This is a genomic window from Bdellovibrio sp. MYbb2 (genome assembly GCF_056175685.1).
Map to the genome: position 1 here is coordinate 394709 of NZ_JBJKJI010000003.1, position 56821 is coordinate 451529.

Annotated in this window: 58 protein-coding genes (1 of these 58 only partly in view); 31 read left to right on the forward strand and 27 right to left on the reverse strand. The window is 50.5% G+C overall.

Annotation, left to right across the window (positions count from 1 at the left end; all coding sequences use genetic code 11):
- On the forward strand, positions 1–156 hold the 3' portion of the coding sequence (locus AC04MQ_RS15900; protein WP_015091221.1) for a SlyX family protein. The gene continues 51 nt to the left of window position 1, outside the view; the window shows 156 of its 207 coding nt (coding positions 52–207); its start codon lies off the left edge, out of view; it ends in the stop codon at positions 154–156.
- Here the strand turns inward: AC04MQ_RS15900 and AC04MQ_RS15905 are convergent.
- From AC04MQ_RS15905 to AC04MQ_RS15915, 3 genes are read right to left on the reverse strand one after another with little or no spacing between them, the layout of a single operon-like run.
- Positions 153–650: a transposase gene (locus tag AC04MQ_RS15905; RefSeq protein WP_475392566.1), complete on the reverse strand. Its 498-nt coding sequence runs from the start codon at positions 648–650 to the stop codon at positions 153–155. The genes AC04MQ_RS15900 and AC04MQ_RS15905 overlap by 4 nt on opposite strands.
- A gap of 36 nt (positions 651–686) precedes the next feature.
- Positions 687–1181 carry a ribonuclease H family protein gene (locus tag AC04MQ_RS15910; RefSeq protein ID WP_475392567.1) on the reverse strand — a complete coding sequence of 165 codons (495 nt, stop codon included), beginning with the start codon at positions 1179–1181 and terminating at the stop codon, positions 687–689.
- Positions 1154–1768, reverse strand: a complete 615-nt coding sequence (locus tag AC04MQ_RS15915) for a response regulator transcription factor (RefSeq protein WP_015091224.1) — start codon at positions 1766–1768, stop codon at positions 1154–1156. The genes AC04MQ_RS15910 and AC04MQ_RS15915 overlap by 28 nt, the downstream gene beginning before the upstream one ends.
- Positions 1769–1907: 139 nt before the next feature.
- On the opposite strand from AC04MQ_RS15915, the gene AC04MQ_RS15920 reads away from it, so the two are divergent.
- Complete coding sequence (locus AC04MQ_RS15920) at positions 1908–2795, forward strand: 3'-5' exonuclease (RefSeq protein WP_475392568.1); 888 nt, start codon at positions 1908–1910, stop codon at positions 2793–2795.
- On the opposite strand, the gene AC04MQ_RS15925 is transcribed toward AC04MQ_RS15920, so the two are convergent.
- The gene (locus AC04MQ_RS15925) at positions 2792–3412 is read right to left on the reverse strand and encodes a hypothetical protein (protein ID WP_475392569.1); all 621 of its coding nucleotides are present in this window, start codon (positions 3410–3412) and stop codon (positions 2792–2794) included. The two genes, AC04MQ_RS15920 and AC04MQ_RS15925, sit on opposite strands and share 4 nt — an antisense overlap.
- Before the next feature lie 230 nt (positions 3413–3642).
- On the opposite strand from AC04MQ_RS15925, the gene AC04MQ_RS15930 reads away from it, so the two are divergent.
- From AC04MQ_RS15930 to lon, 3 genes are all read left to right on the forward strand, one after another.
- Positions 3643–4983: a GAF domain-containing sensor histidine kinase gene (locus tag AC04MQ_RS15930; RefSeq protein ID WP_015091227.1), complete on the forward strand. Its 1341-nt coding sequence runs from the start codon at positions 3643–3645 to the stop codon at positions 4981–4983.
- Positions 4980–5387, forward strand: coding sequence for a response regulator (locus AC04MQ_RS15935; RefSeq protein ID WP_051026295.1), 408 nt, complete (start codon positions 4980–4982; stop codon positions 5385–5387). Before AC04MQ_RS15930 ends, AC04MQ_RS15935 begins: the two co-directional genes overlap by 4 nt.
- Positions 5388–5450: 63 nt before the next feature.
- Positions 5451–7832, forward strand: a complete 2382-nt coding sequence (gene lon / locus AC04MQ_RS15940) for an endopeptidase La (RefSeq protein ID WP_475392570.1) — start codon at positions 5451–5453, stop codon at positions 7830–7832.
- Here the strand turns inward: lon and AC04MQ_RS15945 are convergent.
- The 3 genes from AC04MQ_RS15945 to AC04MQ_RS15955 form a co-directional block, all read right to left on the reverse strand.
- Positions 7807–9603, reverse strand: coding sequence for an SLC13 family permease (locus AC04MQ_RS15945; protein WP_015091230.1), 1797 nt, complete (start codon positions 9601–9603; stop codon positions 7807–7809). The two genes, lon and AC04MQ_RS15945, sit on opposite strands and share 26 nt — an antisense overlap.
- 60 nt (positions 9604–9663) lie before the next feature.
- The gene (locus AC04MQ_RS15950; protein WP_015091231.1) at positions 9664–10194 is read right to left on the reverse strand and encodes an OmpA family protein; all 531 of its coding nucleotides are present in this window, start codon (positions 10192–10194) and stop codon (positions 9664–9666) included.
- A 123-nt stretch (positions 10195–10317) separates the two neighbouring features.
- The gene (locus AC04MQ_RS15955) at positions 10318–11727 is read right to left on the reverse strand and encodes a sigma-54-dependent transcriptional regulator (protein WP_015091232.1); all 1410 of its coding nucleotides are present in this window, start codon (positions 11725–11727) and stop codon (positions 10318–10320) included.
- 203 nt (positions 11728–11930) lie between these two features.
- Here AC04MQ_RS15955 and AC04MQ_RS15960 point away from each other — a divergent pair, with 203 nt between their 5' ends.
- The 3 genes from AC04MQ_RS15960 (at position 11931) to AC04MQ_RS15970 (ending at position 13050) form a co-directional block, all read left to right on the forward strand.
- Positions 11931–12431: a hypothetical protein gene (locus AC04MQ_RS15960; RefSeq protein ID WP_475392571.1), complete on the forward strand. Its 501-nt coding sequence runs from the start codon at positions 11931–11933 to the stop codon at positions 12429–12431.
- Positions 12424–12681: a CsbD family protein gene (locus AC04MQ_RS15965; protein ID WP_015091234.1), complete on the forward strand. Its 258-nt coding sequence runs from the start codon at positions 12424–12426 to the stop codon at positions 12679–12681. Before AC04MQ_RS15960 ends, AC04MQ_RS15965 begins: the two co-directional genes overlap by 8 nt.
- 117 nt (positions 12682–12798) lie before the next feature.
- A complete protein-coding gene (locus tag AC04MQ_RS15970; protein ID WP_015091235.1) occupies positions 12799–13050 on the forward strand; it encodes a GlsB/YeaQ/YmgE family stress response membrane protein in 252 nt (83 codons plus the stop codon).
- On the opposite strand, the gene AC04MQ_RS15975 is transcribed toward AC04MQ_RS15970, so the two are convergent.
- Together AC04MQ_RS15975 and AC04MQ_RS15980 are read right to left on the reverse strand one after the other, a co-directional pair.
- Positions 13045–13332 carry an Hpt domain-containing protein gene (locus AC04MQ_RS15975; protein WP_015091236.1) on the reverse strand — a complete coding sequence of 96 codons (288 nt, stop codon included), beginning with the start codon at positions 13330–13332 and terminating at the stop codon, positions 13045–13047. The genes AC04MQ_RS15970 and AC04MQ_RS15975 overlap by 6 nt on opposite strands.
- Position 13333: 1 nt before the next feature.
- Positions 13334–16114, reverse strand: a complete 2781-nt coding sequence (locus AC04MQ_RS15980; RefSeq protein WP_051026296.1) for a CHASE domain-containing protein — start codon at positions 16112–16114, stop codon at positions 13334–13336.
- 594 nt (positions 16115–16708) lie between these two features.
- Here AC04MQ_RS15980 and AC04MQ_RS15985 point away from each other — a divergent pair.
- From AC04MQ_RS15985 to AC04MQ_RS16000, 4 genes are all read left to right on the forward strand, one after another.
- Positions 16709–17374, forward strand: a complete 666-nt coding sequence (locus AC04MQ_RS15985) for a PilZ domain-containing protein (protein WP_015091238.1) — start codon at positions 16709–16711, stop codon at positions 17372–17374.
- 78 nt (positions 17375–17452) lie between these two features.
- Positions 17453–17782 (forward strand): hypothetical protein, encoded by a 330-nt coding sequence (locus AC04MQ_RS15990; RefSeq protein WP_015091239.1) that lies wholly within the window; start codon positions 17453–17455, stop codon positions 17780–17782.
- Complete coding sequence (locus AC04MQ_RS15995) at positions 17783–18550, forward strand: nitroreductase family protein (RefSeq protein WP_475392572.1); 768 nt, start codon at positions 17783–17785, stop codon at positions 18548–18550. It begins immediately after the preceding gene.
- Positions 18551–18556: 6 nt separating this feature from the next.
- Complete coding sequence (locus AC04MQ_RS16000) at positions 18557–19606, forward strand: AI-2E family transporter (RefSeq protein WP_015091241.1); 1050 nt, start codon at positions 18557–18559, stop codon at positions 19604–19606.
- A gap of 59 nt (positions 19607–19665) precedes the next feature.
- Here the strand turns inward: AC04MQ_RS16000 and AC04MQ_RS16005 are convergent, their stop codons facing one another.
- Positions 19666–21282, reverse strand: coding sequence for a fumarate hydratase (locus AC04MQ_RS16005; protein WP_015091242.1), 1617 nt, complete (start codon positions 21280–21282; stop codon positions 19666–19668).
- Between the two features lie 474 nt (positions 21283–21756).
- Between AC04MQ_RS16005 and AC04MQ_RS16010 the strand changes: the two genes are divergently transcribed.
- Together AC04MQ_RS16010 and AC04MQ_RS16015 are read left to right on the forward strand one after the other, a co-directional pair.
- Positions 21757–23298, forward strand: coding sequence for an MFS transporter (locus AC04MQ_RS16010; RefSeq protein WP_041577658.1), 1542 nt, complete (start codon positions 21757–21759; stop codon positions 23296–23298).
- 152 nt (positions 23299–23450) lie between these two features.
- Positions 23451–24422 carry a universal stress protein gene (locus AC04MQ_RS16015; RefSeq protein ID WP_015091244.1) on the forward strand — a complete coding sequence of 324 codons (972 nt, stop codon included), beginning with the start codon at positions 23451–23453 and terminating at the stop codon, positions 24420–24422.
- On the opposite strand, the gene AC04MQ_RS16020 is transcribed toward AC04MQ_RS16015, so the two are convergent.
- Positions 24419–24934 carry a response regulator transcription factor gene (locus AC04MQ_RS16020; protein WP_015091245.1) on the reverse strand — a complete coding sequence of 172 codons (516 nt, stop codon included), beginning with the start codon at positions 24932–24934 and terminating at the stop codon, positions 24419–24421. The genes AC04MQ_RS16015 and AC04MQ_RS16020 overlap by 4 nt on opposite strands.
- Positions 24935–25500: 566 nt before the next feature.
- Here AC04MQ_RS16020 and AC04MQ_RS16025 point away from each other — a divergent pair.
- Both AC04MQ_RS16025 and AC04MQ_RS16030 read left to right on the forward strand, forming a co-directional pair.
- Entirely contained in the window at positions 25501–26127 is a 627-nt protein-coding gene (locus AC04MQ_RS16025) for a TetR/AcrR family transcriptional regulator (RefSeq protein WP_011164596.1), read from the forward strand.
- Between the two features lie 61 nt (positions 26128–26188).
- Positions 26189–27187, forward strand: a complete 999-nt coding sequence (locus tag AC04MQ_RS16030; protein WP_475392573.1) for an NAD(P)H-dependent flavin oxidoreductase — start codon at positions 26189–26191, stop codon at positions 27185–27187.
- Here AC04MQ_RS16030 and AC04MQ_RS16035 read toward each other — a convergent pair.
- Positions 27173–27652, reverse strand: a complete 480-nt coding sequence (locus AC04MQ_RS16035; RefSeq protein ID WP_235046088.1) for a DUF4442 domain-containing protein — start codon at positions 27650–27652, stop codon at positions 27173–27175. The genes AC04MQ_RS16030 and AC04MQ_RS16035 overlap by 15 nt on opposite strands.
- Before the next feature lie 240 nt (positions 27653–27892).
- On the opposite strand from AC04MQ_RS16035, the gene AC04MQ_RS16040 reads away from it, so the two are divergent.
- On the forward strand, positions 27893–28105 hold the full coding sequence (locus tag AC04MQ_RS16040) for a hypothetical protein (RefSeq protein WP_015091248.1): 213 nt from the start codon (positions 27893–27895) through the stop codon (positions 28103–28105).
- Positions 28106–28111: 6 nt separating this feature from the next.
- On the opposite strand, the gene AC04MQ_RS16045 is transcribed toward AC04MQ_RS16040, so the two are convergent.
- From AC04MQ_RS16045 to AC04MQ_RS16055, 3 genes are read right to left on the reverse strand one after another with little or no spacing between them, the layout of a single operon-like run.
- Entirely contained in the window at positions 28112–28507 is a 396-nt protein-coding gene (locus AC04MQ_RS16045; protein ID WP_475392574.1) for a DUF1634 domain-containing protein, read from the reverse strand.
- Positions 28504–29319 carry a sulfite exporter TauE/SafE family protein gene (locus AC04MQ_RS16050; protein WP_015091250.1) on the reverse strand — a complete coding sequence of 272 codons (816 nt, stop codon included), beginning with the start codon at positions 29317–29319 and terminating at the stop codon, positions 28504–28506. Before AC04MQ_RS16050 ends, AC04MQ_RS16045 begins: the two co-directional genes overlap by 4 nt.
- Before the next feature lie 9 nt (positions 29320–29328).
- Positions 29329–29718 carry a hypothetical protein gene (locus AC04MQ_RS16055; protein ID WP_235046089.1) on the reverse strand — a complete coding sequence of 130 codons (390 nt, stop codon included), beginning with the start codon at positions 29716–29718 and terminating at the stop codon, positions 29329–29331.
- A 50-nt stretch (positions 29719–29768) separates the two neighbouring features.
- Here AC04MQ_RS16055 and AC04MQ_RS16060 point away from each other — a divergent pair, with 50 nt between their 5' ends.
- Complete coding sequence (locus AC04MQ_RS16060) at positions 29769–31007, forward strand: MFS transporter (protein WP_015091252.1); 1239 nt, start codon at positions 29769–29771, stop codon at positions 31005–31007.
- Positions 31008–31013: 6 nt separating this feature from the next.
- On the opposite strand, the gene arfB is transcribed toward AC04MQ_RS16060, so the two are convergent.
- Together arfB and AC04MQ_RS16070 are read right to left on the reverse strand one after the other, a co-directional pair.
- A complete protein-coding gene (gene arfB, locus AC04MQ_RS16065) occupies positions 31014–31415 on the reverse strand; it encodes an alternative ribosome rescue aminoacyl-tRNA hydrolase ArfB (RefSeq protein ID WP_475392575.1) in 402 nt (133 codons plus the stop codon).
- Positions 31412–31861, reverse strand: a complete 450-nt coding sequence (locus AC04MQ_RS16070) for an OsmC family protein (protein ID WP_475392576.1) — start codon at positions 31859–31861, stop codon at positions 31412–31414. Before AC04MQ_RS16070 ends, arfB begins: the two co-directional genes overlap by 4 nt.
- A 142-nt stretch (positions 31862–32003) precedes the next feature.
- On the opposite strand from AC04MQ_RS16070, the gene AC04MQ_RS16075 reads away from it, so the two are divergent.
- Both AC04MQ_RS16075 and AC04MQ_RS16080 read left to right on the forward strand, forming a co-directional pair.
- Entirely contained in the window at positions 32004–33587 is a 1584-nt protein-coding gene (locus AC04MQ_RS16075) for an Rnase Y domain-containing protein (RefSeq protein WP_475392577.1), read from the forward strand.
- A gap of 128 nt (positions 33588–33715) precedes the next feature.
- Positions 33716–34141, forward strand: coding sequence for a response regulator (locus AC04MQ_RS16080; protein ID WP_011164606.1), 426 nt, complete (start codon positions 33716–33718; stop codon positions 34139–34141).
- Between the two features lie 67 nt (positions 34142–34208).
- Here AC04MQ_RS16080 and AC04MQ_RS16085 read toward each other — a convergent pair whose 3' ends face one another.
- Positions 34209–34781, reverse strand: a complete 573-nt coding sequence (locus tag AC04MQ_RS16085) for a hypothetical protein (RefSeq protein ID WP_475392578.1) — start codon at positions 34779–34781, stop codon at positions 34209–34211.
- A gap of 208 nt (positions 34782–34989) precedes the next feature.
- Here AC04MQ_RS16085 and AC04MQ_RS16090 point away from each other — a divergent pair, with 208 nt between their 5' ends.
- Complete coding sequence (locus AC04MQ_RS16090) at positions 34990–36021, forward strand: hemolysin family protein (RefSeq protein WP_475392579.1); 1032 nt, start codon at positions 34990–34992, stop codon at positions 36019–36021.
- On the opposite strand, the gene AC04MQ_RS16095 is transcribed toward AC04MQ_RS16090, so the two are convergent.
- Together AC04MQ_RS16095 and AC04MQ_RS16100 are read right to left on the reverse strand one after the other, a co-directional pair.
- Positions 36022–37359 carry a sensor histidine kinase gene (locus AC04MQ_RS16095; protein WP_475392580.1) on the reverse strand — a complete coding sequence of 446 codons (1338 nt, stop codon included), beginning with the start codon at positions 37357–37359 and terminating at the stop codon, positions 36022–36024. It lies immediately after the preceding gene.
- 7 nt (positions 37360–37366) lie between these two features.
- Positions 37367–38044, reverse strand: a complete 678-nt coding sequence (locus tag AC04MQ_RS16100) for a response regulator transcription factor (protein ID WP_475392581.1) — start codon at positions 38042–38044, stop codon at positions 37367–37369.
- Positions 38045–38171: 127 nt separating this feature from the next.
- Here AC04MQ_RS16100 and AC04MQ_RS16105 point away from each other — a divergent pair, with 127 nt between their 5' ends.
- Entirely contained in the window at positions 38172–38366 is a 195-nt protein-coding gene (locus AC04MQ_RS16105) for a hypothetical protein (RefSeq protein ID WP_015091261.1), read from the forward strand.
- Between the two features lie 96 nt (positions 38367–38462).
- Here AC04MQ_RS16105 and AC04MQ_RS16110 read toward each other — a convergent pair whose 3' ends face one another.
- The 4 genes from AC04MQ_RS16110 to mutM form a co-directional block, all read right to left on the reverse strand.
- A complete protein-coding gene (locus AC04MQ_RS16110; protein WP_475392634.1) occupies positions 38463–39680 on the reverse strand; it encodes a chloride channel protein in 1218 nt (405 codons plus the stop codon).
- 103 nt (positions 39681–39783) lie between these two features.
- Positions 39784–42234, reverse strand: a complete 2451-nt coding sequence (locus tag AC04MQ_RS16115) for an acyl-CoA dehydrogenase (protein ID WP_015091263.1) — start codon at positions 42232–42234, stop codon at positions 39784–39786.
- Between the two features lie 257 nt (positions 42235–42491).
- Positions 42492–42704, reverse strand: coding sequence for an acylneuraminate cytidylyltransferase (locus AC04MQ_RS16120; protein ID WP_080602385.1), 213 nt, complete (start codon positions 42702–42704; stop codon positions 42492–42494).
- A 137-nt stretch (positions 42705–42841) separates the two neighbouring features.
- Complete coding sequence (gene mutM / locus AC04MQ_RS16125) at positions 42842–43654, reverse strand: bifunctional DNA-formamidopyrimidine glycosylase/DNA-(apurinic or apyrimidinic site) lyase (protein ID WP_015091264.1); 813 nt, start codon at positions 43652–43654, stop codon at positions 42842–42844.
- Between the two features lie 300 nt (positions 43655–43954).
- Here mutM and AC04MQ_RS16130 point away from each other — a divergent pair, with 300 nt between their 5' ends.
- Positions 43955–44659, forward strand: a complete 705-nt coding sequence (locus tag AC04MQ_RS16130) for a hypothetical protein (RefSeq protein ID WP_475392582.1) — start codon at positions 43955–43957, stop codon at positions 44657–44659.
- On the opposite strand, the gene AC04MQ_RS16135 is transcribed toward AC04MQ_RS16130, so the two are convergent.
- On the reverse strand, positions 44640–46343 hold the full coding sequence (locus AC04MQ_RS16135) for an ATP-binding protein (protein ID WP_475392583.1): 1704 nt from the start codon (positions 46341–46343) through the stop codon (positions 44640–44642). The genes AC04MQ_RS16130 and AC04MQ_RS16135 overlap by 20 nt on opposite strands.
- Before the next feature lie 94 nt (positions 46344–46437).
- Here AC04MQ_RS16135 and AC04MQ_RS16140 point away from each other — a divergent pair, with 94 nt between their 5' ends.
- Positions 46438–47151 carry a VC0807 family protein gene (locus tag AC04MQ_RS16140; protein WP_015091267.1) on the forward strand — a complete coding sequence of 238 codons (714 nt, stop codon included), beginning with the start codon at positions 46438–46440 and terminating at the stop codon, positions 47149–47151.
- A gap of 231 nt (positions 47152–47382) precedes the next feature.
- Here the strand turns inward: AC04MQ_RS16140 and AC04MQ_RS16145 are convergent, their stop codons facing one another.
- A complete protein-coding gene (locus AC04MQ_RS16145; RefSeq protein WP_475392584.1) occupies positions 47383–48132 on the reverse strand; it encodes a hypothetical protein in 750 nt (249 codons plus the stop codon).
- Positions 48133–48242: 110 nt separating this feature from the next.
- Between AC04MQ_RS16145 and sohB the strand changes: the two genes are divergently transcribed.
- Genes sohB through AC04MQ_RS16175 form a run of 6 tightly spaced genes read left to right on the forward strand, consistent with a single transcriptional unit; the run spans position 48243 to position 55197 of the window.
- Positions 48243–49262, forward strand: a complete 1020-nt coding sequence (gene sohB, locus AC04MQ_RS16150) for a protease SohB (protein WP_475392585.1) — start codon at positions 48243–48245, stop codon at positions 49260–49262.
- Positions 49263–49275: 13 nt separating this feature from the next.
- Entirely contained in the window at positions 49276–50244 is a 969-nt protein-coding gene (locus tag AC04MQ_RS16155; RefSeq protein ID WP_041577669.1) for an ABC transporter ATP-binding protein, read from the forward strand.
- A gap of 18 nt (positions 50245–50262) precedes the next feature.
- Positions 50263–51246: an ABC transporter ATP-binding protein gene (locus AC04MQ_RS16160; protein WP_475392586.1), complete on the forward strand. Its 984-nt coding sequence runs from the start codon at positions 50263–50265 to the stop codon at positions 51244–51246.
- Positions 51247–51280: 34 nt separating this feature from the next.
- Positions 51281–52972, forward strand: a complete 1692-nt coding sequence (locus AC04MQ_RS16165; RefSeq protein WP_015091272.1) for a peptide ABC transporter substrate-binding protein — start codon at positions 51281–51283, stop codon at positions 52970–52972.
- A gap of 27 nt (positions 52973–52999) precedes the next feature.
- Positions 53000–53971 (forward strand): ABC transporter permease, encoded by a 972-nt coding sequence (locus AC04MQ_RS16170; protein ID WP_041577671.1) that lies wholly within the window; start codon positions 53000–53002, stop codon positions 53969–53971.
- 11 nt (positions 53972–53982) lie between these two features.
- On the forward strand, positions 53983–55197 hold the full coding sequence (locus AC04MQ_RS16175; RefSeq protein ID WP_015091274.1) for an ABC transporter permease: 1215 nt from the start codon (positions 53983–53985) through the stop codon (positions 55195–55197).
- Between the two features lie 3 nt (positions 55198–55200).
- Here AC04MQ_RS16175 and AC04MQ_RS16180 read toward each other — a convergent pair whose 3' ends face one another.
- Positions 55201–56070: a TIGR02285 family protein gene (locus AC04MQ_RS16180; protein ID WP_475392587.1), complete on the reverse strand. Its 870-nt coding sequence runs from the start codon at positions 56068–56070 to the stop codon at positions 55201–55203.
- Between the two features lie 232 nt (positions 56071–56302).
- On the opposite strand from AC04MQ_RS16180, the gene AC04MQ_RS16185 reads away from it, so the two are divergent.
- The gene (locus tag AC04MQ_RS16185; RefSeq protein WP_475392588.1) at positions 56303–56776 is read left to right on the forward strand and encodes a hypothetical protein; all 474 of its coding nucleotides are present in this window, start codon (positions 56303–56305) and stop codon (positions 56774–56776) included.
- Positions 56777–56821 lie beyond the last annotated feature (45 nt).

Sequence of the window (56821 nt, forward strand, 5' to 3'; positions counted from 1 at the left end):
CAAAAGCTGGAAGAACTGCATCATGTAGTTTATGAACAGCAAAAGACCATCGACAAAATGGAGACCCTGCTTCAGGGTCTGACCAATCGACTGAAAGAAGTTCTGGGAACCGAAGGTGATGAGATTCGCGGCAATGAAAAGCCGCCTCATTACTAGATGTCTTTTTCAGAAGCCTGATATAGAGGCAGTGCCGGAGGAACAACCCCCTGCTGCTTCATCAGTTCAGGATCGCGCAGTTGAATTTTGATTGAATTGAATCCATGGCGGTCGATGAAACGAATCACGGTTTCGTCGCCCTCTACCTGAGCACCCGACACAAACAAGTGCATATCAAACAACGGACGGATCGCCCTAAGGCGCAAGACGCCGTCAGCCACATCCCACAAACCCTGTCCGTCGCCCAGCTTGTCCACCTGATAATAGAATTTGCCATTCGTGAACAGCGCCATTCGCATTGGGTAATCAGAGCCTGTTTCAAGAAGTTTTACCTGATCCAGCTTTTCCGCAGCACTGTCCATTTGCTCAGCAGGATTCACAAAGCGGCCATAGAATTCGGCATCACGCTTATTTGCAGTCATGGAGCTCATCGGAGAACAAGCCGCAAACAAAGTACACAAAGACAACGCCAGGATGATTTTGGATTTAAGCATGAAATAATGATGACCTCGAGCTGGTCTCAAGTCAACTCAGGACCCAGACCGCGCTTGAATACAAAGCATGTCACATCGTTCGTTGTGCTTAATTCCCGAATGTGCCTTCACCCATTTCCATCGCACGTCCCGCACCGACAACAGCAGATCCAGTTGCTTTAGCTGATTGACCTGGGGAATCGGCTGACCGCGGGACTTCACCCAGCCCAGAGCTTTCCATTCCGGGACCTTTTGCAGGGTCTCAATCAGGACTCGCGAGTCGGTGTAAATTTCAATACGGGATTTTTCCGGCAAAGACGACAGGGCCTCGATGGCGGCCTGAAACTCCATCTGATTGTTGGTGGGTTTTAAAGAGGCGCCGCTGCATTCACGAAGCACGCGGTTACGACGAACAATCACATAGGCCCAGGAACCCCGACCGTTCTTTACACTGCCGTCGGTGTACACTTCAAAGCGCGGCAGAAAAAATCTGCGCGCTTTTTGGATGATTGTTTGAATAGGTTTTAAGATAGCCCCTGCTTCGTTACCCACATGGCAACTTCCACAGAAGTGTTCACGCCCAGTTTGGTCATGATATTGGTCTTGTGAGTTTTGATCGTCTGATCAGAACAACCCAAAGCTTCGGCGATTTCTTTATTGGAACGGCCTGTGGCAACCATTCTTGCCACTTCGACCTCTCGCTTGGTCAGAACTTCCACACCCGCCTTATCAATGGCCTGGCGGATATTGTCTGAAAGGAAACGATCCCCGTTTTTCAAAGCCAACAGTGCTTTGGGCACATCCTCGATATAGGACCCTTTGCTGACAATCGCCACCACCGGGGAATTCCAGTAAGTTTTCAAAATGGCTGATTCCAACGACTGAGTGAATACGATCACGCGAATAGATGCGTTGAACTTGCGGATAAAATCCAGAACTTCAAAACCGCTGGAGCCACGAAGATGGTGGTCCAACAAAATCACTGTTGGATTTTCAGTTTGAATCATCTGCAGGGCGCGGACGGCTTCCTCAGCCTCTCCTACAACGGTGAAAGTATCAGAAAGACGCTCCACCTCGGTTTTTAGGCCGGCGCGGACAATCGGATGGTCATCAATAATCAAAACTTTTTCCAAACTCATACTAAAAGTCTTTACGCCCGGCCCAAAAAAGTCAATTCAGGGACATTCAGATTTTCGCCGCATCGCTTCGCCACAGGTGCCCCGTGACAAGTGGACTTGGGCAACCCTAAAATGGGCGCGATTTTTAAGGAGTTGTCCCTTGGCATTTCGTTGGATCGGTAAATCAGCAGACGGTAAATCAGTCACCCTCAAACACCTTGAGGATTGCAAACTTAATACACCCCCTTATGCGACCACGACCTGGGTTCGGGACAATGCCGACATCGTGCGTGTTGCCGCTATTTTGGACGTCGAAACCACGGGTTTAAACCAGGCCGAAGACACCATTATTGAAATCGGTATTCGCCAGTTCCTTTTCAACAAAAACTCGGGCGAAGTTCTGGCTGTCACCAAGACCTATTCCAGCTTCCAGGATCCAGGGAAACCGATCACACCCGAAATTCAGGCTCTGACCGGGATCACCGATGAAATGGTGGCCGGCAAGCAGATCGACTGGACTGCTGTGGATGCTCTTTTAAATGAATGTCAGTTGATCATCGCGCACAATGCGAAGTTTGACCGCCCTTTCATCGATCGCAGATCCAAAACATCTACAGAGCGCGTATGGGCTTGTTCGTTTAAACAGGTTGAATGGCCCGACAAGGGCTTTACCAGCCCGAAGCTGGAGCTTTTGAATATCTATCACGGGTTCTTCACTGATTCCCACCGCGCAATCAACGATGTGGATGCCTTGCTTTACCTGCTAAGCCTGCCGGATGCAGAAACCCAGAAACCTTATCTTTTTGAATTGATCAACAACGCCCGTCGCCCGATGACTCATGTGATTGCGACGTCAGCACCGTTTGAATCGAAAGACCACCTGAAGGGTCGCGGTTATAACTGGGACAGTATCAACCGCTTCTGGTCTAAAATTATTTTCAAAGACGAAGTCCCGGATGAAACCAAATGGCTTGAAGAGACCGTTTACTGCGGCCCCTTCGGCGGCATGACCCGAGACATCGCCTTGGTGGATGGATTTAAAAACTAACGAGGAATTGCGGACAGGCAGTTATCCAGAGACGTTCCGCCGCCAATGTTGCGGGCGTTCTTAAGGTCACGCAGGATAAAGCTTTCAAAAGCGCCGTCGCTTCCGTTGGAAACGCACATAAATCCTGACGTTGCTTTTGCAATCAACACCTGGCAGGCATCAAACGAAGTGCCGCCACCGATTTTTTTACGTGTCGCCAAATCCAGAGGACTGAAACGCTCAAAGTGATCGTCACTGCCATTCGAGACACACATCAAACCATTCATCTGTTTTTCAATCAGTTGACGACATTTATCCAAACTCGTCCCGCCACCCACTGCTTTGTTAGTTGCTAAATCAGTCGGAACGAAGCGTTCAAAGTGATCAGAACTGCCATTGGAAATACAGGCAAACGGCACGCGGGATTCTTTTTTCTGATAACGTCCCAAGGTGATCTCAAGCTTTTCAAGGCTATAGCGAACTTCCTCGTGGTCAGCATATACCAGCTGCGATTCCACGGCCTGCAAATGGTCAGCAAGCTTTCTGGCTTTTTCAGCAAGAGCCGCACTCACTGGTGCCGCCTGAACACCTGAACTCAACAACAAAACCCCCAAGACCGTACATACTAAATTTTTCACAATATACCTTTCTGGAAAAAACTCATTTCCGATGCTGATCCCCTTCAGCAAGGGATGTGCCCTGTCAGATCCACTCAGTGGATAGCTGACGCTCCCCTAGCCCCTCAGCTTCTGAAAACGGGGACGAGCTGTCCGGAAATCCGGAAAATCAGATGACTTTTAACAGGCCTACGGACCAAAGCGATCTTTCCCCGGACAGAGTGCTAAAATGGACTGGCTGGAGGCCAGCTATGGAAAGCAACACTCTTCAATCTTTGGAGGTCATTAAAGACATCTACAATGTGGACCAGCTGCTTTCTGGTAAAGAATACATTCGCGAGCTGGTGCACCGTCTGGCCACCACCTTGGACGTCAAATACGTGATGGTTGGTCACGCCATTGAACCTGAGCGCAAATCCATTCAAACGGACTTTCTATGGGCGAACCAGGGTTTCACCGACAACGTCGTCTATAACCTGGAAGACACCCCGTGCACCCAGGTCCTTTGCGGGACCCGTGTGGCCTGCTATTCCACGAACGTGCAGCAGGAATTCCCCAAAGACCAGATGCTGAAGGATATGAATGTACAGTCCTATCTGGGATCCCCCTTTCTGCACACAGATGGTCGTCTTATTGGATTGCTGGTGATCATGGACGAAAAGCCTTTTGCGAATTTGGAAATGCAGACAGCGATTGTGGAATTCTTTGCCGCCCGCATCGGGACCGAGTACCGCCGTCTGGCGGCGGAGGACTCTTTAAAAAGAATCAACGAAAGTCTGGAAAGACTTGTTAACGAACGCACCAGCGAACTGCAAAAAGCCTTCGCTTCACTTCAGGCCACACAGAAACAACTTATCTCTCAGGAAAAACTTGCGACTATCGGACGCATCACCTTCGGTATTGCCCATGAGCTGAAGAATCCTTTGAACATCATTATCAACGCTTCAGAGCTGCTGCAGGATAGCGACCTCGACAAAGAATCCCGTGACCGCGCCGTTGAAATGATCCAGCAACACAGCATGCGTGCCAGTGACATTATCACCAACATGTTAAAACAGGCCCGTCAGGACACCAGCCAGGAACCGGAATGGGTTAATTTCTCTGCTCTGGTCGAGCGGGCTTTGGACATGTTCCTGCGATCCATCACCGATATTGATCTGAAAACGGCTTTGGTCAAAAAAATCAACATCACGCCTCAGGTGCAGGCACGCCTGGTCGACGCGCCGGCCATGGAACGGGTTTTTATCAACATTATCGACAACGCTCTTTATGCTTTGAATGAAAAGTTTCAAAGAAACCGCACCACATTTATCCCAGAGCTGCAGGTGGAGCTTTTGCCCGGAAAAGCTCTGTGCCGCCTTTCAGTCCGCGACAATGGCACCGGCATTCCACAAAATCACCTTCCCAATGTTTGCGATGAGTTCTATACCACGAAGCCACCCGGCGAAGGAACCGGACTGGGACTTTGGATTGCCAAACAGAATGTTGAAAAAAACCGGGGTTCTTTCCAAATTCTAAGCAAAGAAAACGAGTTCACTCTTATCACCATCGAACTTCCCAGTGCCCAACGCACGGCAGAGGTCAGTCTATGAACACGTCAGTACCTTTGGACGTCGTCGTGGTCGATGACGAAAGCAGTGTCGGTGCCCTGTGCGAACTGAAGTTCAGAAAGCCCATTGAAAAAGGCGATATTCGCTTTCACTTCTTTGAAGATGCCCAGTCCTGCTTATCATATCTGGAAAGTTCCCAAAGAAATCCGGGCTCCGAAGTTTTATTCACCGACATTAATATGCCCAACGTTTCGGGCTTTGAATTGCTGAAGAAAGTGAAGCAGCGCTTCCCCGATATTGATGTCTATATGATGAGCGCTTATGACGATGAGCTAAGTATCCGAAAGTCCCTCAATCTGGGTGCGCAAGGCTATTTTACGAAACCTGTAAACTATAAAGAACTCATATCCCGCATCGAAAAAGATTATGGAGTCACCCTGGCTTGACGGCGGGCGGATCGTGCTCATCTTTAAGGAAGCCCCACTTATGGGGAGAAAACGAGGTAACACGTGTCATACGTCTCTGGTTACGTCCCAGTCATTCCTCTGAAGAATTCCGTACTGTTTCCTGACATCAGTATGCCTTTAAGAATCGGACGTGAAAAAAGTATATCGGCTTTACAAAAAGCCCTGCGCGACAATCACTGGGTGATATTGCTGACGCAGAAAAACCCCAATGCGTCGGTGGACAAAGCTGAAGATCTTTATCAGGTCGGCACACTGGCAAAAGTCGAATCATTCCGCATGGAAGAAGACGGAAGTTATAATATTTTCGTCAAAGCCCATCAACGCGTTCGCCTGATTCACAGCCGGGAATCTGACGGGCACATTGAAGCGCAAACCGAGGCCGTGGAAGACTCAGGACATCTGGATAAAAAAACAGAAGAAGCCCTGCTGTCCTCTTTGCGCCAACTCAGCGATGACCTCTTGGACCTTCTGCCCGGAAACACAAGGCAGATCCGTGAGATGATTGCTGAAATTGAAGATCTGCAGACACTCGTAAACATGTGTGCCGCTTACGCAGATATCAATATATCCGACAAACAGGAAATTCTGGAAATCGCAGCTCTGAAAGACCGCGCCCTGAAACTTTTGGACCGCCTGCAGGAACTGAAAGAACGCCTGAAAATCCAGCGCGGCATCCGCGACAAATTGCAGGAAAGCTTCCAGCAGAATCAAAAAGAAAGCATTCTGCGGGAACAAATGCGCGTTATCCGCGAAGAGCTTGGCGACAACGAGGGCGAGGACCTGTTCACCAAATTCAAAGATAAAATCGACAAGGCCGGAATGCCTGCGGAAGCTTTGGAACTGGCGAAAAATCAGCTGCGCCGGCTGGAAACATCCAATTCAGCTTCGCCTGAGTATCAGATGATTCGCACCCATCTGGAGTTGATGACAACTCTGCCGTGGAATCAGTCGTCCGCGCAACAGAACATTGATCTGGAGGCCGCAGAGCGCGTGCTGAATGAAGACCATTATGGTCTGGAAAAAATCAAAAAAAGAATCCTGCAGCATCTGGCGGTGATGAAACTGCGCAAGTCGCATCAGGGATCCATTCTGATGTTTATCGGACCTCCGGGTGTGGGTAAAACCTCTTTAGGCAAAAGTATTGCGCGTGCTTTGGGTAAAAAATATGTGCGCGTGGCCCTGGGTGGCGTGCGTGATGACGCGGAAATTCGCGGGCATCGTCGCACCTATATCGGCGCCCTGCCCGGTCGAATCATCGCAGGCATTAAGAAGGCCGGCGAAAATGATCCAGTCTTTATTCTGGATGAAATCGACAAACTGACCCGCGGCTTTGGCGGCGATCCCGCCAGTGCGATGCTGGAAGTCCTGGACCCTGAACAAAACAACACGTTCCAGGATCACTATCTGGATACGCCGTTTGATTTGTCGAAGGTGTTCTTTATCGCCACTGCGAACTCTTTGGAGGGCATTCCATTGCCACTGCTGGACCGCATGGAAGTGATCGATCTCAGCGGCTACACGGTCGATGAAAAGCGCCAGATTGCGCGCAACCATCTATGGCCTAAGCAATTGATCGAGCATGGATTGGAAGACAATCAACTGCAAATCACGGATCAGGCGCTGACCAAACTGCTGACTCATTACACCCGTGAAGCTGGTGTGCGCGATTTACAAAGAAAGATCGCCAGCATCTGCAAACACATGAGTCTTAAGATCATCAAAGCCGAAGGACTGCCGCTGCTGGTGGAAGAAAAAGACCTGGAGGAAATCTTTGGTGCTGAAAGATTCTCGACCGACATGATTGGCAGCTTGCTGCCTCCTGGAGTGGTAACCGGACTTGCATGGACGCCGGTGGGCGGGGACATCCTGTTTATCGAATCAGCCCAGATGCCCGGCAAGGGAAATCTGCTGCTGACGGGACAACTGGGCGAGGTGATGCAGGAATCGGCAAAAATTGCGCTGACACTGCTGAAATCACGGCTGCCGCTTTTGGATCCATTGCTGGACTTTGCAAAAAAAGACATTCACGTGCACGTACCAGCCGGAGCCATCCCGAAAGACGGGCCTTCTGCCGGTATCACCATGCTGACTTCGATGGCCTCCATGCTGCTGAACAAGCCGGTGGATCCGAAGATTGCCATGACCGGAGAGATCTCTTTACGGGGCAGCGTGATGCCAGTGGGCGGGATCAAGGAAAAGGTCATTGCCGCTCACCGGGCGGGTGTGCAGGAAATTCTTCTTTGCAAAAGAAACGAAAAGGATCTGAGAGAGATTCCTGAGGATATTCGCAAAGACCTGCGCTTCCACTTTGTCGAGGACGTGAATGAAGTTCTGAAGATCACTTTGGGTGTGAATGTGCCCAAGTGGGATCAGGTGCAGCTTCCTCCGCCGTCCCCGCTTAGCTCCACAGATGCAGGGACATAAAGCATGTAACCACCGCGATCAGGGCCGTCAGCGGAAAGCCGATTTTCAGGAAATCGACAAATCGGTAGTTCCCCGGCCCCAGAATCAGTAAATTTCCATGGTGCCCGATCGGAGTCAGAAAAGACGCAACGGCTCCGACGGTCACACAAACCACCGCCGCGGTTGGCGAAACCCCGGCGGTTTTTGCAAATGCAATTGCAATGGGCGCAATCAGCACAGTTGTTGCCGCATCCGATAAAATCTGAGTCAACAATCCGGCGGCCACAAAGAAGGTCATCATGATGGCCCAGGGCTCCCAGTGCGCGATCACCCGTGCCAGACTTTCAGCAAACAAGGTGGCCAGTCCCGTTTTTTCCATGGCGATCCCCAAAGGGATCACCCCGGAAATCATCACAAAGATTTTTACTTCGATAGAGTCATACGCCTGGCGCACGGAAATGCATTTGCTTAGAACCATCGCCACCGCCCCCATCATAAACGCGATATGCGGAGGCAGAGTTTCCGTCGCCGCGACCAATACCGACGTTCCCATGATAAGAGCCGCTGTTTTGGCCTTCACCCGTTTTTTCGGTCGCACGTTCATCGGGAACAACATCAGAAGATGACTGTATTTGGCATTGATTTCATCCAGCTGATTTTCATGCCCCCACAGAATGATCAAGTCCCCTTCGCGCAACCGCGCCTGAGAAAGCTCGTGATACATCCACCCACCCCGGCGCCATAGCCCGATAACAACAACCCCCATGGTGCGCACAAAATCAATTTCACCGACACTTTTTCCCACCAAAGAAGACTGAGGAGCAACCAAAGCCTGTACAATCATGGGTTCGGCGACCTTGCTGTGCCCTTCTTCGGCGGCGGCTATTTCTTCGCCGTACTTTTTCACCGTCCTTAGTGCCAGACCCATTTTCTCGTCCACCGACAAGAGCTCATCGGGCGAAGTTTTAACCAGCAGCACATCGTGCACTTCCAACTGTACTTCGGCTTCCAAGGTGGAAATCCTTATGCCGTTTCTTTTAAGACCGACGATTTCAAACCGCTTTTCCATTTCTTTCTGAAACTGCGCCAAACCCATCCCCGCCCAGCGGGAACCAGACGGAACCACCAACTCGGTGAAAAGTTCTTCGATACGAAATTTTTCATCATGATGATCGCGCCCTGATGTCTTTGGCAGAACCCATAACAAAAGCAAAATCAGCACAAAGCTGACACCGACCAGTGTGGCCCCCAACGGGGTCACTGAGAACAACCGCAAGGCCGGTTCTCCGGACCGCTTTAAAACGCTGTTTGCCAGCAGAAAGGCTGGCGCACCAATCAAAGTCAGTGTCGTCCCCAGGGATGCTGCCGTGGCCATGGGAATCAATAATCGCGAAGAGGGAAGGTTTTGTTCCCGGCAAAGTCGCATCACAATCGGAAGCATCATCGCGGTGACCATCAAGTGATGGGTGAAGGCCGAAAGTGCCGCCACCGTCGTCATGATAACCAGATTTGCCGTCCACTGATTTTTCCCAGCCACCCGACTGACGGCATTGCCAATGGCATCTGTCAGCCCCGTGGCAGAAAGACCTGCGGACAGCACAAACACCGCCACCACAATCAGGGCCGGTTCACTTGAAAATCCGGCAAAGGCCTCTTTGGGATCCAGAATCCGCGTCACCGCCAATGCCAGGATGATCAGCAAGGCCGTCATATCCACGCCCAGCTTTTCGCTGACAAAAAAGTACAGCGCCAAAGCCAGGATTATTAAGAACATGATCTGATTTAAATCCATCCGACAATTATGAGCCCAGCCCCGATGAAATCCTAATTTCAACTGGGAAAGCTCATTCCTTTACTGCAAGACCACCAACACCAAAGCGGTGGTGGAACGGGCCATTTCTTCAAACACACCGGTTTTATTCTGAGCTGGTGCTGCGCCGGTGGCTTCGGCCGAGGATTTCACTTCATAGTCATCGGTTTTGAAAAGTTCACTGAGTTTGGACGGACGCTCGGTCATATTGTGCGTATCCACAGAATCAATCTTCAGATCCTGCTGCAAAAACTTTTTAATGGAGTCGGCGCGATCTTTGGCCAAAGAAATTTGTTTGGCAGAGGCTTTTTCATCCTTCGCCGGATACTCGCGATCTCCCCAGCTTAAAACCCGCACGGATTTGATCTTGTCAGACTCACGCAGTGAGGTGAAGAACGAGCGCAGTTCTTTTTTCTCTTCACCGTTCATATTGTTTTTTCCCGGCTCAAAAAAGACGGGTGCGACCTGTGATGCACCCACCATACGGGCTGTGGCCAGCTCGACATCAGGTTGTGCGTAAGTGATGGCGCCTACAAAACCCAAAGCCAGCGCCAGACGAATAATCGAAGTCATGGATACCCTCCTTGTTATCTCACAAGAAAGGTAATGCAAGGGAACCACCAAGGCTTAAAACGTTTAAAATCGTTATAAGCCCTGGCGCGAGGCAAATCACCCCGCACCCTGAGGAATTTTCCCCTAGACGGAAACCTGCGGGTCAATTTCCTGCAGTTTGCGATACAGGGTTTTTCGATCAATACCGAGAGCTTTGGCCGTCAGTTCTTTTGCGCGATTTTTTCTTTCATAGACGAATTGCACGTATTTCTTTTCCAGCTCGTGCAAAGGTTCGACCTCGTCACCGAAATGAAAAACAAAGGCGTTCTTTTTATCCTCTGTACTTAAGAAAGCATCCTGCAATGCCGGTTCATCAAAAAGAGTGAAGGCCGCAACATCAATCTCGGCCCCGGATGAAAGAACCACGGACCGTTCAATGGCATTTTCAAGTTCGCGCACGTTTCCGCGCCAGCCTTGAGTCAGCAAAAACTCTTTGGCGGATTTTTTAAACCCCTGCACCTGAGTGCCATTGATGGCGTTGTATTTTTTCAGGAAATGCTCTGCCAAAGGCAGAATGTCCTCACGACGATCCCGCAGCGGCGGAAGTTTCACCGGAATCACATTCAGACGGAAATACAAGTCCTCACGGAAACGTTTTTCCGCGACTTCCTGACGAAGATCCTTATGGGTCGCCACGATCACGCGCACGTCCACCGAACGGGACTGATTTTCACCCACCCGCTTGATTTCGCGCTCTTGCAAAACGCGCAAAAGCTTGGCCTGCAAGGACAGATTCAAATCCCCGATTTCATCCAGAAACAATGTGCCGCCGTCGGCTTCTTCAAAAAGACCGACTTTCTTTTCCACCGCACCGGTGAAAGATCCCTTGGCGTGACCGAACAATTCAGATTCCAGAAGATTTTCCGGAATGGCTGAACAGTTGATCGCCACAAAAGGTTTCTTGGCGCGCGGACTCCAGTTATGAATGGCTTTGGCAAAGACTTCTTTCCCCGTGCCACTTTCACCAGTGATCGAAACGGTCGAAGCGCTCTTCGCCACCCGGCGGGCCAGATCCACGACTTTGCGAATCGCATCACTTTTTCCGATGATGCCATCAGGATTCACACCTTTGCTGAAATCCAGAGTCTGGCGCAGGTTTTCATTTTCTTCATTCAAGGAATTAAATTTGAATGCCCGTTGCGCAGAAATTAAAAGCTGAGGGAAATGCAGTGGTTTCACCACAAAGTCATAAGCGCCGGCATTGATGGCTTCCACCGCCGTGTCGACATCGTTGGAAACGGTGATCAGAATAATCGGAAGCGCCACACCTTCATTGCGAGCAGCTTTGATAAAATCCAGGCCCGACATCAAGGGCAGATTCAAATCCGTGATGATGGCATCAGGAACCAGCTTTTTGGAAGTGATGGATTTCAAAGCCTCCAAAGGGTCTTCCATATGCAAAACCTGAATGCCTTTTTGGCGGAAGTACGCTGTTGCAAGCTCTGCCAAATCCAAATCATCTTCAATAAGCAGGATCGTTTTTTGAGAGTCCATTAAGCCCCCTTCTGAATATAGAGATAATCCAGCGGGGCATATATCCGCAACCTTTTTGTGGCTTTTTGCCACCTTTGGCCAAAAATAAGATTCATAAGTCTATTTATTTCGTTTTAAGCGGTATTATCTTAAGGCACCCCAGTTGCAGCCATATTATAGCAACGGGCTTCTGGCCCCACGGAAAAACACCATAAGGAGACATTATGTTACGCAACTCGAGCATTTTTCTGACCTTAATCAGCTCTCTTATATTGGGCGCTGGATGCGCTTCTAACTCTGCCAAAACAGAGTCACCACAGTCTGCAGAGGCGACCGCTCCCGGCACTACTCATTACACGGTGGTGAACTTTCAGCCCGGTACCGACGAGCTTAGCAAGGAAGAACAAAGCAAAATCCATCAGCTTACCGAAGTCGCCGAACGACATGGGGGCATCCAGGAAGTGCGCATTCTTGCCTGGGCCGACCGGGAATATCCCTCGCCAGGGCAGCATATCCTCGCGGGAGATTCTAAACTTGCTGATGAACGAGCCGCGGCAGTTAAAGCTGTGCTGAAAAAAGATCTGCAACAGATCACGGTGATTGATGAACTTAACGCCGCAACACACCCGGCAGACACGGAACTTAACAACGCCAAGGCCTCGAAAGCCCTGGTACTGATCACTTACAACACAACAACCCTCAACAAAGGAGAACACCATGAATAAGGATATCATTCAGGGCAAATGGAAAGAGATCAAAGGCGACCTGCATAAAGCCTGGGGTAATATCACCGATGACGAGTGGGATAAAACCAAGGGTGATGCCACAGCCATCGCGGGTATTTTGCAGCAGAAATACGGCATGGCGAAAGACGAGGCTTCTGAAAAAGTCTCCTCCGTCTTTGCCAAGTACGCCAGCAGCGCAAGAGAGAGTCTGGATAAACCAACTTCCCCTTCCCGCCGCCCGCAACAGTAACCCAATATTTTCGTTCGTCATTTGACCACGACAGATGACGGATAAGCGGCCACCCTTTCAAGCATTCTCCGAAGGGGTGGCCTTCCATCAAACACCTTACACCGAAAGGAGCACATCATGATTGTCGCCATCATTCTGGGACTGCTGGTGGGAGCCATTGCCAAAATACTTATGCCCGGACGAGACCCCGGAGGCTGGATCATCACCTGCATGCTGGGTATCGCCGGATCTTTTGTCGCGCACTTTATCGGAACCCGTGCGGGATATTATGCACCCTATGAGCCAGCCGGCTTTATCGCCTCGGTCTTTGGCTCAATGCTGATTTTGTTTGTGTATCGACTGCTGGTTGGGAAAACCAGCCACTCATGAATACTGCTCCAACAGGGCGGTCACCTTCTGCTTTAGCTCTTGCGCCGCAGACTGCACCGCCTGACCATCTTCCGCAAGGCAAGCGGCCTCAAGCCTCTTGCCAAGGTCGGTGAGATCATTGAACTCGAAAGTCGCGGCATTGCCTTTGACCTGATGCCCCACTTTTTTTCCCAGCTCAAACAACTCCGCACCCACAATCATCCCCAACAGGGATTCGAGCTCAGCATCACGACGGCGCAGGTATTTCACTTTTGATTCCACAGGCACAATCATCGCTGCCATATCAAACCTTGTGATTCAGATAGAAGTAAACTTCCTGCACCAGCAGCTCTCCGGACACCGGCTTGGTGATCTGACCATTGCAGCCTGCTTCCAGGCAACTTTGCAGTTCTTCATGCAGAGCGTGGGCCGTCAGGGCAATCACGTTGCGAGTGAAGCCCTTTTGACGAATGCGCTTGGTGGCCTCGCGACCATCGAATTTGGGAATCTGGATATCCATCAAAATCAAATCCGGATTGTACCGGAAAGCCTGGTCCACAGCCTTTTCACCATCATCCGCAATCATCACATCCGCCCCGGCACTGCGCAGGAAGTGTTCAAATATTTCCTGATTGTCTTCAGAATCCTCGACCAGCAGGATTCTTGATCCTGCCAGCAGATTTTTCAGATCCAAAGCACCCCAGTCGATCTCGCGCTTGGGACCGTCATCCAGAGCACTTTCCACCTTCACCACATTTTTTTCAGGGCGCACATTGAAAGCGCGTTTTTCAAGATCCTTCAGCGGAATGCGCAGACAGAAGGTGGAACCTTTGCCGATAGAGGATTCCTGCAGGAAAAGCTCCCCGCCCAGAAGTTCAGCCAGACGCTTGGAAAGTGCCAGCCCCAGGCCGGTGCCACCATACTTGCGGGTCGTGGAAACATCGGCTTGAGAAAACGGCTTAAACAGCATTTCACGGCCTTTTTCACTGATACCGACACCGCTATCCTGCACCTGGAATTCCAGGAACTGTTCGCCATGATCACTGGCGTAGGTTTTATACAGCAGCTTCACGCCGCCTTTTTCCGTGAACTTGATGGCATTACCCACAACATTCACCAGAATCTGTTTCAGGCGCACATCATCAGTCACCACCATCGACGGCACATTGCTGAGCTTCGCCGTGCTGAACTGGATTTTCTTGTCGGAAGCGCGCACTTCCATGATGGATTTGATTTCCTGAATCAGGTTTTCAAGATTCACCTGAGCCATTTCAAAGTGCAGCTTGCCGGCTTCCACCTTGGAGATATCCAGAATATCATCAATCAAACGCGCCAGCTCTTTACCGTTGCGTTTAATGCTTTTGACAATTTGCTCTTTGTCGCCGGGCTCCAGATCGTCATCTGCCAGAATCTCTGAATACCCTACGATTACTCCCAACGGTGTGCGGATCTCGTGGCTCATGTTGGCCAGGAACGAACTTTTCATAAAGTTCGCATCTTCCGCACGACGAAGCAAAATGGCCTTATCATAGGACATGGTGAATTTCCCCACCACACGCTGAACCGCATAGGACTTCATCTCCGAATCCAGCAGGCTTTTGGGGCCCTTCAACACGATCAGCACCGAGGTTTCCTTGCCGGATTCATGCATGGCCGTGCGGATCAGGTAGTAAGGCGACTGATCCAGAGTTTTACGCACGTCGGGTGGTATCATGGCCAGGGCTTTTTGCATGGCCTCGACCGCGCCTTGAGTGGCCAGGATCCCTTCGCCCAGATGGACATCAAATTCACGTGGCACGTCCAGAATATCCGGGAAGACGTTCAGATTTTTCTGGAAGCGCTTTTCATAAGGGCCTTTTTGCTCACGGACAAAGACAGCGCAATCCTCGACACCAAATACGCTTTCCATGTGTGTGCAGAACTTTTCAAACAAAGAACTGCCTTCAATGGCCGAAGACAAATCCGCTTGTACCGTGTTCAGCTTGCGGAACATGGCGATATCCTCGGATTTATTCTTGGAAAGCTGGGACAAAGAGGCTTTATGGCGTTCACTGAACTTCAGGAACTGCTGTGTGGACCACAATGCCAGGAAAATCACCGACAACATCACCAGTGTCACAAACGCAAAAAGAATCGGGACATAGCGTTCGTACCAGTTAAAGAAATGCGGCAAAGGCTCAAAGTGAATTGTCCAGGTTTTATCAAAGACTTTGATTTCACGGCTGACCGAGATATCAGAAACGACCTTGTCTTCAGACTTGGACGGGAAGCGTTCATAGATCGGAATGGTGCGACCCATCTTCTGATCATAGATGGTGATCTTATAATTGACCTTTTCATCATAGAACTGCGGCACCCCGAAGGCGCCGTTAAAGAAACGGTTGATACGCACCACCGAGTACGCAAACCCCAGAAGCATGTTCTTGGGCTCCACTTCACCCGACACGTCAATCGTCTTGGTCACTGGCAGATAAATCAGGAAACCTTTTTGGAATTCCTCCTGATCATCCTGCACCAGGACCACCGGATCAGACACCGCCATCAGATTTCCCAACAGCGCTTTATCCATCGCCGACTGCCGAGTCAGATCCGAGTACATATCAAAGCCCAGGGCTTTTTTGTTTCGCCAATCCTGGGGCTGAATCAAAGTAATTGAAGTGTATAAAGGACGCTCCCCTTCGGGCCAGAATTTAAAATCGACAAAGCCCTGATCGCGCATGGCGCGCTCTAAACCGGGCACACCGTCTTTTTCAACTTTTTGCGCAAAGCCAATACCCTGCAACCCCGGGAAACGTCGAAGCACCTGGGAAGAATCCACATAGTCCTGATATTCTTTCGCTGTGGGAATTCCTGCCAACTGGAAAAAGGCGCGTGTGTCCATCAACGACTGACCATAGCCGAAGAACTCGCGGTTGATCACCGCCTGAACACTTCCTATTTCTGATTCAAGACGTGCATTCCATTCTTTTTCAAGATGCACCTTAACCATCCACCAGCTCAGTACGCTGACGGAAATGATAATCAACAGAACAAGAAAGACATTCCATTCATGTGACAGAACGAACAGCCGCTTTAGTCTTTTCACAAAAACCCTTCTCTCCCAGGATTTATGATTTATTCAGTCTTAACTCATTCTTAGGTGAAGAAGGGTCTCATCGCAAGGAAAAGACACTATTAATATTGTTTAAACGCATGGGGGTCTTTCTCCTGCGGATCGGGTCATTTTGCCCCGAAAAACTCACGAAATTATGTCAGATGAAATATATGCGTTCTCACCGAGGGCCCCACGATTGCATTACTGACTTTGCATGAACGATGTAACGGCAAATAGCCCAGATCAACAGCTTCACTTGCGCTTTCATACCACAGAGCCCATGAACCTCTCCCAGGGTGGTCTCTATGGTGAGAAAGATCAGCTTGGCGATCTTCACTCCTATTATATAGGAGGCGGCATTTACGCTGTATCCATTCAAATACCCTTCCCTCCAGTGAGGGGGCCTGAGCAAGAGGCCCTCTCACCCCTCCTCCCGTCAGAGTCTCATTTTGAGAGGAAGGAACTTAACACTGTCAGTAATTTCTAGACACCTGTTCACGCACTTTTTCTGAAGAGCCATTCTGCGCAGGTCTGAAGCTGGCTTCATGCTTGCTTATAGGAATCTGCACAAGGGGGAACTTAAGAATGATGAACACACAAATCTTTATCACCGGGACCAACCGTATTCCTGCGCAACTGAAAAACGAAAAGACTTTCGATTGCACACTGATCGACAATCCCTATTCGCTGCGCCCGGTTCTGCAAAACAACGACGTCGAAAAAATTATCGTCGTCTTCCTGCCTTTTCTGGAAGTGCGGCACTTTGACCTGTACAGCTATCTGCAAAAAACCACCCGCAATGTGAAGACCTTCTTCGTGGTGAACGAGCTTTCAAGCTCGATGAAAATCCGCCTGAAATCCCGCAATGACTTCGTGGTGCTGTGGAAGACCGAAGAGGCCAACTTGCTGAAAGACATCCAGGCCCACCTGAATGGCCGTCAGCTGGAGCTTCGTCAGGACAAGCGCGAAACGCAGGAAAGCCGCGCCATGGTCAGTCCGTCTATGCTGCCCTCGGGAATGGAAAACCGCGGCTTTCAACCCATCATGGGAGGTGCCTTTGAGAACATTTCACTTAACGGCTCTTGCCTTAAGATTAAGGCTCCATTCTATACGAAGAAAGACTTTGTCAATCTCACCTACCAGAACAAAGAAGGTGAATATGTCAGCGTCGAAGGACAAGTCCGCTGGTCACGCTGGAACGAGATTGAGCAGGCTCAGGAACTGGGCGTTCAGTTTCTTACCCAAGCCTGACACTGACGCTATGCCTTGATAACACTGTCTGTTGCCTCCCCCTCTAAACTGTGCGTTGATTGAGAGGCGGAGGCCTTTATGAAAGCGTTCATTCTTGCTGTATTTGCAATTCTTATGTCACAGTCAGTTTTTGCCAAAACCATCCAGGTCACCGGACGTGGTTCGGAGTATTCCTACTGCAATGCCAACAGCGGAACCTTCTGTTTTAACGACATCAAGCGCCGCGCCGAAAGCGAAGCCGAACGCGATGTCCGCTGGACCTGCGAGATGACCCATCGTGGGCGCTCTTTGACCTACACCATATTCAAAAACACATTCTGCAGCCCCAGCTATTTACCACCAAAACACGATGGAACCTGGATCAACTGCCGTAGCGATGCACGCATGCAGTGCGAGGTTCAAGACTAGATGTCCGACAATATTTTCAGCAAAGCTCCTGACGTCATGTATTCTGAACCTGCAGTTGCATGCGACTTTGGCGAATTCACCAAAGTTGTCGAAAGCCGTCGTTCTGTCCGCCACTATACCAATGAATCGATTCCGGATGCTGTCGTCGAAGAATGCCTGCGTTTGGGATTGCTGGCACCGAATTCCTCCAACCTTCAGCCGTGGGAATTTTACTGGATAAAAAGCCCGGACAAGCTTCAGCGTATGAAAGAATTCTGTCTGAATCAGCCGGCAGCGCGTACCGCGCCGACGCTGATTGCCTGCGTGGCCCGTCCCGATCAATGGCAGCGGGGTCAGAAGATCAATCAGGCTTATTTTTCCAACCGCCATGACACCCCGAAAAGTGTTCATGCCTATTACAACAAACTTGTGCCGTTCGTGTATGGCAATGGTCCCTTGCATATTCTGGCACCGTTTAAAAGCCTGGCTGTGTTTTTCCTGGGAATGTTCCGGGTTATGCCACGCGGGCCTTTTGGTCGCAGCGGCAATTTGCTATGGGCCACCAAAACCACCGCCCTGGCCTGTGAAAACCTGATGCTGGCTTTTCGTGCTGCCGGTTATGACAGCTGTCCGATGGAGGGCTTTGACGAAGTCCGCGTGAAAAAGCTGCTGGATCTGCCCTCCGGGGCCGCCATCACAATGATTATCAGCGCCGGCAAAAGATCTGAAAAAGGCATCTATGCTGAACGCATTCGTGGCAGCCAGGATTTATTTATCAAGAAAGTGTAGGACGTTATGCTGAATTCTTTCAAAGACAAACCGCAAGCTGTGCACTGGGTTTTATTTGCGCTGTTACTGACGGCCTTTTTATTTATCAATATTCCCTTCCTGATGCCTCTGCTTCTTGCCGGTGTCTTTGCCATGGGTCTGAATGACTGGATTGAAAAGCTTAGCAGGAAAGGCCGTCTGGGGCGCAAATCCTGGTCCATTATCTTTATGCTGGTGGGAATGGGACTGTTCCTGATCCCGTTGTCTTTGGCCATCTATCGCATCGTCGTTTACGCCAGCCAGCCGAAAAATATTGAAACCGACCAGATCCTGACTCAGGCACACAATCTGAAAAATTACGCTCTGAATCTGCTGCAAAAGCTTTCAGATTTCACCGGAACTGATCTGGCCGGTCCGGCCAAAGAGGTGATGGAAAATGTGCTGCATAAAATCGGCAGCAGCGCTTTGGAGTATTCCACGCAGTTCCTGGGTCAGCTTCCGGCGATTTTACTTTTGATTTTTGTCTTTTTGATATCCATGACCGTGATGCTGATTAAAGCACCGGGCATCAAAAAATTCACCCTGAAGTATTCCCCGCTTCGCGAGGAAACGACGGAAAAACTGATCCTGATCACGAAAAAAAGCTGCTGGATCACTCTGTTTTCCACGCTGGTCATCGGCTTGATTCAAGCAAGTCTGATCGGTGCCGGCAGTTTGATCTTTGGCGAAGGTGATTTCTGGCTGGTATTGACCATCACCTTCTTTGTGTCTTTTATCCCGGTGATTGGCGCGGCCCCTGTGGGTTACCTGCTGTGTGTGCTGGCCTTTATTGGCGACCGCACCGGCGCAGCCGTTGGCCTGTTCATCGTGGCAACAATCGCGGGAAGTATCGACAATATCATCAAGCCGTTTATTATTGGCGGTGAGCAGGATATTTCTGCCGTGATTGGCTTCACCTGTGTGGTCGGCGCGATCATCATGATGGGGCTGCCGGGCCTTCTTATCGGACCGGTGATCATGAACCTGTTTGTGGGAATCTCGCCCCTGCTTTTGAAAGAAAACGGCAACGTAAAATAAACAGGTGAAGTAAAACAAGTGAAATAGAAAAAGCCTCCCAATGGGAGGCTTTTTAATTTTTAAAGTCTTTTGATCACGGACTTGAAGAAGTCATTTCCTTTGTCATCGACGATGATAAAGGCCGGGAAGTCTTTCACTTCGATCTTCCACACAGACTCCATGCCCAGCTCTGGGAAATCCAGCACTTCCACTTTCGTGATGCATTCTTTACCCAAACGAGCCGCCGGGCCGCCGATCGACCCCAGATAGAAGCCACCGTACTGTTTGCAGGCTTCTGTAACCTGAGGGCTGCGGTTTCCCTTACCCAGCATGATCATCGAACCGCCCAGCGCCTGGAAGGTGCCCACATAAGGGTCCATGCGCTCACTGGTCGTCGGACCAAAGGATCCGGAAGCGTAACCTTTTGGTGTCTTTGCAGGACCCGCGTAATAAACCGCATAATCCTTGAAGTACTGAGGCACACCTTCGCCGCGATCCACTTTTTCTTTCAGCTTCGCATGGGCGATGTCACGAGCCACGATCATCGGACCGTTAAGCATCACACGGGTTGCCACTTTTTGCTGGGAAAGAACTTTCAGCGTTTCTGCCATGGGTTTGTTCAGATCAATTTCAATCGCTTCAGCACCAGCATCCTGCAGGTGATTTGGCAGGTACTGTTCCGGGTGAAGCTCCAGCTGCTCAAGGAAAATACCATCACGGGTGATTTTGCCTTTGATATTGCGGTCCGCAGAACAGCTGACACCCACGCCGATCGGGCAACTTGCCCCGTGACGAGGCAGACGAATCACGCGCACATCGTGCACGAAGTACTTGCCACCGAACTGAGCGCCGATGCCGGTTTCACGGGCCCACTGCTCGACTTGTTTTTCCATTTCCAGATCACGATAGGCACGACCGCCTTCGCTGCCTGTCGTTGGCAAACCATCCAGATAACCCGCAGACGCGTATTTCACGATCTTCAGAGTTTCTTCCGCAGACGTCCCACCCACGCAGAACGCCAGGTGATACGGTGGACATGCCGCCGTCCCCAAAGAGTTCAGCGTTTCGCGCACGAACTTTTCAAAACCCTCCGGATTCAAAACCGCTTTGGTTTTCTGATACAGATAGGATTTATTCGCACTGCCGCCACCTTTGGCCAGGAACAGGAAATTGTATTCCTCACCCTGCTCGGAATAAATGTCGATCTGCGCTGGCAGATTGCTGCCGGTGTTTTTTTCTTCAAAGAAAGAAATCGGCGCCATCTGAGAAAAACGCAGATTGCGTTTTTGGTAAGTGTTGAAAATCCCTTTGGACAGGAATTCCTTGTCGTCAGCACCGGTGAAGACGCGCTCCCCTTTTTTGCCGACTACAATCGCTGTTCCCGTATCCTGACAGGATGGGAACTCCATTTGCGCTGCGATCACCGCATTGCGCAGCAAATCCACCGCCACAAAGCGATCATTGGGGGATGCTTCTGGGTCCTGCAGAATTTTTTCAAGCTTTTCAAGGTGTTTTGGGCGCAACAGATGCGACACATCGCTCAATGCCTCTTGCGCAAGCAATTCGAGGGCCTCAGGTTCTACAATCAGAACCTCGCGCTCGCCGACTTTTTCCACGCGCACGTGATCGGAAGAGATTTTTTTATATTGGGTAGTATCTTTTTGCTTTTCGTAGAGGGGGAAGTATTTAAATGACATGCAAATGAAAGTAGCATTGCGTCGTGTTCGCGCGCAAGCCCCGGCAGGCTGTGTTAGGTGGGCTATTTAGGTGGGACTTTGTGAGCCGCGATTGCGGCGGTTTTCTTGGGACCGGGTCTCTCTTTCGCTGGGAGAGTGGTCAGGAACCTACCGAGGTTAGAAGGTTTCGTTTGTAACGTCTCCTTCTGAAACACAACATATCGCCCTGGACCTATAAGCACAAAGTCATAATATTTACCGCTTCCATAAGTTTTGCTTATGGCAAACTCAGGGGTCCCATTAAACAGATTTGAGCGATTTCATCGTGAAGTTTTTGCAGCGTATCACAAAAGGGGGAAATTAAAATCCCACTCTGGAACCAGTTTCCCGGCTCCCTAACACAATCTTGAAATAACTTCGGGGCAACCGAAGGCTCTTTAGATTGCAAAGTGGCCCATTTTCCTTTAGCTTCCTCGAAATTTTACCGGAGGTCCCATGGCTTTACTACTCGTCAGCGCCTGTCTGTTCGCGGTTATTTTCTTGTACTTCAAGAACAACCCGCTGGGACATTCACGCAAGTTCATGATTCGTCGTTTCGTAAACTGGTTCCCTCTGGGTATGACTTATGCCTTCTTGTACATGGCACGTTACAACCTGAATGTTTCCAAGAACGCCCTGGGCGACCTGATGACCAAAGAACAATTTGGTATCATCTTCGCAGCCGGCACAATCACCTACGGTTTCTCTTTCCTTCTGAATGGTCCGATCGTTGATAAAATCGGCGGTAAAAAAGGTATCATCATTGCGGCTCTGGGTTCATCCATCATGAATCTTTTGATGGCAGGTGCGACTTATCTGTTCCTGATGGGCACTTTGAAAACAAACATGGTTGTGGCGTACTCTGTCTTGTTCGCGCTGAACATGTTCTTCCAGTCCTACGGTGCGGTTTCCATCATCAAAGTAAAAGCTTACTGGTTCCACGTGCGTGAACGCGGTGTCTTCGGTGCGATCTTCGGCACTTTGATTTCCTTCGGGGTTTACTTCGCATTCGACTGGGGTCAGGCGATCGTTGAAGCTTCCAAGCTGCAACTGGGTCACGAACCAACAGCCTTCCAAAGCTTTATCCGTCACATCTTCGCTATCGACACCGGCGTGACGAATGCCACATGGCTGGTGTTTGCAATCCCAGCCTTCCTGTTGTTGGTTTGGGCATTGATCGACTTCGTTCTTTTGAAAGACTCTCCGGCTGAAGCCAATTTCGGTGACTTCGATACTGCGGACGCTTCCTCTGACTACGATGATTCCAACGTTAAAATCACTATCGGCTTCATGCTGAAAAAGATCTTCACAAACCCTGTGATGATCACAATCGCCCTGGTGGATTTCACTTCCGGCGTTCTGCGTAACGGTATCATGCAATGGTATCTGGTCTTCGCTCACGAGATGAAAGACAAAGACGCTGTGTTCTTTGAAGGCTCTCAGTTCTTCATCAAAAACTGGGGTCTGTTGCTTTGTATGACTGGTATCTTCGGTGGTTTCATGGCGGGTATCGTGTCTGACCGCTTCTTCCAGTCCCGTCGCGGTCCTCCAGCGGCGATCAATAACTTCATCATGATCATCCTTTTGATCATCATGGCGTTCAGCCTGTTCTCAAATCCAACCGTATTGGGTCTGGCAGCAATCATGATCACCCTGACAGTTATCGGCGTTCACTCTTTGATGTCCGGTACAGCAGCTGCTGACTTCGGCGGTAAGAAAATGACTGCCACCGCGTCTGGCATCGTGGATGGTTGCGTGTACCTGGGCTCTGGTATCCAGTCCCTGGCGATCGGTTACCTGTCTCACAAGAGCTGGGCTTACTGGCCGCTGTTCCTGATCCCGTTTGCGGTGATGGGGCTTCTTCTTTCCCTGCGCATGTGGAATGAACTTCCAAAAGCGACCAAAAAGTACATCGAAGAAATCGAAAAGGCGGAAGAAAAAGCTCAGAAACTGGGCACCACAACGGTGGGCAGTTCCGACCCGACTCCGACCACATAGGACCTTTCTGGTTCATTTTAAAAAGCCTGCCCCACCCGGCAGGCTTTTTTCGTTTTAAGACCTGTCATCTGCCACACTGATTCCCGACAAGCTCTAAGCCGATTTCTTTATTGCATCTATTCTTCGCGGCACAATAACGACTGGGAGGTTCTATGAGAATCATCTGGGCTTTGGATGCTTTTGAAGACAACAAAGAACTCAACCAGCGCATGGCGGACTATCTGACCCACCTGCACCAGACACTGCAGGCGGAAATTGAACCCCTGTACCTTTTGCGCGAAAACGAAATCGTACTGCCAACCTATGAGGTCCCGGCCTGGGTCACAGATCACTCCAAAACCGCCGAATCGCTCTTTAAAGAGGTTCTGAGCGACTATAACCTTCCTTTCCTGCTAGAACCAAAGGTCATCCCCCACGCCTCACAGTCGCACGCTGGGGCCGCAGAAACCCTGTCCCACTATGCCCTGCGCACCGGAACCAACCTGATCGTCGTCGGCAGCCATGGCCGCGAAGGGTTTCAGCGCTTTATCCTGGGAAGTTTCGCCGAAAGCCTGCTTCTGCAAAGCGAAGTCCCGGTCTGCGTGGTGGGAGCCCACACCACCAAAACCCGCTCGCCGAAAAACATCCTGTTCCCGACCGAGTTTGGAGAACATTCCAAGGACAACTTCCGCCACGTTTTGGAGTTGGCAAAAAACCTGAAGTCCGGCGTGACCCTGCTGCATGCGATTGCTCGTCCGATCGAAAGCCTTTTTGATCTGGACACCCGCCCGCGCATTTATAACTTCAAAGGACAGATGCTGACGCTGGATCAAATCATCGAACACACCATCGAGGAACAATCCCATCGCGCCCAGTACTGGGTCGATTGGGCCCATAAGGAAGGCGTGGAAGCGCAATTTATTATTGATAATTCATTCCGCGGCGTGGATGAACTGGTGATGGAAGCCATCGACAGCACCGAAGCAGATCTGGTGGTGATGGAAGCCCAAAGCGGCCCGATGAGCGCCGCCATCTTAGGCAGCTACACCCGCAATGTGGTCCGCAAGGCCCACTGCCCGGTGTACGTGCTGACCCGCCACTTCTATGACAAGAAAGAGGACCGCTTTATTGAGCCGTCCCCTTAGTTGCGCACCTGGGACGGGCGCATGGATTCTGGAAGTTTCTTATAAATATTATTCAAATGAGTTTTCAACGTCGCCTTGGAGATAAAAAGCTTCTCGGCGATGTTTGCATTGGTCATACCCTGAAGCACCATTTGCATAATGCGGATTTCACTCTTGGTCAGACCCTTTTCACGGAAGTAGGCTTCCTGCTTCTGGAATTTTTCTTCGCTTTCATCCAGCGGATAAAGCAGAGTGGTGATCTTATCGCCGTCGTTCACGATCAGCGCATCCACCTTGTGACCTTCAATTTCAGTGGCTTTGAAAAGCTTCATGCCTTCAGAAATGGCGGAGCATTCCTCGATCTTCTTATACAGAGTCATGCACGTCTTGGAGCACTGCTGACCCAGCATATCACCACAGGTGCGAATGCTGTTTTCATTCTGATAAAGAACTCGCTTGTCCTGATCCTTCACGCACAAACCCAGCTTGGTTCCCAGGTTTGCAAAGTGCTTTAAATCATTCTGGCCGTCCACACGCCACCTCCGTCCATTTCATAGTCGCCGAAAGCCGCTCTGCAAAACATGATGCCCATCATAGGACCCAAAATAATTAAAACTCGTAACTTCATATACTTAGCAGCCTTATTAACATGCTTTTAAAATGTGAGGCCGGCGGCCTTGATGCGCATTGCGCGCAGCGATGGACGAACGATACTTTGCCAACATATTGGATCCCCGAACACACCCTTGGAAGCGCTATTCGCTGAAATTCCGCAGCAGAACTCAAAAATTTCATTCACAAAGTTCGAAGAGAAATTTAAAAACAACTCGTAGAAAACAGGTATTTCGACATAAACATAATTAAAAGCTCTTATTTCTACCGCTTTTTGATTACGATAGAGCAATACTTCTAATGTTTAGGGGTATAGGATCAGAATAAGACGATAGTTTTAATTTTATGTTAAAGATTGGTAAAGATGTACCTCTGGGGGGGACGTCGGTACCGCCAAGTGATACTTACCGAACTAGTATTGAATTATAAACCCTCTTGGCCGAATATGAACCTGAGCCAAGTTTATAACCTCAAAAAGGAGGAATTTATGGGTGCAGCTCCACAAACTCACACAAGTCCTGAAAAGAAGTACATGCTGAAAATCCCCGTCCAGAAACGCTCCAAAGAGACGGTGGCTAGCATTGTAGAATCCTGCGCACGCCTTCTGGTTCAAGAGCCCTACCACGCTATCACTACTGACAAGATCGCCGAAATGGCGGGTGTCAGCATCGGGTCTCTGTATCAGTTCTTTGCCAACAAAGAAGCCATAGTGGCCGCGGTGATCGACGATCTTCTGCAGAAAGACCTGGCATATATTGAAGAGAAACTGGCTCATCTTCAAACGCCGGACCTGGATGCCAAGATCCACGCCTTCATCGACATCGGTTTCACGCGCTTCCACGACAACCGCCCGCTCAGAACCGCCCTGCAAGGCGTTCAAGGCATGCTGGATTACTGGGAAACACGCCGTGTGTTCTTTGAACACTATCAAAAAGCGGTTTTGGCACATATGCCGGTTTACCAGGGACGCGATCGCGATATGATGGCCCTATTCGTCGTCAGCTGCTTTAACAACATCCTGCAATTGGGATTGTTGGGACCGCAAACTGTCGAACGCGAAGAAGCGATCAAAAAAGAAGTCTTCACTCTGTTCAGCAGATACCTGAAGCCTTAAGAAATCACTTGCGTCCTCCGAGCCTCCCCGTATTCTTTATGAAAGCAGGGAGGCTTTTTTTATGCTCAAAAAGATCAAAACCAGTTTCACCGACACCATGGGCATCGACTATCCCATCATCGCAGCCCCCATGTTTCTGGTCAGCAACACCGACATCGTCGTCGAAGCCAGTGAAGCCGGCGGCATCGGCACCTTCCCTGCCCTGAACTACCGCCCGATCGAACAATACGCTGAAGCCCTGAAAAACATCAAAAGCCGCACCAAGAAACCCATTGGCGTGAATGTCATTGTGAACAAAAGCAACACCCGCCAGGGTGAAGACATCAAAGTGGCCCTGGATCACGGCGTGGACATGTTCATTACTTCTTTGGGAAGCCCCAAATCTGTGATTCGGGACGCCCACAAAAATGGCGCCAAGGTATTTTGCGATGTCACGAATCTGGAGCACGCCCTGAAAGTTCAGGACATGGGCGCTGACGGCGTGATCGCTGTGGGCGCCGGCGCTGGCGGACATGCCGGCCCGATTTCTCCGTTGGTTTTGATTCCGTGGCTTAAAACCCGACTGCAGATCCCCATCATTGCCGCCGGAGGCATTGCTCACGGATCCATGATTTCGGCGTGTCTGGCACTGGGCGCTTCCGGCGTCAGCGTGGGAACCCGATTCATCGCCAGTCGCGAAGCTCAGGTGGATCAGTCCTACAAGGACGCCATCGTGAATTCCACCCCGGAAGATATCGTGATGACCACACGAGTGTCAGGCACACCGGCTGCGGTGATCAACACCCCTTACGTGCAGAAAATGGGAACTGATTTGCCGTGGGCAATGAAGATCCTGAAAGACTACAAACTGACAAAGAAATACATGGTACCGTTGATTCATTTGATGGGAATGAAGTCCCTGGAGGCGGCTGCCACCAAACCCACTTGGAAAACCGTATGGACTGCCGGGCAGTCTGTGGGCCTGGTGGAAGAAATTCTGACCGTGAAAGAAATCTACGCCAAACTCATCAACGAATATGATGAGAGCGTAAAAAGCCTTTCCCGGTTAGGCCTTGATTGATCTGTTTCTGACGGAAAGTGTGAGCTCATAAGTCATGATGGGCTCTGTTTCACTCACTGAAGGAACGATCGCATAACCCTTCATTTTTCGTTCAATACGGTTCGGATTGGTTTTGGACTCTTCAATCAAAGAGTTCACCATTTCGACTTCGTCGCAGATAAAGTGCACATCGCCATCACCGCGCTTCAGATAGTCGCCTTTGAAATCCTTGAACACGAAGTCAATCTTCTGCTTGCTTTCTGCAATGGAAAAAACCGCCGCTGCCGCGATGGAAAGTTCTGCACCAATCCCCAATGCACCAAAATACATCGAGTTCAGGTGATTCTTCGTGCGATACCCCAGCGGGATCTTGATCACAAAGCGCTTTTTGCCAGCTTCCACCACACGGGGACTGACAAACAAAACCAAAGGAATTTTGAAAAGACCATAAAGATGAACGAACAGTGTGTATTTGAGATTTTTCATATTCATTCATCAATAGTAGGACTCACGCCCAGAGATGGACCAGCGTTTTTCACTGAGGCCTCGACCTTTTGACAAAACGCACCATCAGGAGTGTAATGAAATCAGACAGGAGTTCCGTGAATTTTCCCCTCATACATGTTCTCATTCCCTCCTTCTCACGGACTCCTGCCCCGTTTTATTGACCCCTTGACTATTCGCCTTTAAAGGAGAGGATAGAAACAGCAAGGGGTTCTTTTTTATATGGAACAAGCTCCACCCAAAACCAAATTTCTGGATCGCTGGACGCCACGAGTGTTTCGTGAAGCGAAGCAGATTTTCCGCGAAAGCGGATTAAAGGGCGTGATTCGCCGTTATGGCTGGAAATTCTTTGCCGTGTTTTTTGCTTATTATCTGATTCGCGATATTACTTTGTACATTATTCTGCCGTGGTACCTGGCGAAGAACTTGTTGTAAGACTATTTACAAATCAATTCCCAAAAGGAAACTTCCCACCAAAGCCACAAAAACTGTCAGCGCCATCAGCGCAAGCCCTTTGTCTTTTTGCTTCAGGAACAAGATGGCGGTCATCAGGACGCGCACCAACGGCAGACACACCAACACCACCAGACCAAACTGGGCAATCAACAGCGCGCGATCATTCATCACCAGCGCCCATTGAATGTTTTCCACGAAGGGACGAGGTTCATACGTGCTGAAGGACTGTAAATCTGATCCATCACGCAACCACATCCACAGCCAGCCCGTCAGCAGGAAGATCCCGGCAAACAAGACACCACCGCGCAGAATCTGACTGATGGTCAGCTCCAGATCATGCAAAGACTCTTTTTTTTCCGGTGTTTGCGGAGTCGGCGTCATTTCAACCCCTTGATGATCATCTGAATGGACACGATACTTAGAACTACCACGAAGATCTGACGAATCCTTACCGCTGGAATTTTCACCATGGCCTTGGCACCGACAAAAGATCCCACGATGATTCCGACAGCCACAGGGGCTGCGATTTCAGGACGGATATCCCCGCGCAGAAGATACGCCCCGGCGCTGGCAGAGGCCGTCACACCAATCATAAAATTCGACGTCGCACTGGAAACCTTAATCGGAATCTTCATTGCTCCGTCCATGGCCAAAACCTTGAAGATCCCGCTGCCGATACCCAAAAGGGCCGACATCACACCCGCGCCAAACATGGCAAACAGACCCAGCGGTACATTCTGCACCTTGTATTCAATCAGACGGTTGTCACTTTCCGGATAGATGCCATCAAGCTTCAGCTTTTCGGCCCAGGGGTGATTGACGGTGGCAATGTGTTCACCGCGCTTTCGCAGCATCATCAGGGCCGAAAAAAACAGGAAGGTTCCAAACAGAAGGAACAGAAATTGTGCTTTGATAAAAGAGGAAATCAGAAAACCAACAATGGCGCCACTGACTGTTCCGACCTCAAGAAACACAGCCAGTCGCAGATTGGTCAAAGAATCTTTCAGGTAGCTGGCAGCAGCCCCCGAGGACGTGGCCACAATCGAAATCAAGCTGGCGGCAATAGCGTAGCGAATATCGACGTGGTACACCAGAGTCAGAACCGGAACCACAATAATTCCGCCACCAAGCCCCAGAAGGGCCCCGAGGAAACCGGCGGCCATGGAAGTGATCAGCAGCAGTAACTCAAACATTGCGTTTGCTTACTTTACGCACTCGTACAGCTTAACCAAGCGAGCTCCGTAGTAAGTGTCTTTCTTTGTGAACTGCCAAGGTGGATACGGCAGGAAAACAGCTTCAGCACACTGGCCAGGCTGAGCCACCGCCCATTGACGATCTTCGGAAGACGCTGTGAAGATTTCGTTTGTTTTAGTGTCCTTAATACCGATAGCAAAAGAAAACACCTGAGATGTGATATTTCCTTCGGCGCGTGTGACAAGTGCCACAGGAAGCTCTACACGTTCAACACTGGTGATTTCACCAATCACAGTTTTAGAGAAGATCACACTGTAGTTAGCCAGCACCGCCCACAGGATCAAACCAAAAACCACCAAACCAATAACAAACTTCGTAAACTTCCAAATTGTTGCCATATCCATGGCTTATCGGTAAGTTTTAAACACGTCAACAAAAAGGACCCCCCGTGTTTTCCAAACAAGAAAAGCTCCTTCTCGCGATTCTGGCTTCCATTCAGTTTAGCTCCATCGTGGACTTCATGATCATGATGCCGCTGGGGCCGCAGTTGATGCGCATGTTTGCGATCAACCCGCATCAGTTCGGACTCCTCGTGTCATCGTACACCTTCTTTGCGGGCTTGAGCGGCTTTGCCGCCTCTTTCTTCCTGGACAAATTTGATCGCAAGGCCTGCCTGCTGTTCTTCTTCATTGGGTTCTCGGTGGGGACCGTGGCCTGCGGCCTGGCGCCGAACTATGAAATGCTGCTTTTGGCCCGCGGCCTGACCGGCGTCTTTGGCGGCGTGCTGGGCTCGTTGGTTCTTTCCATTGTCAGTGATGCAATTTCTTACGAGCGTCGGGGCAGCGCCATGGGCGTGATTATGACGTCGTTTTCCATGGCCTCCATTCTGGGGGTCCCCTTCAGCCTGTTCCTGGCAAACCAGTTCAACTGGCACGCTCCGTTTATCTTCCTGGGATGCACGTCCCTGGCACTTTGTGTGGTGATCTGGTTCAAAGTTCCGTCCATGAGCAAACACCTTGAGGGCGGCATCATCAAAGAGCCCATGTGGAACACCATCAGCCGCATCGCCAACAACAAAAACCAGCGCCGTGGCCTGTATTTCATGTCGTCGGTGATGTTCGGCCACTTTGCCATCATTCCATTCCTGTCGCCATCACTGGTGGCCAATGCCGGCCTGACCGAATCCCAACTGCCGCTGATGTACATGATTGGCGGCGCCTTTACGATTTTCAGCTCCCCGTTCATCGGACGTCTGGCGGATCGCTATGGAAAACACAAGGTCTTCTTGTGGGGGGCCCTGGTGACGCTGATTCCTTACTGGGTGATCACCAATCTGGGACCCAGTCCTCTTTGGGTGGTGCTGGCGATCTGCGCCTTCTTCTTTGTGGTTTCCGGCGGACGCATGATTCCGGCGACAGCTTTGGTTTCTGGGACAGCCCGACCGCAAAACCGCGGAAGCTTCATGAGCATCGTCAGCTGCGTGCAGCAGTTGTCGTCAGCGGTTTCAAGTTACATCGGTGGCTTGATTGTCACGACCGGGGCTCATGGACGTCTGGAGCATTACCCGGTGGTGGGCTATATCGCCATCGGCTTCACCTTTGTCGCGATCTTCCTGTCCCGCCGTATTGAAGCGGTTGAAGGCGGCGGCCCGGCTCCAGTCGAGCACGTGGCAGAGCCTGTCGTTTAAATTATTTTACTTCACTTTTTGGCGCAGGGATTTGGTTTCAGAATGTTTGCGCTTGGTATCCAGACGCTTGCGCACAGAACTGCGGGACGGCTTGGTGGCCACTCGTTTTTTGGGAACAAAGAGGGCTTTTCTTAAAAGTGCATGCAGACGAGCAATGCACTCGGAACGGTTCTGATCCTGATCCCGATGCACATCGCTGCGAATCAGAATATCACCCTCTTCGGTCAACTGCGCGGCCAGCTTGGCCTGCAGGCGCAATTTCAATTGCTCGCTGATCACCTGGGAACTCATCAGATTCCAACGCAGAATCGCCGCCGAATTGGTGCGATTGACATTCTGCCCTCCGGGCCCGCGGGACCGGGCATAGGTGAAGTCAAGTTCTGCAAAAGGAATCTGAATATTGATCATGCCTTGGAGCTTTCAAAGTCGGCCTGTCCTTCGCCGATCTTCACGTCGTTCAGGTACACCTCGTAATCAATCGGAGAGGCTTTCACGACCATCGCGCTGACGCCGCAGTACTTGGTCATGGACAAAACCACAGCCTTCATCAGCTGTTCGTTCTTCATTTCGCCTTTTACGAGGAACTTCAGTTTTACGCGGTCGAAAATGGACGGATAGCCCGCCGTGGTGTCGGTGTCTGCGTCCACGTTGCAGGACTGAAGCCCGACTCTCATTTTCTGCAGGATGGAAACCACGTCCATCCCGGTGCAGCCGCAGATACTGGCCAAAAGCAGTTCTTTCGGGGATGGCCCTTGGTCCTTGCCTCCATCGCTGCGTGAATCCATAGCAACCTTGTGGTCACGAATCTGCGACTCGAAGCCGATGCCTCCAACCCACTTCGTTTGACACGCCATATGACCCATTAAAACCTCCTGCGGTGCGCTTGGGAAGTAGCCTACCGTCCATAACGCCAGAAGTAAAGGCCCCCATTGCCGCGGCAAAGGTTTGCAATGACCTTCCATTGAGAGTTACAATAACAGGGTTAGGAGTACCCTTATGATTGCAATGATTGCTACAGCCATAATTGGAATTTTCGCCGGTGGTGGTTTGGGCTGGGCCTTGCACAAATTCTTCAGAGCGCGCACTTTGCGTCTGGCTCGCGAAGAGGCCCAGGATATTTTAGACGAAGCCAATGAAGTCATCGAACTTCGCAACCTGGAAGAAAAAGAACGCATCCAGGAAATCGAAATGGAATTGTGGACCAAGGTGGAACCCGAGATGCTGAAGTCCGAAGGACGCATCGAGGATCTGCAGGAAGTCGCCAACGAGAAAAAAGCCAAAGCCGACGCCATCGTTCAGGAAGAAAAGAAGAAACTTCAGGACCGCGAAGCTGACGTAAAAGTTCAGGAACAGGCCCTGCGTGGCCAGGAATCTGAACTGGGCAAAATCAAGGACGCCCAGAAGGCGCTGAACCAGGATCTGGTGCAGAAGCTGACCGAGCGCCTGGGCACTTCCGCTGAAGAATTCAAAACCCAGCTGAAAAACCAGATGGAAGAGGAATCCCGCCGTCGTGCTGCCCGCATGATCCAGGAAACCGAAGCTGACACCAAAGAACACGCCGAATCTGAAGCCAAGCGCATCTTAAGCCTGGTGATTGACCGTTTCGCCCGTCCTTACTGCGCAGAGCGTGGCATTGGTGCGGTGAACTTCCCGGATGCTCACATCCGCAAGCTGTTCTGCGACCCGGCTGGAAACAACATCAAGGCCGTTCAAGATGCCTGCGGTTGTGACATCATCGTGGAAGAAGGCATGGACATGGTCGGCGTTGCCGGCTTTGACCCTGTTCGCCGCGAGATGACCCGTCGCACGCTGGAGCGCATCTTCAAGGAAAAGAAAAACATCAATCCTGATTTCATCAGAAAAATTGCTGAGAATCAGAAGAAAGAGCTTTTCAAAAACATCAAACACGATGGCGACTCTTTGGCTAAAGAATTGAAACTGGAAGGTTTGAACGCCGAGATCCGTCAGATGATGGGTTCTTTGCGCTATCGTTATTCCTTCACTCAGAATCAGTATTTCCACTGTGGTGAAGTGGGCTGGCTGGCGGGCCTGATGGCAGCTGAGCTGGGTATTGATATCAAGAAAGCACGCCGCGTGGGCATGCTTCACGATATCGGTAAATCCATGGACCACACCGTCGAGGGCGGTCACGCCGTGATTGGTGCCGACTTTATCGCGGCTCGTGGCGAAGCGGCTGACGTGGTTCACGCCGTGAAAGCCCACCACTTTGACGAACAACCAAGCACAGATCATGCGTTCCTTGTGATCGCGGCCGATGCGGTTTCTGGTGCTCGTCCGGGCGCTCGTCGTTCAACAATTGAATCCTACAATCAGAAAGTTTCCGAATTGCAGGACATTGCCCGCAGCTTCCCAGGTGTTACTGACTGCTTCGTATTGAGTGGTGGTCGTGAATGCCGAGTGATGGTGAATGGCAAAAAGGTGGATGACACTCAAGCCATGGATCTGTCGCGCAAAATTGCGGCACGCATCGAAGAAGAGTGCAATTATCCAGGATCAATTAAAGTGGTCGTGGTACGCGAAACAGTTGTCACAGAGCAAACAAGGAAAGAACTCGCATAAGCAATGTGAGTTCTTTCTGTCTTTAGACAGACCTTCTATTAAAATCCCTTCATGCTAGCTCTTTTAGAAGATTCTCCGATCTACTTCGGTTTCAATTACTAAAGTAGCGACACACAGGGAGAATATTCATGGTCTTAGAAACTAATCTCGAAAAACAACGCACACCTCGCGTTCTGGTGATCGACGATAGCTTGGATTCTGTGAAACTCATGTCACACATCCTTGATCACTACAAATGCGATGTCACGATGGCTTTCGACGGTCAAGATTCCATCCCACTTCTTGCGAACAGACATTTTGATTTGGTGATTTTAGACTGGCAAATGCCACAAATGGGCGGTCGTGATACTTTACTTTTGATGGATCGTCTTTTGACGGAAAGAAAGGTGCACAAGATCCGTAGACCCATTCCGGTGGTGATTTACACCGGACACAGCGAGGAAGAACTGGATCTGCCATTGGTGAGAAACTTCACCTATATGGGCTTTATCAATAAACGCCAGGCGTTCAGTTCCATGATGAGATCATTTAATTTTATTTTGCGTTCTATCTAAGGCAACTTAGGAACGCACGCAACGGGGCCGCGGGCATGATGTCCGTGGCCCCAGAACTATCAGCCCCTTATGGCTTCGCGCACTGCCCTTGACTCTGACAACGAAGCATATCAGTGCGATGCTGATGCATCTCTTTCAAAGTGTACTCAAGCTCCACTTCAAACCCCTGAGCCGCAGAGCCCTTCTGCGCGATAGAGAAGAACTCTTTCACGAAGGCAAACTGCTCTTTTTCGAAAGTCTGCTTGGTGGACGTGGAACGGAAGAACAAAGGTTTTCCAGAACGGTTGTATTTAAGGAAACGAGCTCTTTGCTCCTGGGCCTTCTGCAAACCAGCACGAACGTCTTTCCAGCATTTTACTTCAGCGATTTTCAAAACCTTGTTCAGGTTGTTATCAAAGATCACCACATCCAGCTCACCAATCGTGCGAGTTCCATCACCGTAAGCGATGCCCACTTCGACTTTGTATTGCGGAGCCGGATACGTGCGTTGCATTTCCAGGCGCGCGACTTCTTCACAGATTGCACCGGAATCTTCATAGCTGCGTGGAATATCTTTTAATTCAGAGAAATCCTGTGCCCAGTCAGCCGACGCCGTGGAAACAGACAACAACAGACCAAGAATCAATGATACAACTTTCATAGAACCCCCTCGAGGCCCCCTTTTTGCCGAGTTGCGCAACCAAAAGCAACTACATTGTCCGCGAAGCCTTATGATGCACCGCAACCATGAACCTCCATGCTTAAAACGCACTGCCCCTTTCCGGAAAGCGCGCCCCCAGTGTAGTATCAGAACCCTATGGATCCTGACCCTTACCCGAAATACTCGCCCCCTTCTCGCAGGAGCGCACATGACTGAGTTCATCGTTGTCGCCGCCTGCCTTTTCGTAAACATGCTTCTTTCCGGTTCCGAGATGGCCTTTGTCACGGTCAACCGGCAGCAATTAAAGCGACTGGCGCCGACTCATAAAAGCGCACGCCGCCTGCTGAAATTAAAAGAAAATCCGGAACGAACCCTGTCCGTCATCCAGATCGGCATCACCCTGGTGGGAGCAATTGCCGCTGCCGTCGGTGGTGCGGGAGCGGAAGAGGCCTTGAGTCCCTGGTTGATGAGCACTTTTGCCCTGTCTGAACAAACCGCAGAGGCCGTGGCCATTGCGATGGTGGTACTGCCTATTTCTTATTTAAGTGTGGTTATCGGCGAGCTGGTTCCCAAAACCTTGGCTTTGCGAAACCCCTTGGCCATTGCGCTTTTCACGGCACAAGGCTTGTACTTTGGCGAAAAGCTGCTTTCCCCGGCCGTGACCATTCTTGAATGGTCCACAAATGTCGTGCTGAAGCTGTTCACCTTTGGGAACTTCCACAAAGCGCCAAAAGAAACCCATATTGAATTTGAGGATCTGCCACAACAAACCAAACAATATGTGGTGAATCTGGTCAGTGCCGACAAGAAAATGGCCCGGGAAATCATGCTGACCTGGAAAGATGTCATCTTCGTGCGCAAGACCGACTCCATCGAAGATGTTGAGACCATCATTATGAACTCCCGCCACACCCGGTTGCCGGTTCTTGATGGTGAAGAGGTTATTGGTCTTATCAACACCAAAGAATTCCTGACCGCGCGCCGCTACGGTGAATCTGAGTGGCAAAGTGTGATCCGTCCAATTCTGCGCTTTAAGGCTTTTGAACCCTTGTTCCGAATTTTGCTAAAAATGCAGGAACAAAAGTCGCACATGGCGATCATCTATGAACAACAACACCCGATGGGTCTTGTGACCATGGAAGATATCTTTGAAGAAATCATCGGTGATGTCTTTGACGAAGATGACGATGGTCTGATGAAAAAGATCCTGGCGTCGAAGTCCCGCCGCCGTCCTATTTAATCAGCCTTCATTCAATGCCGGGAACTCGATCCCGGCCCGGGTTCCATCACTATTGGCCAGAGTGAACTTCCACCCATAAAGCGTGGCGACAGAAAACACCCAAGCCAAACCCAGCCCACTGCCTTTTTCCTGACCGGAACGATGAGGTCCGCGATTAAAAGGAGTCCCCAGACGTTCCAGCACCTCATCTGGCACCCCGGCCCCCTGATCTTTTACCATCAGAACATTTTCTTTTAAGACCACCGTCACCGAGTCTTGCGTGTAGCGAAGCGCATTCACGGTCAGGTTTTCAATCACCTGTTCCAGATGCAGCGGATTGCACATCACCTGAAAATCAGCCTGCAGGTCCAGACTCAATCGATCCGGATAAGCGCGCTGAATGGAACTGCACACGTCGCGCACCACGGATTGCACTTTTAGCACATGCAGATTTTCGGGCTTTTCAGCATTGGCCAGATCCGCCCAATCCAGGAAATTGGTGATGGTGCGGGAAACACGGTTCAACTGCCGCTGCACTTCGTGATTTTCGCTGGATTCCCAGTGATACTTTTCCTGCAGGCGTTCCAGCTCACGATTTAAAAGTGTCAGCGGGGTTTTGATTTCATGAACCATCTGGAAGGTCCATGATTTGGTGAATTTATTATTCACATTCACCCGCCCGACCAAATGGGAAATACCCTCCACCAAAGATTTGAATTCATCCCGGCGGCGCAGATATTTCATCTGCGGTGAAAGCAGGCGATGCGGTATCTCCGGGATGTCCTTTTTGCTTTCAAGCATGGCACTGGCTTCATGCAGGAAACCTTCCAGCTCACGCACCGGCGAAAACAGCTGGGCTGACAAAAACCACGTCATGACCAGAACAATGCCCACGATCAAAGAAATCAACACCACGGACCTCTGGGTCAGAGTTGACCAAAAAATGAAATTTGAATCCGTAATGGCCCCAACCTGCAAGGTGCGATTGGGAAATTTTGGCAGACTTAGATTCAAGACCCGCAAAAGCCTGCCATCTTGTTCGATAGTCACCCACTGCGGACTGCGCGGAATGGCCACCTCAAGCAGACTGACATTATCGGTCTGAAACAGAATTTCATCCTTGGAGTTTCGCACGATAAAGAACTTCCCCACGCGATCCGGGCCCAGCTCTTCAGAAATCAATGCGTTGGCAATCTGATAGTCGTAGGTTTTTAAATCAGACAGTTCGGAATCCACAATGGCCGTGGCGGTTTCACGAACCTGATCGTCAATAAAGGCCAGCCGCTCACTTTGATAGAAATACGCCAGTAAAAAGGTGATGCACAGACTGGTAAAGACCAGGGTTAAAAGTGAAAGCAAAAAGAACTTAAGCCTCAAGCCAGTACCCCACGTTGCGCACGTTTTTTATCCCGCAGGAGCATTTTCCTGATTCCAGTTTGCGGCGCAGGTTGTTCACTGTGGCTTCAACGACCTTGGATTCCACATCACCCTTGTTGTCCCAGACTTTTTCAAGCAGGACTTCTTTCGGAAACACCTTTCCCGGATGATGGGCAAACAGCGATAACAACTGAAATTCTTTTTGCGACAGGTTCACGACGTCCCCGGCCACTTCCGCCCGACGAAGCCCCATGTCGATCGTAAGATTCCCAACGCTCATCAGATTGCTTGATGCCACCAAGGTGGATCGGCGCCCCAGCGCCTTGATTCGTGCCACCAGTTCAGAAGTGGAATAAGGTTTCGCCACATAATCATCAGCCCCCAGATCCAACAGACGGGCTTTTTCATTGCTGGTGTCGATAGCAGACAAAACAAGAATCTTCGTATCAATAAAGGACGTCTTGATGCGTTCTACATACTGTGCTGAATCGGTGCCGGCAATCATACGATCCTGCACCACCACCTGGGGATAAAAGGACTTGGCCTTTAAAAGTGTGGCCAGCTCTGATATCGACTGCACAGCTTTTACCGCCCAGCCCTGAGATTCAAATGTAATTACAAGACGCTTGGAGATTTCTTCATCGTCTTCCAGCAACAGGATGTTCATGGCGTCACTATAGCCCAATCCCGACCGGACCCTGAAAGTTATTTTCCATGTTAAAAGATTTTTTATTTTCGGCCGTTGTTGGTTTTTTGCCATTTGCTAGGCTTAAACAAACAGAAGGAGTCCTCCGATGAAAACCCAATGGATTGCATTTTTCGCTCTAGCTCTGACATTTGCTGTCACTCAACCAGGTTATGCTGCAAAAGCCTCTAAAAAAGAATTGAAAGCTTACAGCCAGGCTTGCAAATCCGAGAACCCAAAAGCCAGCAAAAAAGAAATCCGCAAATGCGTGAAAGAAAAAGCGAAAGCATCCGCTACGACATAACTTGAATTAAGCTCGACTAGAAGCGTGTTGAATTTCCCTTCATACATTCTTCTGAGCCTGAAGACCCAAAGTCTTCAGGCTTTTTTTATTTGCGGCTTATTTGCGGCGAAACACCCACAAAAGCTGATCGCGCTTGCTGCGCACAATCTTTTGATTTTTGTAGATCCCCAGATGCCCCGACACAAAATACGCCACCACACAGGCTAAAAACGCATAAGGCGCGATGTTCCAGCCGAATATTTCACATGCCATCACAGCACACGCCAAAGGTGTGTTCGCCGCCGCCCCAAAGACCGCCGCAAATCCCAGCGCCGACAACATGGCCACCGACAAAGGCAAAACAACCGACAGAGCACTGCCCAAGCCTGAGCCGATAAACACCAGCGGAATAAATTCACCGCCTTTAAATCCGGAACCCACCGTCAGACCCGTGAAAATCGTTTTATACACGGGATCTGCAAGCGAGGCCGCGCTGGCAAAATAACTTTGAATTTCTGAAATGCCCAGCCCCACAAAACGGAAACTGCCTTCAAGATGATAAAGCCCCACCAGCAGCACCCCACCCACCACGGGTTTTAAGACAGGATGCTTTACAAACTTTTTTTGCAGTAATTCGATAAAGTGCGTGAAGCGCATAAAGACATTTGCCGCAAGACCGAACACCAGCCCCGCCCCAAAAACCGCCACAAATCCCAAAGCACTGTAAGATACATCTCCGACCGGACCAAACACCGAATGCGGAGCGCCCAATATACGACACACATAAAACGCCACAAAAGACGCCACCAGGCATTCTGCCAGAGCAAACAGGCGAAGTCTGCCCACTTGAATCACTTCAAGTCCGAACAAAGCGCCGGCCAGGGGTGCGCCAATGGCCGCACTGAATCCCGCCCCGGCTCCGGCGATCAAAAGCGCCTTGCGGTCATCCGCAGTGGTTTTGACCAGACGATTTAGCTGATCCGCCAACGTGGCCCCCATCTGCACAGCAGTTCCTTCGCGGCCAGCCGAGCCACCAAAAAGATGAGTCAATAAAGTCCCCAATAGAACCATCGGAGCCATTCGCAGAGGAAGGATATTGGAAGGGTCATGGATTTGCTCCAGAATCAGGCCGGTGCCTTTTTCAGACTCGCGACCATATCTGTGGTAGCCAAATCCGATCACGGCTCCACCCAGCGGCAAAAGCCAAATAAGCCACGGATGGGATTCACGCCACAACGTCGCGGCGTTCAGGGTTATTAAAAAAACCGCTGCAGCCGCCCCGGCCATCACCCCGACACATGCACTTAAAATAAGTCTTTTGAATTGAAGCCCCATCACAAACTGACGCTAGTCCTGAGACTGCAAGTCGGTCAAGGCTTTGAAAAAGAAAAACCCCCGTGGTTCGCACGGGGGTTTTAAGTTTTGCATCAGGTCCGTCTTAAGAATGACGGGACATGTATTCTTCCTGAGAGAAATCATCCACCAGGATCGCGTCGTAGCGAACCGCATCGGATTCCTGGATCAGCTTCAGTTCATCCTGAGTGATCACATTCTTCTGACGGGCTTCATCCAGTAACAAGTGAACTTTCTTTTTAGGAAGAACACCTTCGCGGATCGCTTTTTTCACTTTTTTCTCTGCCGCTTCAGCTTTGTTCGTCACCGAGAACGCGTGTTCCAGACGACCGATAGCTTCATTTTTATCTGTTGGCAGATAGATACCATCAGACAAACGATCACGAATACCGCCCTCTTTCAACATCGCAGCAGCGATGCCATGAGACCAGCCGTCAGAAGCTTGAGAACCTACAGAGTTGATACGGGACCAGGCGCCGATCCAGCCTTTGAAGAACCAACGCAGACCCGGGATTTTCAGGTTGTCGAAGATACCATCAAAACCAGTCTGGATGTTCGCCATGCAACGTTTCAGGTTGTAGTGAGCAAACGCCAGGTCTTCTTCACGACGGCCTTCGTACTCGAAACGACGAAGAATAGCTGTCGCCATGTACATATTCGCCAGGATATCAGCGAAACGACCGGTGATTTTTTGTTTTGCTTTCAACTGACCGCCCAAAACACCCATCGCCACGTCAGACAACAACGCAAATGTTGCAGATGTCCAAGTCAAACGACGAACGTATACTTTCATTTGCGGGTGAACATCCGGAGTGGATGCCAGGAAACCACGGGAGCAGGACAACAGAACCGCGCGGCATGTGTTACGAATAACGTGACCGATGTGACCCCAGAACGCTCTGTCGAAGCCTTTCAAATCACCCGCTTCCGCAGTTTTAACTTCCGCGTAAGCAAACGGATGGGCACGAAGAGCACCCTGACCAAAGATCATCAAAGTACGAGTCAGGATGTTTGCACCCTCGACCGTGATACCAATTGGAGTCGCAATGTAGATTTCTGCCAATACGTTGCGAGGACCCATAGAGATACCCGCGCCACCCATGATGTCCATGGAGTCGTTAATCACCTGGCGGCCCATTTCAGTCGCATAGTATTTTTGCATCGCTGTGATAACACCCGGCTTGATACCTTTGTCGATCGCGCCCAGGCAATAACGTCTCATGGCTTCCAGCTGGTAAGCTGCAGCCCCGATACGCGCCAAAGGCTCTTCAACACCCTCGAAGCGACCGATGGACATACCGAACTGACGACGAACCAAAGAGTGCGCAGACACAACACGAGCAGCCAGTTTCGAACCACCGGTTGCCTGAGCTGGCAAAGAGATACCACGACCTGCTGCCAGACATTCCATCAGCATCAACCAACCCTTACCGGCATTGGCAACACCACCGATGATCGCGTCTTCGGCGTTAACGACAACGTCTTTACCTTGAGTCGGACAGTTGTAGAACGGGATACCCAATGGATCATGACGACGACCCAAAACAACACCCGGAGTGCTGGACGGGATCAAAGCACACGTGATGCCCACGTCTTCGCCTTTACCCAGCAGATTTTCAGGGTCACGCAAGCGGAACGCAAGACCGATCGTTGTAGAGATCGCAGCCAGCGTGATCCAGCGTTTGTTCCAGTTCAACTTGATTTGCAGTTTTCCATCCGGACCTTTGAAAAGAACACCGGTGGAAGTGATGGACCCCGCATCAGAACCCGCCGTTGGCTCAGTCAAACCAAAGCAAGGGATTTCGTCACCCGTTGCCAGGCGCGGAAGATAACGGTTTTTCTGTGCATCAGTTCCGTAGTGCGCCAGAAGCTCTGCCGGACCCAAAGAGTTCGGAACCATCACCGTGATTGCTGTAGACAATGAACGGGACGAGATTTTCATGATCACTTCAGAGTGCGCCAGTGCAGAGAAGCCAAGACCGCCGTACTCTTTCGGGATGATCATGCCCAAGAATTTTTCTTTCTTGATAATATCCCAGGCTTCTTTAGGGATGTCTTTTTCTTTGTGGATTTTCCAGTGATCCAGAACCGCACACAGGTTGTTCACCGGACCGTCCATGAATGCCTGCTCTTCGGCAGTCAATTGTGGATAGTCTTCTTTCAGCAAGTTGCCGAAATTCGGGTTGCCGGAGAAAAGATCTTTTTCCACCCAAACGGCACCGGCGTCCAATGCCGCTTTTTCCGTGTCAGAAATTTTCGGAAGGAACTGCATCTTCTTCATGAATGCCAGCAAACCGGATGTCACCAGTGCTGCACGCAGTGGCGTGATCAGGAAGATGATGGCGATGACAGCGTAAACTGCCAGCAACCAGGTTGGCGCACCAAAGCCGACAAGAACTGCGGCCAGGGCAATCGCCCACACGATCAGAGGGCTTGAGAAGAAGCCCACAAACAACAGAAGTACCACAGAGCCCAATACCCACAGGCCCGTGTAGTTCTCCAAAAACATTCCATAGAATGAGCTGATAGAATCCACGATGAATCTCCTTTATTGAAATACACCAATAATTAGACTCAATAATATGAGCATGTGCAAGCGCATCTGGCCCCATATCTATATATACAGGGAATGTGAGGAGAAATAGATTTAATCTTTGGAAGCAGAACTAATCGGTTTGGGTGAGTCTGAAGTGCGACCCGGGGATGGAGAAAAACAAATCTTCAGAGGGAAAAAAGCAAAAGCCCTCTTGCGAGGGCTTTCGTCGTAACTTAAGTACTAAGCCTAAAGGCTAATTACTTAGTTTCGCCAGCTGGAGCTGCTTCAGTTGGAGCCGCAGGAGCTGCTTCAGTAGCAGCTGGAGTGCCTTCTGCAGGAGCTGCTTCAGTAGCAGTTGCTTCAGCAGCAGGTGCAGTTTCAGCAGGAGCTGTCTCTGGTTGGTTTTTAGAGCAAGTGAAGCCAGTTGTGAAAGATAGTGCAAGCAAAGCTGCTACTACGATTGCTTTCATTGATGATCCCTTCGTTATTTATTTAAGCTGACCTTGTTGACTTAATTGCCAACAGTGGGCCCGCGTTTGTTTTAAAACTCGACTAAGGCCTAAGTTACACAAAAATTGGCCCGCTTAGCAAACGAAATTTTGCAAAATTATTTTTGGCAACGCGAACACCAGAAGGTGTTTCGACCGCCCAGAACCTTCGACTTCACCTGTTGCCCGCAAGTCACACAAGGCTCTTTGTCCCGACCGTAAACCTGAAAGCTCGTCTGAAAATAGCCGCTTTCCCCAGAGGCCTGAGCGAAGTCACTGATCGAAGATCCACCGGCTTTAATTGATTGAGATAAAATTTTTTTAATCTCTGTCACAAGCTGTGAAGCGCGATCCAAAGACAGCTTTCGCGCTGGCAGCGTGGGTTTGATTCCAGCGGCGAACAACGCTTCGCTGGCATAGATGTTCCCAACGCCCACGACCACCTTCTGATCCATCAAGGCGACCTTCAAAGCCACGTCCTTGCCGCGCAGCTTTTCCCACAGCAGCGGTCCATCGAATTCCGCCTCTAACGGTTCCGGCCCCAAATCCGCTAACTTAGGGTGTTTTAACGGGTCTTGAACAAAGTCAAAACAGCCAAAACGGCGCGGATCGCGGTAAGCCAGACGCAGGTTCCCCGAAAAATGCAGATATATATGGTCATGCAGGCGCTCATCCCCCGGCACCGCCACCCGCCAGGTTCCGGTCATTCCCAGATGTGACAGCATGGCGCCTTTGGGCGTCCACAAAAGCAAATACTTGGCGCGACGCTCGATGGACGTCAGCGGCTGACCGACAAGGGTGCTTATTTTTTTAGCAGGAATTGGTTCGCGCAGATCTTTGCGCATCAGTTCGACTTTTTCCAAAATCGGCTGGTCTTTTAATATTGTCTCCAGGCCCCGGCGGACGACTTCGACCTCTGGAAGTTCAGGCATCACTCACCTCGTGTGAGCCCAATTTATCACACTTTTTCACCCCTTGCGGACGAATCCGGCAAATACCTAATTTTACTTGCCTTATTTAAAATTTCCAGAGCCGGCGGAGCACTATTCCCATGACCCCGCCCTAAATCCCATCTTGCTTCCTGTCCATCTGCCGAAGAGTCCAACATGAGACATGCGATCCTATTTCTAACTTTGATTATTACGCTTGCAGGCTGCCAGCATACGGCCCACAGACGGCCGTCTTCAGAGTCCGCCCTAAAGCCGCGGTTCAACCGGGATCAACTGTCGCGAGTGAAAAATCAGCATGTCTTGATTGTGACCCATGCGACAGAATTCTTCGACACCACCCGATCTGCCGCTGCCGGAATTGATCAGATCGTAAAAGAGTTTAAAGCCCTGGGCCGCCCGGTGATTTACCTGGTCAGCGATCAAAGCACCGAAGGCTATCGTCAGTGGTACACTCAAGATCGCTCGCCTGATTTTGAAATATTCTCTGATGGCGGTGAACACAACATTCCTCTGGCGGCCAGCGAAGTGACCATTGTCGGAGGATTCTTTGGCAGCACCGACACACTGCCGGGATGTCATGCTCTTTCCATGCGTGACGCTATTCGCATGCACTTTGAATTGTCCCAGGCACCATTGACCATCCATGTTCCCATACAAGCCACCTACTTTTACGATGAATGGAAGGATCAGAGGGACTATCTGCTGAAAAACCATCGCCCACAGATTCATTCCGACGCAAAGTATCCCTTTGCCACGATGTATTTCCTGCGTGAAGGAAATGACGGTGCAGGTGATGACGGCAGTGAGCAGTACTTTGCCCACTTCTTTCACCCTTCCCGCACTGAAAATCCCAACTACAGATTCGGCACCTTTGATGACGTCTCCCGCAAGACGCATCAGTTCTACTTTTATGTGAATGACCGGCTGTTTGAATCCATCACTGAATCATCAAAACAGCCCGTGCATATTAAACTGGAAACCCGATAGGAAAACGAACCGACACCCGGGTGCCCTGCGTGACATTCGGGTCAAAGATCAACACCCCGCCCATCTGATTCACAAAGTCCTTGGTGAATTTAAGCCCCACTCCGAAGCCGTCATCCTGCGACGACATCACCGCACCAGAATCCGACAACGACGCCATGATTTCCGCCGACACACCCGGCCCCTGATCCTGAATAGTCAGCTCAACCTGATTTCCCATAATCAAGCCGGTCACTTGAATAGTTCCGCCCTCGGGACTGAACTTCACCGCATTCGACAGCAGATTTCTTAAAATCGTTTCAACAACACGGACGGAGCCCCACAACTGAATCTCCTCTTTCGGCAGATCCACTTTCACCGCGACATTTTTTTGCAGAATCTGAGGAGCCAGATGCCCCACGGCCGCATTAACACGCGTCTTCAGATCAACGCCGCCCCGGCTTTCCCCCTCATGGCTCCAGGCCAGAATATTTCTCAACAACTCCAACGAGGCCTTGTGCGCTTCCCGCACGCGAACCAGCGAATCCGGAGTCAGCACGCCGTCTTGACGGGATACCCCCAGCAGCAACTGCGTGCCCGCCAATGCTCCGGTCAAATCATGCGCCAGCACCGTTTGCACCCGCTTGTTGAAACTGTGCATTTTTAAGATTTCCCCATTCAGATCTTTCAGAGCTTTGTTGCTTTCCTCAAGCTCGGTCACGTCATTCAATAAATACACCTGAGCCTGACTTTCCTTACTGTCGCCGTCCAGATTGTGACGACGGATCTGGTAACTAAGCCCATGAATCTGAAAGCGCTCGGCCCCGGAAATGATGTCCCGAAGAACCGGGATTTCTGCCGCAAGATGCCCCTGCCAGCTTTCCTGAAGACCCAGCATTTCCAACGCCGCCGCATTGCCACCCCAGTATTCAGAGCGCGCATTTAAAATCACGACGGGCCCGGGAAGCTGCTCGAAAACTTTTTGCTGCGCCAGCGAGGTGATCTCCAGCACGTCGCCCTTGTTCGCCGCATAATGAAGCCCCCAGATAAACGGCCACAGAGCTGCTATTTTCAACTGTCGCAAAGGTAAATCCCCGGAACCAAGCAGCACCAAGGCTTCCAGCGCAAAGGGCCACAGTGCCGCCGCCAAAAACACCATGGCATACTGCCAACGACGTCCTTTAAGTGTGAAGACGGCATACATCAGAAATGCAAACCCCACAGCGATTGTCAGAGCAGCGAAGGCAATAATCGCCAGCACCACCGGTCCCCGGGTGAAATCCACCAGACCACTCATCCCCGGAATCAAATAAAAGTCATAGTACATCCATTTAGAGGCCGCAGGAAACCCCGCCATCGCCAGCAGATTGGCTGCAATCACCAGCGCCGGAAACAAAAAGACCAGATACCAATACTGCCGAAGTTTCGCCGACACCCCTGGCAAAAAAAGTCCCGCGCATAGCAGGGCCCAGGATGGAAACAGCAACGGCAGTCCCAACATGCGGACATGGGTCATAAAAATCTTAAATGCCATGTTATCAATGGCAAAAACGCTGATGACAGAAAAGGCCCACAGCGCGTAACCGAACTCGATAATAAACACCAGACGATGAATGTAGGATCTGCGGTACGCCCAGGAACGGGCGGCAAAAACAGAACTGATAAGAAAGCTGAGCGCCGTGGATAAGAAGACCAATATCATTGCCATCGACAAATTGTACCCCGTCGGCCTTTGAGTGCAATGAAACTTTATGCACAGCGCCGACTTGCCTTTTTCAGCGAAGCCGACAAGGATGCTATCCATGTCAAAACAGGAAGCACCACCAAAAGAAAACGGCCTCTTAAATATCGTCTTTAATATCGTACTTCCGGTGCTGATCCTGAATAAACTGTCCAAGTTTATCGGACCTTTCTGGGCACTGGTTTTGGCATTGGCCTTCCCTTTGGGATACGGCGCCTATGACCTTATCAAACGCAAAAAATTCAACGCCTTTTCAGCCTTAGGTCTTTTGAACGTGCTGCTGACCGGCGGCCTGGCACTGCTGGGTCTGCACGGATTCTGGTTCGCCGTCAAAGAGGCGGCCTTTCCGGCCTTGGTAGGATTGTTCGTCCTGGGATCCGCGTTTACCAAAAAACCATTCATCGAAACCCTGTTCCTGAATCCCGCACTGATGAAGGTGGATCTGCTAGAGGAACGCCTGAAAGAAAAGGGCAAACAAAAAGAATTCCACGACCACATGAAGAGCGCCACCGTATGGCTGTCGCTCTCATTCGCCTTCAGCGCGGTCTGCAACTTCGTATTGGCTCGAAAGATTTTCATTAATATTGATTCAACACTGTCCGCAGATGCTCAGTCCACAGTGCTCAACGAACAAATCGCCCAAATGACCACTTGGTCAATGGCCATCATCATGGTCCCATCCATGATCTTCCTGCTGGGCATTTTCTGGTATCTCATGAGAGGCATTAAACAACACAGCGGCCTCTCCACCGAAGAACTCCTAAAAGAAAGCTAAAGCACAAAGTGCCCAAGGGCACTTTGGCCTCCCAAGTTCAAAACGGCAAAGCCGTTTTGGCCCCGCCCCCCCATTTGGCTCAAATGCCTTCGGCATTTGGCCCGCTCCCCAAAAAAAACCGGGAACCAAGAAAGCTGCAACTTGCCCAAAATCAAGGCGCAAGGAGAAAGGCGTGCTAACAGCACGCCGCCGACGCAGCAACGCAGAGTTTGGGCAAGTTCCAGCTTTCGCTTAGAAGTCGCCGCCGCCTTCGAACGGTGGTGGCGGCGGTGGTGGTGGGAAGTCTGAATCGCCTCCGAATCCTCCTCCAAAGTCATCGCCAAACGGCGGTGGAGGTGGTGGTGGCGGAGGTGGTGGAATATCACCATAGTCTTCTGGCATATTCGGCGCAGGCACATAGCCGCCGTCGCCGCCAAAATCATCAAATGTTGGTGGTGGTGGGAATGACGGACTGCTGGATCCCCCACCGAAACTGGAACCGCCGGATGAACCCGAACCGCTGGCGCTGGTTCCGAACTTGGGTTTACCGCCAAACATGGCGCGCTTGCGATAGTCGTAACGTGGACGATCTTCAAGCAAACCCAATTCCTGAGATTCAGACGGCAGATTCTTTGCCCCGCGATCCAAAGATTCGCGACGCGCACTTTCGGCCGCATACACTCGACGCTCCTTTTCATAGGACTCGTCCCAGCGTTTCTTAGCAGCCGCATCAGCCTGAGCTTCAGGGCCGTCTTCGCTCATAACAATCGATTTTTTGTTTTTCTTGTACTCTTCAAGCTGGCGGTCTTTCTGACGTTCCCACTGCTCTTCTTCTTCAAGGTAGGCGCGCTCGCCCTGCTGACGAGCCTGTTCAAAGCGATCCTGCGCCTTATGATGCTGAGCAAAACCCTTTAGACGAGCCTCTTCCGGGCCATCCCCCCATGCGGAGGAAGCAATAAAACTAAGCAGAAGAAGTGAGGTCAGACGCCCTGAAGGTTTCATTCGTACTTCCGAGTCTATCAGGGCTCCCGCTTTTTTTTGAGCAAACAAAAAAGATGCTCGACCTTTGTCTGTTTTCTCAATAACGTACCAACTTGCCCCTAAGGAGTACTATGGACGCATTGCAGAGCATCGGAGTTTTCGCAGCACAGACCTTCTTGATCCTTTTCGCCGTTATCGCGGTGATTTTGATCATCGCCCTGCTGGCTGCCAAGGCAAGTCATAAATCCGAAATCCAAATCGAGCTTCTGCACAAGCGCTACAAGAACTTCCGCCATCTTCTGAAGGCTCACACGGTCACCAAGTCCGAACGCAAAGAGCTCAAGAAAAAGTTGAAGGAAGAGCGCAAAGCCCTTGAATCCAAATCCAGCGACGGCGACAAAAAGATCTTCGTGATCGACTTTGAAGGCGATGTGAAAGCCTCTGCTGTTGAAAATCTGCGCGAAGAAGTCACCGCAGTTTTGACTCTGGCCACCCCGTCTGACGAAGTTGTCGTTCGCGTGGAAAGTCCGGGCGGTGTGGTTCATGGTTACGGCCTGGCCGCAAGCCAGCTTTTGCGCATCCGTGAAAAAGGCATTCCCTTGACTGTTTGCGTGGACAAAGTGGCTGCCAGCGGCGGTTACCTGATGTCTGTGACCGCGAACAAAATCCTGTGCGCCCCGTTTGCCATTGTTGGTTCTATCGGTGTTGTGGCCCAGCTTCCAAACCTGCACCGTCTGTTGAAAAAGCACGACGTAGACTACAAAGAATACACCGCTGGAGAGTTCAAGCGAACTGTAAGCCTTTTGGGTGAAATCACTGACAAGGGCGAAGAAAAGTTCAAACAACAGCTTGAAGACACGCATGTATTGTTCAAGAGCTTTGTCAGCCGCTTCCGTCCGCAGATGAATCTGGCTGAAGTGGCCACCGGCGAATACTGGTACGGCGAACAAGCCCTGACAAAACTGCTGGTGGATGAAATCCGCACCAGCGATGATTACCTTCTGACCCTTTCTGAAAAGCATCAGGTAGTTAAAGTAAAATTTGAACACCACGAAAGCTTCAGCGACAAGCTGACCGGCGTTTTGGGTAAGGCTTTGAAAAAAGGCGCCCTTTCTGCTGTGGAAGAACTTGAAACAAGACGCTTTCTTTAAGAGGACTTAAATAGTGGCTATTCAACCAATACTTGAAGTTAAGAATCTTGAAACCACCTTTCACACAAAGATGGGTCCGGTCCGCGCCGTTAACAACGTCAGCTATGACATCTATAAAGGTCAGACCCTGGGGATCGTGGGCGAATCCGGTTGCGGCAAATCAGTGACTTCCTATTCATTGATGCGTCTGATTGAAAAACCCGGCAAGGTCACCGGTGGCCAGGTCCTGCTGAACGGCCGTGATATTTTGAAACTTTCTGAACCGGACATGGCCGAAGTTCGCGGTGGCGAAATGGCGATGATCTTTCAAGAGCCGATGACGGCCCTGAACCCGGTTCTGACCATTGGCTTCCAAATGGATGAGCAAATCATGAAGCACAAAAAGTGCGGACCGAAAGAGTCCCGCGAACGTGCCATTGAAATGCTTCGCCTGGTAGGCATCCCTTCCCCGGAAGAACGGTATGAGGCTTATCCTCACCAGCTGTCCGGTGGTATGAGACAAAGAGCCATGATCGCCATGGCCCTATCCTGCGACCCGACTTTCCTGATTGCCGACGAACCAACGACCGCGCTGGACGTGACCATTCAAGCCCAGATCCTGGAACTGATTCAGGGTCTGCAGGAAAAACTGAACATGACTGTTCAGTTCATCACCCACGATTTGGGTGTAATTTCTGAAATTTCGGACCGCGTGATGGTGATGTACGGTGGCCAGACTTGCGAACAAGCCGACACTTCCGAGCTGTTCCTGAATCCCAGCCATCCCTATACAGCAGCCCTGATCTCTTCCCGCCCGAAATTTGGTGAACGCGTGAGTCGTTTGACCACCATTGAAGGCTCTGTTCCGGCTCCGTACGAACTGCCGAAGGGCTGTCCGTTTGTGAACCGCTGTTCTCGTGTGAAGAGCGAATGCGCCGGCACCAAGCCGCCTTTGGTAGAAATCAGACCGGGTCATAAAGTGGCCTGCTTCAACCCTCTTTAAGGTTCGGGAATACTAAAGATGAACGAAATCATTCTTGAAGCCAAAAATATCAAAAAGCACTTCCCTATCAAAAAGGGTCTGTTGTTGCGTGAAGTGGCCAGCGTTAAGGCCGTCGACGATGTTTCCCTGTTTGTGCGCAAGGGTGAAACCCTGGGTCTGGTGGGTGAATCCGGATGCGGCAAATCCACTTTGGGCCGCACCTTGATCCGTCTTTATGAACCGACAGCCGGCGACATCAATTTTGATGGTCAGGATTTCCTGAAGCTCAAAGGTGAAGCTTTGCGCAAAAAACGCAAGAACATGCAGATGATCTTCCAGGATCCGTATGCGTCTTTGGATCCACGCATGACCGTGGGTCAAATTATCCGCCAGCCCATGGACATCCACAATGTCGGCACCGCGGAAGAGCGCAGTCAACGCGTTCTGGAGCTTATTGAAGTTGTAGGTCTGCGCAAGGGACACGTGAATCGCTACCCGCACGAATTTTCCGGCGGTCAGCGCCAGCGTATTTCCATCGCCCGTGCGATTGCTTTGAATCCGGAACTGATCATCTGTGACGAACCCGTCAGCGCCCTGGACGTTTCCATTCAGGCGCAGATTCTGAATCTGCTAAAAGACCTGCAGGAAAAACTGAAGCTGACTTATGTGTTTATCTCCCACGATCTTTCCGTGATCGAGCACACCTGCGACCGTATTGCCGTGATGTACCTGGGTAAGATTGTTGAAATCGCCCCGCGTGATGAGCTGTTCAAAAACCCTCAGCACCCGTACACGCAAGCGCTTATTGGTGCGATCCCGCGCGTGGGTCATGGAAAAAAGAAAATGAAAAAATCCCTGGGGGGCGAAGTGCCCAGCCCGATCAACCCGCCTTCCGGCTGTTCTTTCCATACAAGATGTCCTTATAAAATGGATATCTGTTCGCAAAAAACTCCGGTTCTGGAAGGTCAGGGAAATCATCAGAAGGCCTGCTGGCTTGAAGCCGCGCCAAAGATGTCGGTTTAGTATTAAAACAAAGTTAATCAAAAAGGAGAAAGTGATGTTGAAAAAGTTTGCGAAAGGTCTCTGCGTGGTTGCAGGTTTGGGCATGAGTGTCCAGGCTGTGGCAGCTCCGTCCAACACCGAACTTAAAATCGGTATCTCTCAGGAATTCGAAACAATGAATCCGCTGATCATGTCCATGTCTGCTTCTGCGTACATGTACCGCATGGTGGGCCGTTCTTTGGTGGTTCTGACTCCGGAAGGCAAATGGGTCACTCAGCTTGCCAAAGAAATCCCTTCTTTGGACAAAGGCACTGCGAAGATCATCGAAGAAGGCGGCAAAAAGAAGATTGTAGCCAACTGGGAAATCATCGAAAGCGCAAAATGGGGCGACGGCAAACCGGTTATCTGCCAGGACTTCATCACTTCCCACACTATCGCGACCAGCCCGACTGTGAGCGTGGGTGAAAAAGAACAGTGGACTCAGGTGGAAAAGATCGACATCGATCCTAAAAATCCAAAAAAGTGCACATTCAAATACGAAAAAGCCAAATGGGACTTCTTCACCCTGGCTCAGTTCTTCCCGGTGCCAACTCACCTGGAAAAACCTGTGTTTGACAAATACTCCAAGCAAAAAGAAGGCTACGAAAAGAACTCCAACTACGTTCGCAACCCGACCAATCCGGGCCTTTACAACGGTCCTTACGTGATCAGCGAAGTGAAACTGGGTTCTCACGTTTCTTTTGCTGCGAACCCGAACTTCTATGGCAAACAGCCGAACATCAAAAAAGTGATCGTGAAGCTGATCCCGAACACCGGGACTATGGAAGCCAACCTTCGCTCCGGCACAATCGACATGATCTCCACTTTGGGTCTGGACCTGGATCAGGCACTTGCTTTCGACAAGAAAAACAAGTCTGAAAGCCTGCCTTACGTGGTTCACTTCGTACCGTCTGTGACTTACGAGCACATTGATCTTCGTTTGGACAATCCCATCCTGAAAGATGTGAACGTTCGTAAAGCGTTGTTGTATTCCATCAACCGCGACGACCTGGTGAAAGCATTGTTCGAGAACAAACAACAAGTGGCTTTGCACAACGTATCCCCTAAAGATCCTTGGTTCACTGCCGATCCAAAAGAGATCACTGTGTACCGTTACTCCAAGCGTGAAGCCGGAAAACTTCTGGATGCTGCTGGCTGGACTATGGGTAAAGATGGCTACCGTTACAAAGACGGCAAGAAACTTTCCGTTGTCTTCCAGACAACTGCGGGCAATAAAACCCGCGAGCTGGTTCAGGTTTACCTGCAAAACCAATGGAAACAGGCTGGCATCGAAGTTCTGATCAAGAACGAACCGGCACGTGTGTTCTTCGGTGAAACCATGTCCAAACGCAAGTTCGAAGGCATGGCTTTGTTTGCGTGGGTTTCTTCTCCGGAAAACAGCCCGCGTTCTACAGTTTATTCCAAAGCTATTCCGAACAACAGTAACGGCTGGTCCGGTCAGAACTATCACGGTTGGACAAATGCAACTGTTGATAAAAACCTGGAAGCTCTGGATCTTGAATTCAACGCGAAAAAACGTGCGGACCTGGTTCACGAAATCCTGAAGCTTTACACTTCGGAAGTTCCGGTTTTGCCTCTTTACTACCGCTCTGACATTTCTGTAACTCCGAAAAACTTGAAGGGTTACAAAATGGCTGGTCACCAGTTCTACGAGACAAACAACATCGAAGACTGGAACCTGAACTAGATCCCTGATTTTTTGGAGGACCCTGTTATGACTACATTCATCACCCGCCGCATTTTGCAGACACTCGCTGTGATAGTGATCCTGTCCTACGTGTGTTTCTATTTGATGAGCTTGATGCCCGGTGATCCGGTGGACATGATGGTGGCCTCCAATCCCAAAATCACCGCTGAAGACGTGGCCCGTCTGAAATCGTTGTACGGTTTGGACCAGCCGGTCTATAAACGTTACGCCAGCTGGATGGGTTCCATCCTTCAGGGTGATCTTGGTTACAGCCGTACCTATCGTGTTCCGGTTCAGGAACTGATGGGCCCGCGTCTGTGGAACACGTTCCTGCTTTCTGCAATCTCTTTGACCCTTTCCATTGCCATTGCCATTCCTCTGGGCGTGATCTCGGCGCTGAAGCCGGGAAGCCGAACAGACTATATAGTGAATCTGTTCTCGTTCGGGGGTATTTCCATCCCCTCATTCTGGCTGGCCATCGTATTGATCATTCTTTTTGCCGTGAAATTCCCCATCTTACCGGCCGGGGGCACACAAACCATCGGAGCATCGGATATGGGCCTGTGGGCTGATATCAAGGATCGCTCCATTTATCTGATTCTTCCCGTCCTGAGTCTGTCCATTCAGCAGATCGGACGCTTTTCAAGATTCACCCGTTCCACCATGCTCGAAGCCATGCGCAATGATTTCATCCGCACCGCCAGAGCCAAAGGTCTTTCCCGCAAAACAGTGATCTGGCAGCACGGTTTCCGTAATGCTTTGATTCCACTGATCACGATCCTGGCACTGAGTTTCTCGGGCTTGTTCTCTGGAGCCATCCTGACTGAAACTGTCTTTGCTTATCAGGGTGTGGGTAAACTTGTTTACGATTCCATTATTGGTAATGACTACAACGTGGCCATGATTTCTTTCGTGATTTCAGTCAGCATGGTTTTGCTGATGAATCTGGTAGCGGACATCATGTACGGCTTTGCGGATCCTCGCATCTCTTACCAATAGGATCATAGAGTATGAGCGAAATGACCATGAACGAAATCGAAATTGATAATAACCAACTGTCCGCCAAGGACCGTGCGGAGCTTGAAAAAGCCCAGCCGATGTGGAAGATGATCCTGACCCAGTTTATGGATCACAAGCTGGCTGTAGCTGGCGCTGCTATCATCAGCATCTTCATGCTGGTGGCGATCTTTGCCGGCACCATCCAGGCTGTCACGGGAATTGATCCGGACGCCCAAAATGTTGGAAACCGCTATCTGGCACCAATGACAACAGCCTCTGTGGGTCTGGATGTGCGTGAAACTGAAATTGAACGCTTCATCACGGACAACCCCGAAGCGGCCGACGTCGTGCAAAAAGCTTTGGTTGAAAAAGGCATCGTTGCGGTGGCCGAAGCTGACGCGATCTATGAACTGGGTGCCCAGGAAATTTCCAAAGCGCTTTCGGATTTGAAAAGCCTGAACATCGCTGAAACAGCCGGCTTGGTTTCCATCTTCAACAACTTTGAAACCTTCCACCTGTTCGGCACCGACGAACTGGGCCGTGATGTCTTTATCCGTCTGGTTTACGGGACCCGTGTTTCCATGGGCGTGGGCGTTCTGGTGGCTATTGCGTCAGCCCTAATCGGTTTATTGATCGGCAGTATCGCGGGCTTCTATGGCGGAATGATTGACACCTTCCTGATGCGTGTGACGGATGCTTTGCTGTCCCTGCCGCACATCCCGGTTTTGATTGTTATTGCTGCCATCGATCTTTCCAAAATTCCATGGCTGAAGGCAATCATCAGCACATCCAACGAAAGCATCTTCAAGATGATCATCATCCTGTGCCTGTTCTCGTGGATGTCGGTGGCCCGTCTGGTGCGTGGAAGTATTCTGTCGATCCGTGAACGTGAATTCGTTCTGGCGGCAAAAACCCTGGGTGCCAAAGACAGCACGATCATCATCCGCCACATGTTCCCAAACGTCATTGCGCCCATGCTGGTGGCGATCACTTTGGGCGTGGGCGAATCGATCTTGTTTGAAGCAGCATTGAGCTTCCTGGGTCTGGGGATCATGCCTCCGACACCAAGCTGGGGGAACATGCTGAACAATGCACAGGAACTGATTTACCAGGCTCCGTTCCTGGCGGTTCTGCCGGGTCTGTTGATCTTCCTGACGACAGTCAGCTTTAACTATCTGGGTGACGGTCTGCAGGATGCTATTGATCCCAAAGCGATCCGTCGCTAATTTTCACCACGGGGCCGTCATCCACGGTCCCTGTGCTCTTTTCTGATAAAATTCATCCAAAGTTTTTCGACTTTTCTTTTGCAGGTCCGGCGCCAGCCACGATTCCACGGCGCGCTGGTATTCGTTGGTTAAAGCCATTTTCTGCAATACCTGATCGACCTTGCGAACAACATCCCGACCCCAGGGATTTTTAGTGCAAGCCAGATAAAAAACAGCTGAGGGATGGGACTCTTTCACAATCCGGGTTGCCAGAGGTTTTGCCGGAAATATCTTTTCATTATAGGCCCGCACCACAGCTTCATACTCGATCATATAGTCAAAACGCTTTTTCTCCAGCATCTTCAGCAGCGAGGTGTAACCTTCACTGACATTCTTTTTCAGCATCAAATGTTTGTCCCGCGGTGAAACATTTTTCACCAGTGCATCGATATCGGAACCATAAGACCGATCCTTGACGAAAAGACCGACCCATTTTTTGTTTTTCATAATGTCTTTTAAAGAAACTTCCGCAGACAGCTTTTCCAGCATCTGGGCATTTGCGGTTACCAGCACATATTCATGGGGAACCTGAAACGACAGCGCTGAAAAGTACGCCAGCTTTTCCCGTTCAGGTGTTATCAAGGCAGAACCTGAACAGATGTTTCTGCCCAGCTTCCATAGTTCCATGGTTTTGGGCATATCTGCATACATGTCGGTGAACTGATACCCCTTCAGATTATCTTCCAAAATCCGGCGCAGACGATCCACCCGGCCCATGTTGGCGTTGGCCCCTTCAAGTATGTAGTAGGGCTCCCAATCAGTGACCGCCCAAGGGACGGTAATTTTCTCGGTGACGACCCGAGATGTCTGGGCCCAGCTCAGTGTCAGTAACATTGGAAGAAATATGGAGGTAAGAGATACCACGGCGCCCTCCTCTGGTTTTAATTTACTCCCCTGAGCTGCGGGCACCATATGTAATTTGACCCTTCTTCGTGTTCGTCAGGTGCCGACAAAAGACTGATCAAGGATGTAAAAATGTAAGATCCCCCGACCTCAACGCCGCCTTGGTTTGGAGCAAACCCGGCACGGATCTTGTTATAGGGGGCTATAGATAAATGGGGTTGATATGAAAACCGTATTCTCTTTCTTTGCCACAATTATGTTCTCGCTTTCAGCCATGCCACAAACTGCTGCAGAGCTAACTTGCCGCGCCCAGGCCAAAGAGATGGCTCTCCAGACCTACTCTTCCTGCATTACAGAAGCGCGCAATACGCAGGTTGAGGAAATCCGAAAAAATTATCAAAAAGAGCTGTCTGATCTGAAGTCCAAGTACGACAAAGAGCTTAAGAAGATGGGCAATGGCAACGCCAAAAAGGCCGCCAAAGCCGCTCCTGTCGCTCGTGAAGTCCAGGCCCCTGTACCAACCAAGGGCATCGCAAAGCAGCTTCCAGGCAAAGCTCAGAGCTCTGAAGCCATCCCTGTGCAAACTGTGACTGAAGGGACCAAGGTCGTTGCCGTGGGCTCTGAAGAAGCGGACGGACTGGAAAAAGAAGCCGCTGAAGCGGATCAGGTCGAAATTATCGACATGCCCGTGGAATAAGCCCAGACAGACATTGATTTTCCTCCCAGACAGGTCTAAAAAGTG

Bases quoted from the DNA above. Each gene is read 5' to 3' on its own strand.
- AC04MQ_RS15960 (WP_475392571.1), top strand. From the start codon at position 11,931: ATGTTACGCAACTCGAGCATTTTTCTGACCTTAATCAGCTCTCTTATA.
- AC04MQ_RS15990 (WP_015091239.1), top strand. From the start codon at position 17,453: ATGAAAGCGTTCATTCTTGCTGTATTTGCAATTCTTATGTCACAGTCA.
- AC04MQ_RS16070 (WP_475392576.1), bottom strand. From the start codon at position 31,861: ATGGCGTGTCAAACGAAGTGGGTTGGAGGCATCGGCTTCGAGTCGCAG.
- AC04MQ_RS16005 (WP_015091242.1), bottom strand. From the start codon at position 21,282: ATGTCATTTAAATACTTCCCCCTCTACGAAAAGCAAAAAGATACTACC.
- AC04MQ_RS16135 (WP_475392583.1), bottom strand. From the start codon at position 46,343: ATGGCAATGATATTGGTCTTCTTATCCACGGCGCTCAGCTTTCTTATC.
- AC04MQ_RS16035 (WP_235046088.1), bottom strand. From the start codon at position 27,652: ATGAAAAATCTCAAATACACACTGTTCGTTCATCTTTATGGTCTTTTC.
- mutM (WP_015091264.1), bottom strand. From the start codon at position 43,654: ATGCCTGAACTTCCAGAGGTCGAAGTCGTCCGCCGGGGCCTGGAGACA.
- arfB (WP_475392575.1), bottom strand. From the start codon at position 31,415: ATGATCAATATTCAGATTCCTTTTGCAGAACTTGACTTCACCTATGCC.
- AC04MQ_RS16145 (WP_475392584.1), bottom strand. From the start codon at position 48,132: ATGAAACCTTCAGGGCGTCTGACCTCACTTCTTCTGCTTAGTTTTATT.
- AC04MQ_RS16040 (WP_015091248.1), top strand. From the start codon at position 27,893: ATGGAACAAGCTCCACCCAAAACCAAATTTCTGGATCGCTGGACGCCA.
- AC04MQ_RS16075 (WP_475392577.1), top strand. From the start codon at position 32,004: ATGATTGCAATGATTGCTACAGCCATAATTGGAATTTTCGCCGGTGGT.
- AC04MQ_RS16160 (WP_475392586.1), top strand. From the start codon at position 50,263: ATGAACGAAATCATTCTTGAAGCCAAAAATATCAAAAAGCACTTCCCT.
- AC04MQ_RS16085 (WP_475392578.1), bottom strand. From the start codon at position 34,781: ATGAAAGTTGTATCATTGATTCTTGGTCTGTTGTTGTCTGTTTCCACG.
- AC04MQ_RS16010 (WP_041577658.1), top strand. From the start codon at position 21,757: ATGGCTTTACTACTCGTCAGCGCCTGTCTGTTCGCGGTTATTTTCTTG.
- AC04MQ_RS16090 (WP_475392579.1), top strand. From the start codon at position 34,990: ATGACTGAGTTCATCGTTGTCGCCGCCTGCCTTTTCGTAAACATGCTT.
- AC04MQ_RS15985 (WP_015091238.1), top strand. From the start codon at position 16,709: ATGATGAACACACAAATCTTTATCACCGGGACCAACCGTATTCCTGCG.
- AC04MQ_RS16110 (WP_475392634.1), bottom strand. From the start codon at position 39,680: ATGGGGCTTCAATTCAAAAGACTTATTTTAAGTGCATGTGTCGGGGTG.
- AC04MQ_RS15915 (WP_015091224.1), bottom strand. From the start codon at position 1,768: ATGAGTTTGGAAAAAGTTTTGATTATTGATGACCATCCGATTGTCCGC.
- AC04MQ_RS16025 (WP_011164596.1), top strand. From the start codon at position 25,501: ATGGGTGCAGCTCCACAAACTCACACAAGTCCTGAAAAGAAGTACATG.
- AC04MQ_RS16105 (WP_015091261.1), top strand. From the start codon at position 38,172: ATGAAAACCCAATGGATTGCATTTTTCGCTCTAGCTCTGACATTTGCT.
- AC04MQ_RS15975 (WP_015091236.1), bottom strand. From the start codon at position 13,332: ATGGCAGCGATGATTGTGCCTGTGGAATCAAAAGTGAAATACCTGCGC.
- AC04MQ_RS15945 (WP_015091230.1), bottom strand. From the start codon at position 9,603: ATGGATTTAAATCAGATCATGTTCTTAATAATCCTGGCTTTGGCGCTG.
- AC04MQ_RS16170 (WP_041577671.1), top strand. From the start codon at position 53,000: ATGACTACATTCATCACCCGCCGCATTTTGCAGACACTCGCTGTGATA.
- AC04MQ_RS15965 (WP_015091234.1), top strand. From the start codon at position 12,424: ATGAATAAGGATATCATTCAGGGCAAATGGAAAGAGATCAAAGGCGAC.
- AC04MQ_RS16050 (WP_015091250.1), bottom strand. From the start codon at position 29,319: ATGTTTGAGTTACTGCTGCTGATCACTTCCATGGCCGCCGGTTTCCTC.
- AC04MQ_RS16045 (WP_475392574.1), bottom strand. From the start codon at position 28,507: ATGACGCCGACTCCGCAAACACCGGAAAAAAAAGAGTCTTTGCATGAT.
- AC04MQ_RS15955 (WP_015091232.1), bottom strand. From the start codon at position 11,727: ATGGACTCTCAAAAAACGATCCTGCTTATTGAAGATGATTTGGATTTG.
- AC04MQ_RS16180 (WP_475392587.1), bottom strand. From the start codon at position 56,070: ATGTTACTGACACTGAGCTGGGCCCAGACATCTCGGGTCGTCACCGAG.
- AC04MQ_RS15995 (WP_475392572.1), top strand. From the start codon at position 17,783: ATGTCCGACAATATTTTCAGCAAAGCTCCTGACGTCATGTATTCTGAA.
- AC04MQ_RS15950 (WP_015091231.1), bottom strand. From the start codon at position 10,194: ATGACTTCGATTATTCGTCTGGCGCTGGCTTTGGGTTTTGTAGGCGCC.
- AC04MQ_RS16120 (WP_080602385.1), bottom strand. From the start codon at position 42,704: ATGAAAGCAATCGTAGTAGCAGCTTTGCTTGCACTATCTTTCACAACT.
- AC04MQ_RS15930 (WP_015091227.1), top strand. From the start codon at position 3,643: ATGGAAAGCAACACTCTTCAATCTTTGGAGGTCATTAAAGACATCTAC.
- AC04MQ_RS16080 (WP_011164606.1), top strand. From the start codon at position 33,716: ATGGTCTTAGAAACTAATCTCGAAAAACAACGCACACCTCGCGTTCTG.
- AC04MQ_RS15935 (WP_051026295.1), top strand. From the start codon at position 4,980: ATGAACACGTCAGTACCTTTGGACGTCGTCGTGGTCGATGACGAAAGC.
- AC04MQ_RS16055 (WP_235046089.1), bottom strand. From the start codon at position 29,718: ATGGCAACAATTTGGAAGTTTACGAAGTTTGTTATTGGTTTGGTGGTT.
- AC04MQ_RS16175 (WP_015091274.1), top strand. From the start codon at position 53,983: ATGAGCGAAATGACCATGAACGAAATCGAAATTGATAATAACCAACTG.
- AC04MQ_RS16015 (WP_015091244.1), top strand. From the start codon at position 23,451: ATGAGAATCATCTGGGCTTTGGATGCTTTTGAAGACAACAAAGAACTC.
- AC04MQ_RS16000 (WP_015091241.1), top strand. From the start codon at position 18,557: ATGCTGAATTCTTTCAAAGACAAACCGCAAGCTGTGCACTGGGTTTTA.
- AC04MQ_RS16100 (WP_475392581.1), bottom strand. From the start codon at position 38,044: ATGAACATCCTGTTGCTGGAAGACGATGAAGAAATCTCCAAGCGTCTT.
- AC04MQ_RS15905 (WP_475392566.1), bottom strand. From the start codon at position 650: ATGCTTAAATCCAAAATCATCCTGGCGTTGTCTTTGTGTACTTTGTTT.
- sohB (WP_475392585.1), top strand. From the start codon at position 48,243: ATGGACGCATTGCAGAGCATCGGAGTTTTCGCAGCACAGACCTTCTTG.
- AC04MQ_RS16165 (WP_015091272.1), top strand. From the start codon at position 51,281: ATGTTGAAAAAGTTTGCGAAAGGTCTCTGCGTGGTTGCAGGTTTGGGC.
- AC04MQ_RS15970 (WP_015091235.1), top strand. From the start codon at position 12,799: ATGATTGTCGCCATCATTCTGGGACTGCTGGTGGGAGCCATTGCCAAA.
- AC04MQ_RS16185 (WP_475392588.1), top strand. From the start codon at position 56,303: ATGAAAACCGTATTCTCTTTCTTTGCCACAATTATGTTCTCGCTTTCA.
- AC04MQ_RS16140 (WP_015091267.1), top strand. From the start codon at position 46,438: ATGTCAAAACAGGAAGCACCACCAAAAGAAAACGGCCTCTTAAATATC.
- AC04MQ_RS16030 (WP_475392573.1), top strand. From the start codon at position 26,189: ATGCTCAAAAAGATCAAAACCAGTTTCACCGACACCATGGGCATCGAC.